The sequence below is a fragment of the Streptomyces sp. 4N509B genome, assembly GCF_052245655.1.
Lineage (GTDB): Bacteria > Actinomycetota > Actinomycetes > Streptomycetales > Streptomycetaceae > Streptomyces.
Genome location: NZ_JBQQBZ010000041.1, coordinates 1 through 52,639, shown reverse-complemented (window position 1 = coordinate 52,639; position 52,639 = coordinate 1). Strand labels below are relative to the sequence as shown.

Below are 52,639 nucleotides of genomic sequence, written 5' to 3'. Positions count from 1 at the left end.
ACGCCGAGCGGATCAAGGCCGAGCAGGAGGCCGAGCGGCAGCGACTCCTGAACGAGCAGAAGGCCATGAAGCTGGAGGAGCAGCGCGCCGCCCACGAGGCGATCCTCGCGAAGAAGGCCGCCGAGGTCGCCAAGGCCAAGGCTGAGCAGGCCGCCGCCGAGCAGGCCGCCGCCGACAAGGCCGAAGAGGAGGCCGCCCGCGCCGCCGAGCAGGAGCGCACCGAGCGGTGGTGGAAGTGGGGCGCCCGCGCCATCTACGCCGTCGGTCTGATCATCGCCGCCCCGATCCAGTTCCTCGCCTTCTGGGACCCCGAGCGGCCCTTCCTGGTCGCCGCCCCCGCGCTGCTGGAGGGACTGGCGCTCGTGCTCGCCCTCGGCGCCGCGTGGGCGGTCGCCAACCGACGGGACGTCGCCCCGTACCGGGTCGGCATCATGCTCGGCGCGGCCATCGCTGCCGGCATCAACCTGTGGCACGGCATGACCGACCCGCACATCGGGCTCAACGCCGGCATCATCGGCGCCCTCGCCTCCCTCGGCGGCCCGATCGTCCTGATGGCCTACGAGCACGGGATCGCACAGAAGGCCGACGGCATCCCGTCGTTCCGCGAGCGCCGGGCCACCCAGAAGGAGAAGGAGCGGGCCGAGGCCGAGCGGGAGAAGAACAAGGCCGACCGTGAGGCCGAGCGGCGGCGTGCTGCGGAGGAGCAGCAGCGGAAGGAGCGGGCCGTCGCCGAGGAGCAGATGAGGAAGGACGCGGACCGGCAGCAGCAGCACCCGGAGGTGTGGTCCGTCGCCGAAGCGATGCGTTCGGCGCGCGGATCCACGACGGTCACCGAGCAGATCTGGGGCGAGGCGTGGCACCGCGTCACGGGTTCCCGGACGGTCGGCATCACGGCGGAGATTGAGGAGCTGTCCCGCGTCGCGCAGGCCCGCATGAAGGTGGTCACAGATTCGCCGATACTCGGCGAACTTTCGCAGGTCACTTCCCAAAAGGCGCCCCGCCCGAAGAAGGCTCCGGGCGAGCCCGACGGGCGGCGGAACAACGGCGGCACTCCGCCCCGCCGTGTGCCCGGTGACACCCAGCCGTACAGCGCCGGAGCGAAGCGCCAGGCGTCGATCGAGCAGACCGCGAAGAGGGGAGCGGAGAAGTGAGCGCCGAGCACACCCAGCCGCTGGAGGGCCGCGTCATCCAGGCCGGCGACCGGTTCACGAAGTCCGCGCCCGCCGAGCCGCCGCAGGAGGCGATCCGCCTCGGGCGGGAGCATGGCGCCGAGGTCGAGAAGGTCGCTGAGAAGGCGCCGCGCCCGACCGTCGGAGAGCGGGCCGCCGACGCCGGCATGACGACGCTCCTCGGCGTCGCCCACTCCGTCCAGACCGTGTGGGGCTACCAGACCGCTGGCGAGATCGCGGAGCAGATCCGCGGCGTCAAGGCGGAGATGCGGGCCAGTTCGGACCGTGCGGAGCGCGCCGAACTCGCGAAGGAGCTGGAGGCCCTGCGGGATCACCGCCGGCAGGTGGTCCACGCTCGTCACCGCGAGCCGGCCACGATCGCCGGGGCGATCGGCGCGGTCGCCTACCCGGCGGGGATCGTCATCGGCACCCTCGCCGCCGGGCCCCTCGCCCTGGCCGGGGCGCTGCCCATCCCCGTCGCCCTGTACGTCGCCGGCAGGCGGGCGCGGAAGCAGCGGGAGCTCGTGCTGGAGCAGGCCGCCCCAAGCGACGCCGTGGAACTGGCACGTGCCGATGTCGTGGAGCTGGTCGAGACGGCGCCCGGCGTCTACAGCCCCGCGAACCTCCCCGAGGGCAAGCCGTTCCCGATCGCCCAGGCGCAGACAGAGACCGAGGCCGCCGAGTGCATGCTGCGGGCCCTGCTCGCGGAGACCGTGCCGGTCGGCGACGTGTCCGAGGTGCAGCGCACCCCGTGGGGCTGGCAGTGCATCGTCCGCGTCACCTCTGGTACGCCCGAGAAGATCATCAACGCTGCCGCCAACCTGGAGACCACGTTCGACCTGCCGCAGAACGGCGTCCGTGTCCAACCCCTCGTCGAGCGCCGCGCACGGGCGAAGTTCCGGCTCGTCGAGGGCGACCCGTTCGCCGCCGCGCCGCCCCCGCCGTACCGGGCGCCGAAGTCCCTGTCCATCACCGACCGGGCCCGCATCGGGTCGTCGATCGATGGTGACCCGCTGGAGATCACTCTCGCGGGCGTGATGGGCGAGTCCATCGCCGCATCGGGCGGCGGGAAAACCGGCATCCTCCAGGCCATGGCCGAGGTCACCACCGCGTGCCGGGACGTCATCACCATCGACCTCGACCCCGCAGGCGACGGCCTTGAAGACCTCGGGGGCGCCGCCCGCCTCCAGGGCCGCACCCACGAGCAGATCGAGCACGTCCTGCTGTTCCTGCTGATGCTGGCCAAGGCCCGCGCCCGGCTCCGCAAGAAGCTCGGCATGGGCCGTAAGTGGCAGGCCAGCCCGGAGCACCCGGCGATCGTCACGTTCATCGACGAGTACCCGGCACTGTCCAAGCTGGGCAAGGACCTGGCGTTCGCACTGATGAAGGTCGGCCGCAAAGAGCAGCTCGTTGTGATCCTGGCGGCGCAGGGCGGAAGCACCACCTACCTGGGCGAGAACATCGCGAGCATGCTCGCGCTGAAGATCGTCGGGCCGTGCAAGTTCGAGGACGTCAAGGCCGTGTTCGGTCCAGGTGCGGTCGCGGACGGCTACCTGCCGCACCGGTTGAAGCCGGCGACGGACACGGACCCGCGCGACGCCGGGCACGTCTTCGCCCAGGGCATCCCGGGCACGGCGGATGCCCCCGTCGAGTACAAGATCCACGAGCACCCGAAGGGGATGCTGGCCCAGCTCGCCGAGGAGCGGCGCGACGCCGGACTGCTCGACCCGGACGCCGAGTCCCTCGCCGCCATGGAGCAGGTGGATCTGCCCGACTACGTCGAGCCCGAGTACGACAACGAGGGCAACCTCAAGAAGCCCGCGCCGGTCGAGCTGCTGACGTGGGAGCAGTTGCTGCGGCTGTGCGAGGCCGACCCGCCGTCTGCCGGCGTAACGCCGGTGTCCCCGGAGCGCCGCGCCGTCCGGGCGACCCTGGACGTGATGGCTCAGCTCGGCCTCGACCGGTTCCGCGTCGAGACGATGGCCGAGCACCTTCGGACCCGCTTCCCGGACCTGTTCCCCGAGCTGGCCGCCGATGACCTCGGCCGGCTGCTGCGGGATGCCGGGTGCGGCGGCACCGTCTCCATCGGTGCCGTGGACGGCCGGCGGAACGCCTCCGGGTACCGCATCGAGGCCCTGGAGCGGGCCCTGTGACGCCGCCCGGCTCATCCCGGTATGTCACCTGCTCGCGTACCTGCTCAAGGGTGCTAAGCCGCAGGTCAGAGGGTGCTCAGGTGGGTGCTCTGGGGGTGCTCGACGAGCATGTGCAGAGCACCCGGCGAGCAGGGGGTCGAGCACCCCCTGACCTGCGGCTTAGCACCCGCGAGCACCACCCGAGCACCCGAACAAACCACCGCAAACCAGAAAGGATGATGATCATGGGCTGGACCATCCAGCACATCCCCGGACGCACCGAATGCCGCTCCTACAGCGCCGTCCACGACGCACTCCGCGCCGCCCAGGCCAAGCTGTCGCCCGTCAAGGCCGCCGCGTTCTCCCCACTCCTCGACCGCCACGGTGATGCCTGGGTAGAGCTGACACCCCAGCAGACCGAGGCGATCCGCGACGCCCTCAAGGCCGCCATCAGCCGCGTGTGGCTGCGGAACCGCGACAGCCTCTTCCTCCTCCGCGACCTCGCCGAGGCCGCCGACACCGCCGCACGCTCCGGCCAGCCGTGGAGGTGGAACTGATGGCCAAGTCCCTCAGCCCCCGCGAGGTCAAGCAGCGGAAGCGCGACGCCGAGGCGTTCGCCCGCAAGGCCAAGCCCGGCCACACCTACTACTACGTCGCCGAGTACAACCGCCGGTTCGGGGGGGACACCCTGCCGACGCGCCTGCTCAGCGAAGTCGTCTTCCAGAAGCCGGTGCGACTCTACGGCCCCTACCCCCACTGGTACGCCACCCTGACGGCCTACGAGTGCTACCTCAAGAACGGCCCCCTGTACGAGGACCGCGACCACCGAGCCATCCGGGGAATGCAGACCCTCCACGAGTACACGGAGGAAGCCGAGAAGCGGTCCGCCGCCATCTTCGCCAACCGGTACTGACCCCGCCTGGGGCGCCCCTCTGCCGCCAAGCTCCGGGGCGCCCCGACACCTCACCCACCCATCACGAGCACGAGAGGCAACCTCATCATGCCCACCCTCGTCGCCATCGGCGACATCCAGATCTCCGAACGGGACCTGGCCCAGCTCATCAACGGCGTAGAGCAGTACCTCGCCGACGCCGCGCCGACGCCGCGCGGGACCGGCGTCGCCCTTCCCCCGGTCGACGAGCTCATCCGGCAGGCCGGCATCCAGACCGGGCCAGCGCCCCGCGCCCGGCGCCGCACCAGCCGGACACCCGACGTCGACCTCCCCGGTCGGCTCCGCTCCATGCTCCCCATGCGCCGCCGCGCCGCCCGGCAGGTGTCGGTCGCCCGACACCTGGAACTCACCCTCGATGTCCTCGAACGGTACGGCTGGGCCCGCACCGGGACCGGCACCGCCACCCTCACCGGCCGCCGCTGCATCCTCGGCGCCCAGCACGTCCTCCTCGCCCTCGGAATCGGCGACGAGGACACCATCAACCGCGCCGGCGACTACCTCGACACCCGCCTCCGGAAGCGCGGCATCACCAACCCCTACCACCAATGGAACGAATCGCCCGGCCGCAGCTGGGACGACGTGAAGTACCTCCTCACCACCACAATCACCGACGCACGGAAGGCGGCGTGATGCGAGACAAGGACAAGGCCCGCGGCCTCTTCGCGATCTACATGGACGGTCGCACCGAAGAGGCAGCCCGCGGTGGCCTTCGGGTCGTGCACTGCGCGGATCCGGGCTGCCTCGCCACCACCTACTGGCTGGAAGGCGACCGCCGTGGCGAGAAGCAGGCCCGCAGGTGGATCTCCGACCACCGGGCCCACTACGGATGCCACTGCAAGAACTGCCGGGAGGACGACTGCCGCTGCGACAGGCGGAGCTGCACCCGGAGGAGGGCGAAGCGGTGATGTACGCCTACCGGCTCACCCCCACACCCGGCGATCTCAACGTCGCCGGCTGGGAACTCACGGAGAACGGCGCGCGCCTCGGTCACCACGAGGCGTTCTCCGCCGACCACAACGAGAACCTGGAGCGGGCCGCCGACTGGGCCGAGAGCGTCATCGGCAAGGGACGCCTCGACTGGCACCGCGTCGTCACCGACCGCCTCCACGGGGTTCAGCACTGGGAGGCCGCATGCTCCCGCTGACCCTCGACCGAATCGAGACCGAGGCCACGTACTTCGGCGTGCGCGTATCGGGCACCGAGGAGGGTGACCTGCGTGTCATCGGCACGCACGACCTGCGCCGCGTCATCGCCTCGTTGAACTGTTACACCCGCGTGCTCTGCCGCGAGAACCTGCGGACCTGGCTGGGGCTGTGCCCGTCGAGCGACTGCATCGACAGATGGCACCGCCAAGCCAGGTGCTGCACCACATGGGAGGAACCCCAGCTGTCGTGGGCCGTCTTCCGCACCCCCGCCCCGGAGCGGGGTGACGATCCCGATTTCGACTGGTACTACGACCTGGTCGACGCCGGTACGCCCGGCGCCATCCCCATCGTGGTGATCCCCGGATGACCGGCGCCTTCGTCGCCGCCGCGCTCGACGCGGTCGGGTGGACCCCGCAGCAAGCGCAGCCCCGGGCGGTCACGGCAGACCAGCACCACCGCATGGTCGCCATCCACGAGGCTGGCCACGCCGTCATCGGCATGCTCGCCGGAATCCACATCGAGTTCGCTGAGACCACGTGTGGCCGGCTTCGTGGCGGCCAGTACGAAGGACGCACACGCATGGGTGCCACGACCGTCGCCCCGTTCGAGTACGCGGTCGTGGCGCTCGCCGGCCGCGCGGCCGACATCAGGTGGCGCCGCGAACACGGACTGCCAGACGACGAAGGTTCCCCCGCCGACTGGAAGATCGCGATGGCTGCCGCGAAGACGGCCGGATGCCGCCTCACGCAGGTCGTCGAGGAATCCGACCGGCGCGTCGCCCGGCACTGGCGCCAGATCGCCGCCGTCGCCGACGTGCTCCACCTGCAGCAGCGCCTCACCGGCGCAGACATCGCCCGCATCGCGGGCGCAACCAACCCGAGAAGGAGAAGTAGATGATCCCGGCAGGGAAGTACAAGTACCTGGTCACCGCCACGGCGCCTGGCTGCAAGACCGCCCGATTCGCGGGGACGCTCGACCTCGACACCGACTGCACCCAGCAAGACGTCCACGACATCGTCATGGGCAACCTGTGGCACACCCGCAAGGAGCCGGTGCTCTTCGCCGACGGACTTAAGGTCGCCATCAAGCTGAGTTGACATCGCGACGTCAACGCCCAACCGCCGCCCCGGCGCTGGTCCGGGGCGGCACGACCTGTACGCCCGTACACAGCTTGACATCTGACCAGCACCGAAGCGATGATCTGATCTGATAGACCTCTTGCGCTTCAAGGGCCACCTCCACCAGGTGGCCCTTCGCCATTCCGGGGGTGACCGCGTGCCCCGACTCGTCGACCCCACAGCCGCCGCCTACTACGTCGGCCGACCCGTCGGCACCCTCTACCGGTGGGCATCCGAAGGGCGCATCGCCAGCCACGGCGGCCAGTACGACATCGACCAGCTGCGGCCCGCCACCCGCGACGAGTGGACACGCGAAGTCCTTGAGGCCGGCCCCGCGCCGCCCCTACCCCAGCGCGCACCCCGCGCCGCATGAACTGGGCCGCTCCGCCACCCCTCTCCGGCGTAGAGCGCCCACGGCTGCCGCCCGGACCCAGGGCGCACCGGGCGGCAGCCACCCAGACCCCGCCGCCCGGCGATGGGACGAAGAGTCTCCTCCACGGGCTCCACGGCACCCAGCACGACGCCAGGAAGGTCGTGGCGTGCGCAGCGACCGGGCGGCGGCCACATCACGGAACCGCCACAACGCCCACACGCAGTCGGTCAGCACGCCACTCTGACGACATGACACGAACCCGCGCCGCAGCCATCGCCCTCATCGCCACCCTCGCGCTTCCGACCGCCGCATGCAGCAGCGACGACGGAGGCGATGACGGGGCCCCTCCCGCCTACGAGGTGGTCACCGAAAACCTCCCCGATGGAGGCATCGGCGAGGTCGAGCTCCTCATGCCCGACGCCACGGCAGAGACCGCCGAGGCCGCGATCCGCGACTACGCCGACAGCATCGACGGGACCGCGGCCGTCACCGTGCAGGTCGTGCGCTCCGAGGATGCGGCCGTCATCGTCTGCCGCGCCGACTGGCCCGACATCGACGAGACCATGAACTGCCCCGACCCTGGGGCCTCATAGACCATCCGGAGGGCGGATGGGGGCAGGTAGGTGGCCAGCCGCCCAGGACAACCCCCTGGTCCTGGGCGGCGTGCCGCCACATGCGAGAGGATGCCCCCATGAACCCGACGCCCGCGGACATCCCGCGATGGCGACCCGGCGATGAGGCGTCCCCATTCCGCGTCTTCCTCGACGGAGGCCCCGCCGACCAGGTGCGCGAGTACCGACCGGACTGGGTCGTCATGCCGATCGCTGGGGGCGTCCTTCACCGGCCAGTCGACCCGCCAGACCGTCTCTGGCTGTGCCGCCTCCTGTGGCCCCTGGCCGACTGGCGCGTGCACACTGAACCCTTCCCCGGCCATCGCATCATGCACGGCCGCACCGCCGCAGCGCTGTACTGGCTGGAGCGCGAGCGCGACAACAGCCCCAAGACCACACCCGACGGGCGGTACATCTATGCGCACGTGCCCGAGGACGAGGTAGCCGAATACCTCGACGGGCCGCAGACGTCGCACTGAGAGCAACCCAGCGGGAGGTGGTCATGCCCTCCCGACCACCGCGCCTCTGCATGCGATGCCGTCAAGCAGTACCCCCCGGGGGGCCGTGCCGGAAGTGTCGGCGTGACGCCGACCAGCGGAGAGGAAGCGCACACCAGCGCGGCTACGGCAGAAGGCACCGAGGCAGGTTCAGGAGCGCCGTCCTCGCGCGGGATCAGGTGTGTACCTGCGACAGCGACTGCGAAGGGCTCCACGGGCCGAACGACTGTGACCAGCTGTCCACCGTCGCCGACCACTGGCCCCTCACCAAGCGGGAACTGCGGGCGCAAGGGCTGGACGACCACGATCCCGAGCATGGCCGCGGCCTGTGCAAGGGATGCCACGACCGGCACACAGCACGGACCTCGCCAGGAGGATGGGCCCGGGGGTAGGGGCGTCAACATTACCAAAACGGACATATGGGTGGACCGCCCGGGTGGTGGGAGAGCTAGCGGTAACGGTTTCCCCCTTTTGTGATACGCAGAGTAGCGGGGGTGAGCCATGGGCACCCGGGGGCCCCTGAAGATCCCCAAGCACCTGAAGGCCGTACCCGCCGGCGACCAAGCCGCGGGGACCATCGCGGAGCGCGTGCAGCCCTCTGCGCCACCGAAGCCGCCGGGCTTCCCCGACGACGACCCGGAGATGGTCGAGCTGTGGGACGCCTTGGTCCCCGAGCTGGACCGGGCGGGTCTTCTCACCCGAGCGGATGGGCCCACCTTGGAGCTGGCGCTGCGCCACTTCCTGGCGGCTCGGCAGGCAGGTGAAGCACTGGCTGGCGGCGACGTGGTGCTCGACGATCCGGCGCACGGCCGGACGGCGAAGAAGAACCCGGCCGGCGCCGAGATGCGAGCCCAGTCGCAGCTGTTCCTGGAGTACGCCAAGCAGCTGGGCATGTCGTTCGCCGCCAGGGCGCGGATGCCGGCGAAGGACGAGGCGACGGAGGCGAACCCCTTCGCGTAGGGGGTGGTGGCCGTGGCGGTGAAGCTGCCCGGGAAGCGTGAGCTGGACCGGCTGAAGCTGTCGCCGGAGGTGGCCTGGTACCTGCTGGATCGCGGGTACGAGCTGCCGAACTGCCCCCCGAGGTGGAAGACGCCCGAGCCGCGTGACGTGCCGGGCGCGTACTTCGACCCGGCGCGCGTCGACAAGGTGGTGGATGCCTTCCGGCGCCTGCGGCACACCAAGGGGAAGTGGGCGGGTCGCCCCATCACGCTCCGGGCGTGGCAGATCGCCTACCTGATCGGCCCGACCTACGGCTGGGTGAAGCCCACCGAGGACGGCCGCACGGTGCGGATCATCCAGACCCAGTACCTGGACATCCCGCGGAAGAACGCGAAGACCACGATCGGCGGCGGGCAGTGCATCTACCTGACGTGCGCTGACGGGGAGCAGGGCGCCGAGGTGTACGCGCTGGCGACGCGGAAGGATCAGGCCAGGCTGTGCTTCGATCCGGTGCGACTGTTGGCGACGAAGGCCCCCGATCTTCGAGGACACGTCAAGGCGTTGCGGGACCAGATCCAGCACGCGCGGTCGGGCTCGTTCTTCTCGGTGATGTCCTCGGCCGGGGACGCGATGCACGGCACGAGCCCGCACGGCGCGTTCGTGGACGAGCTGCACCTGCACAAGACGCGGGACCTGATCGAGGCCGTCGAGACCGGGACGGGCGCCCGCGAGCAGCCGCTGGTGATGTACGCGACGACGGCTGACTCGGGCGCCCCGTTCTCTCCGTATGCGGAGACGCGGGAGTACTGCGAGAAGCTCGCGCGCGGCGTGCTGGTCGACCCGACGTTCTACGGCGTGGTGTTCGCCGCAGAGAAGGGCGACGACCCGTTCTCCCCGGAGACGTGGCTGCGGGCGAACCCGGGCCTGGCTGCGGGCGACAGCCCGACGATGGAGTCGATGGAGAAGGCCGCGGCGAAGGCCCGGCAGAACCCGGTCGAGCTCGCGTCGTTCCTGCGTCTGCGGCTCGGAATCCGCACGAAGCAGGAGACGAAGTTCATCTCCCTGGAGGAGTGGGACCGGAACGCCGGCATGGTGGACCGCTCCAGTCTGCGGCGCCGGGAGTGCTACGGCGGCCTGGACCTTGCTGCGACGTCGGACCTCAGCGCTCTGTGCTGGATCTTCCCCGAGGGCCTGCCAGCATCCGGCGTCGACGGCTACCAGGCGCTGTGGAGGCTGTGGACTCCGGAGGCGAACCTGCCGAGGCTGCGGGACCGCACTGCGGGTGCGTCAGACGTGTGGGTCCGCGAGGGCTGGATCACGGTCACCGACGGCGACGTCATGGACTACGGTCACATCCGCGAGGCGATCAACGCCGACCGCGAGTTCTTCGGCGTGCAGCAGATCGCCTACGACCCGTGGAACTCGACTCAGCTCGTCACCGATCTGGTGTCGGACGGGGCGCCGATGGTGGAGATGCGGCAGGGCTACCGCAGCATGTCGCCGCCGATGAAGGAGCTCTCCCGCCTGCTTCGGCAGGGCACCCCGGAGGCGCCGCTGCTGCGGCACGGCGGCAGCCCGCCGATGCGCTGGATGATCGACAACCTGGCGGTGGCGCAGGATCCGAGTTTGAACGTGAAGCCGGACAAGCTCAACTCGGCCGACAAGATCGACGGCGTGGTGGCGCTGGTGATGGCGCTGGAGCTGGCCCGCAACCGCAAGCCGGTGCGGCGCTCCGCCTACGAGGACGACGAGGGACTGCTGATCGGCTGACGGGGGGTGTCCGCGTGGGCCTGTGGATGCGGGTCAAGCAGATGTTCGCCCGCCCCACGAGGGGGACGTGGGATCGCCCGGAGTGGACGTGGCAGCCGCTGGATCTGCCGCACGTGATGGGGATGGACCCGGCCGCGCTGTGGGAGTCGCAGCCGCATCTGCGTACCGTCGTCGACTTCGTCGCGCGGAACGTGGCGCAGCTGGGGCTGCACACCTACGACCGGGTGTCCGACACGGACCGGCAGCGGGTCACCGACGGCACGGTCGCGGATCTGCTGCGGCGTCCGAACCCGACCCAGACGACCTACGAGCTGGTCTACGCCCTGGTCGCTGACATGGCGCTGTACGACCGGGCGTTCTGGTGGGTGCGGCCGGACGCGGAGTCCGTGTCCGGGTGGCGTATACAGCCGATCCCCGCGTCGTGGGTGGTCAACGGCCAGGGCGGCACGGTGTTCGCGCCAGCCGAGTGGGTGGTGCAGCCGCCGGGTTCCGCCGCGTCGGTGGCTCCGGTGGTGATCCCGGCTGCCGAGATGCTGACGTTCCACGGCTGGAACCCAGGCGATCCGGCGACGGGCTCGTCACCGGTGCGAGCGCTGAAGCTGATCCTGTCGGAGCAGCTGCACGCGTACACCTTCCGCGAGCAGGTGTGGCGGCGCGGGGGCCGGGTGTCGTCCGTGATCGAGCGGCCGATGGACGCCCCGGCGTGGGGTGAGAAGGGCAAGGAACGCTTCCGGCGCGACTTCCAGTCCCAGTACACCGGGGACGGAGCCGGCGCGGGTGGGGTGCCGATCCTTGAGGACGGCATGACTCTCAAGCCGGTGGGGTTCTCGGCGCGTGAGGACGCGTTCGTTGAGGCCGCGACGCTCAGTCTGACGACGGTGGCGTCGGTCTTCCAGGTGAACCCGACGATGGTCGGCGTCTTGGAGGGGACGTCGTACTCGAACGTGCGGGAGTTCCGAAGGTCTCTGTATGGCGACTCCTTGGGCCCGTGGCTGTCGATGATCCAGGACCGGCTGAACAGCTTCTTGCTGCCGATGCTCGACGAGCCGCCGCAGCGGTACGTGGAGTTCAACGTGGAGACGAGGCTGCGCGGCTCGCTGGAGGAGCAGGCCGCGGTCCTGTCCACGGCGACGGGCGCCCCATACATGGTCCGCAACGAGGCCCGCGCCATCATGAACCTCCCCGCGATCGACGGCGGCGACGAGCTGGTGACGCCGCTGAACGTTCTCATCGGCGGCCAGGCCAGCCCGCAGGACTCGGTACCGCCGCCGGAGCCGGGCGCGGATTCCCCGCCGCGGGAAGCCAGCGGGGTGGTGCAGGGAAAAGCCGGGAAGGCCCGCGTGAGCGCGCGGCCGGTGAGGGCTGACACCTACGAGCGGCAGTACGAGCGGCAGCTCGGCCGCTGGTTCGACGACTTCACGGCTGCGGCTCTGACCGGGTACGGCGGCGCGAAGCGCGGCCCGACTCGCGTCAAGGGCGCCGAGGACTACGTCGACCAGGAGGAGTGGCAGGAGTCCCTCGCGCAGCTGCTGCTCCAGCTCGGGCTGGCGGCGTCGACCGCTGCGGCCCACGACCTGCTGGAGCAAGTCGGCCTGCCGCCGGAGGACTACAACGCCGAGGCCACTGTCGCCTGGCTGACGGCTATGGCCGGCGGTGTTGCGGCCGGGATCGTCGGGGCGACGCTCGCCGAGATGGACGAGGCCCTCGCCGACACGGATCGCGTGGATGACGACGGGCGGCCGGTGTCGGCGGTGCGCCGGCTGGAGCAGGCCCTCGACGTGGCGAAGGCGACCCGGGTGCCGGAGATCTCCAGCTCGCAGGTCACGAGCATGTCGGGCTTCGGGCAGACGGAGGCGGTCCGCTCGGTGGGTGGCGGCGGCGCGACGAAGACGTGGCGCACCACGAGCAGCAGCCCGCGGCCGGCGCACCGGCGGATGGACGGCGAGACCGTCGGGCTGGACGACCGCTTCAGCAACGGCGGCATGTGGCCTGGCGACTCCCGGTTGGACGACGCGCAGCGCGCCGGCTGCAGGTGCGCCGTCGAGATCGGTTTCGAAATCTGAGCCCGTGAAGGGGGCAGCATGCTGACCAAGGACGCGCCCGCTCTGCGGGTCAAGGTCGTCGAGGGCGGCGCGGACGATGGGGAGGCGGGCGAGTTCACCGCGCTCGTCTCGGTGTTCGGCAACGTCGACTCCTACGGCGACGTGGTCCAGCCCGGGGCGTTCGAGCGGACCCTCAAGGAGTGGTCCGCGAGCGGCTACCCGATCCCCGTGTACTGGGGCCACAACCTGTCCGATCCGGATTACAACATCGGCCAGGTCGTCGAGGCGGTCGAGACGGACCGCGGCCTTCAGGTGCGGGCCCGCCTCGACATGGAGTCCCCGAAGGCCGGACAGGTCTACCGGCTGTTGAAGGGCGGCCGGGTGAAGGAGTTCTCCTTCGGCTACTCCGTGCGGGACGCCGGCTGGGGCGAGAAGGACGGCCAGGACGTCTACGAGCTGCGGGACATCGACCTGTACGAGGTCAGCGTGGTGCCGGTCGGCGCCAACCCGGAGACCGAGCTCCAGACCGTCAAGACCCTCGGGGAGCGCACCGCGAAGGCGACCGCCCGCGCGGTGGCCGCGCTGGAGGAGAAAGCCGGGCGCGTGTTGTCCGCCCGCAACGAGACCTCGCTGCGCGAGGCCCGTGACCAGCTTGCCGCCGCGATCGACGGGATCGACGGCGTGCTGTCCGCGCTCGACCCGTCCGAAGAGGCCGATGGCGAGCCGGACGAGAAGAACAGCCAGGACGAGGACAACGCCACGGAGCAGGAGCCGGACCCCTTGGCAGACGACGCCAAGGGTGCGCCCATGCCTGACTTCGCCGCGGACCCCCTGGGGGCCCTGATCGAGATCAGCGAAAGGAGCACGCAGTGAGTCTGCGTGAACAGCGCGAGACGGCGCTGAAGGCCGCCCGGGACATCGCGGGCAAGGCGCAGGAAGAGGGCCGGACTCTCACCGGCGAGGAGCAGGCCGACGTCAAGAAGTACCTGCTTGAGGTGGACGGGCTGGCGGAGAAGATTCGGAAGGCCGAGGAGGCGGACGCGCTCATGAAGCGCGCCTTCGAGGTTCCCGCCGGGCAGCCGTCCCCCGCCGCCGAGCCGCAGGGCGTCCTCCCGAAGCTGGAGGCAGACCCTGGGTACAAGTCGGCGATGCTCGCCGCGCAGTCCCGCAACCGGTTCTCCCAGCGAACCACCGAGTTCGACGCCAAGGACTTCTCGACCGGCGGCCCCGCGGGTGGCCTGGTGCAGACCCAGTACGGGCAGGTCGTGCCGGAGACGCTTCGGCGCCCCACGGTCGCGTCCCTGCTGGGCTCCGGGACCCTGTCGGCGACGACCCTGACCTACTACGTGCAGGGCCCCACGACCGGGGACTTCGCGGTGGTCGACGAGCTCGGCGAGAAGCCGGCGATCGACTTCGCGTTCGAGGCCGAGGTCGAGACCCTCACGAAGATCGCCGGTATCACGAAGATCTCCGACGAGGCTTTCCAGGACGTGCCATACCTGGTGTCCGTGATCGAGGGGCAGCTGCGGCTGCGACTGGTGCTCGCCGAGGAGAACCAGCTCCTCAACGGCCCCGGCACGGGCACCACCATCACGGGCCTGCTCAACCGATCCGGTGTCCTGACCGAGACCTCGGCGAGCGCGGACGACGACCTCGACGCCATCTTCCGCGGCATGACCGCCGTCGAGATCGCCACCCAGCTCACCGTGGACGCCGTCGTCATCAACCCGCTGGACTACCAGCGGCTGCGGCTGATGCGTGACGCGAACGAGCAGTACTACGGGGGCGGCCCGTTCACCGGCGCCTACGGCAACGCCGGGTTCGCGCTCGGCCCCGGCCTGTGGGGGCAGCGCACCGTGGTGACCTCGGCGATCGCGCAGGGCACCGTGCTGGTCGGCGCGTTCGAGATCGGCGGCCAAGTGCTCCGCAAGGGCGGCGTCTCGGTGGAGATGACCAACAGCAACGAGAACGACTTCCGGTTCAACCGGGTCGCGATCCGCGCGGAGGAGCGACTCCTGCTCGCCGTGTACCAGCCGTCGGCGTTCTGCGAGGTCACCCTCGCCGGCGGCGGGTCCTGATCCATCCAACCGCGGGCGCCGGTGAACGGCCGGCGCCCGCGGCCCACCCCAAGGAGGCGCGCGATGGCGCAGCTGAGCGAGTACGAGGTCGAGATCCGCGACGGCATCTGGGTCACGATGAAGCTGTCTCGGGAGCACGCCGAGCAGGCCGACCCGAAGCGGGTGCGGCCCGTCGGCGGGAAGGCACGGCCGACGGCGAACAAGGCCCGCACCCCGGCGAACAAGGCGGGCTGAGGTGGCGAGCCTGGCCGAACTGCGGGAGCGGCTGAAGCGCCGCCCCGGCATGGGCGGGCTCACCGACCAGGAGGCTGACGATCTGCTGGCCGAGGCCGGCGAGATGGTCATGGACTACTGCGGCTGGGCCGTGTGGCCGCGTGCCGCAACGACGATGACGGTGGACTCTCGGGGTGGCGACGTGGTGCCGCTGCCGACGCTGATGCTGCACGAGGTCACCAGCGTGGAGACGCGCCCGATCCACGACCAGGACACGGACGCGTGGGAGTCGGTGACGTCCGGGTGGGACTGGTCCGAGGGCGGCTGGCTGTTGCGCTGCGGCTGCTGGCCCGACGGCCCACGATCGGTCCGCGCCACGGTGACCTCCGGATACGAGGACCCGCCGGGCGCGATCGGATCGGTGCTGCTGGCCATCGCGTCGCAGGTGCGGTCGACGCCGGTCGGGGTCAGCAGCGAGCAGGCCGGGGGCGAGTCCGTCTCCTACGCCACCGGCGGCGCGTCGACCGACTCCGGGGCGGGCGGCATGCTCACCGACGCGCAGCGCGCGGTGCTCGACCGGTACCGGCTGGACAACCGGCCGTAGAGGGGGTGGCCATCGTGGCGTTCGCGTGGCACACCGACACCCTCGTCCGGCTCCGGGCCCCGCTGGTCACCAACGCCTACGGCGACGCCGAACGGGACTGGGGCGCGGCAACGCGCACCGACCTGACCGGGTGGCGGGTGCAGCCCATGCAGGGCTCCCGCGTCAACGTCGCCGACACCCTTCCGCGCGACGGCCTGGACATGCGGCGCCGCGCGTTCGGCCCGGCCGGCGCCGACATCGAGACCACGGACCGCATCGAGTGGGACGGCGTCACGTGGGTGATCGAGGGCGACGTCGACCAGTGGCGCTCACCGACCGGAGCGCTGGCCCACACCGAGCTGGTGCTCGCCCGCATGGAGGGATGACCATGGCCAGGTCCCGCGCCTCGGTGCGCATCGAGATCGACTACGCCGGCATCGGCCGCCTCGCCAAGGGCGACGAGCTGCGGGCGGACCTTCAGCGCCGAGCGGAGCGTGTTCGGGCCGCCGCCCAGGCCGCGGCGCCGGAGATGAACGAGGGCGCCATCGAGGTCGACGCCTCCACCCGCGTCGGCCGTGACCGGGTACGCGGCATCGTCGTCGCCCGCCACCCCGGCGTGCTGTACGCCGAGGCGGAGCATCGGTTCCTCGGCCGGGCGATCGACGCCGCCGGGAACGCCTGATGGCCGCCCCCGCCGTCGTGTTCCCGGACGCGACACTGCTCGCCACGAGCTACCTCCGGCCGCTGATGGCGCCGATCCACGTCGGATCGAAGGTGCCCAGCCAGCGGCCGGTCGAGATGGTGCTGCTGCGGCGCCTCGGCGGCGGCCGGCGGAACCCGCTCGTGGACGCGCCCCGACTCGACATCCAGGTGTGGGCGCCTGACGACCCGCGGGCCGACGATCTGACTCAGACCGCGCGGTACCACCTGGCCCGGATCTGCGAGCACGTGCCCGAGGTGCGCACGTATGAGGAGGAGTCCGGGCCCACCCTCATCCCCGACGCGCCCTCGGATGTTCCGCGGGCGCTGATGACCATCGTGCTGTCGGTCCGCGGCGCGGTCCCGACACCCTGAAAGGAGATGCGCCGTGGCGAAGGACACCGACAACGCCCGCGCCTGGTACGGATTCGACTCCGGGCTGTGGGTGACGCTGCCCGGCGAGCCGGTGCCGGCGTTCCCGCTGCCCCCGATCTACGACCCGGTGACCGGGGCGTTCACGCCGCCGGGTGAGGAGTTCTACGAGCTGGGCTGGCTCTCGGAGGACGGCCCCACGCAGGGCCGCGAGCGGAATGTGGAGCGGTTCCGCGGCTGGCAGGGCAACAGCATCGTCCGCACGGCCGTGACGGAGGACGACCACACGGTCCAGATCCAGGCTCTGGAGGACAACTGGGTCGTCCAGCAGCTGCGCTACCCCGACAGCATCATCACCACCACCGGGGACACGACGCAGACCGTCGTCGTCCAGCAGTCCGGCGAGGACGTCCGCTCCGGCGTGCTCGACCTGGTCGACGGCGACGTGTGGAAGCGGATCTTCATACCGCGTCTGGTGGTCGACGAGATGGGCGACGTCCCGCACACGGCGGGCGAGCTGACGATGTACGAGATGACGCTGCTGTGCAAGGTCCACACCATGACCGTCGACGGCGTGGAGCGCGGCGTCGCCCTCATCGAGAACACCAACAACCCGGCGATGATCCAGCCCGGGTCCTGACCCCTTCGACCGGGGTGTGCCCCGCCACGCGCGGTCCGGGGCACACCCCTACGCCCATGGCCGCGCACAGACAGGAGACCGCGCATGAGCAAGACGACGTTCAGCCTCGACGAGTTGCGCGCCCGCGCCGCGGAGCGCCGCGGCGGCGACACCCTCACCATCACGGCAGATGGCAAGCCGTTCACCATCCCCGCGCCCGGCTTCTGGCCAGACGAGATCAAGGAGAAGGCTCGCCAGGCCCGCACCCGGGGCGATCTTCCGTTCGTGCGGGCGCTGATGGGCGCCAAGCGGTACGAAGAGTTCGTCGCGGCCGGCGGCCGGTCGGACGACATCGGGCTGCTGATCGACGAGTACAAGCGCGCGCAGGGCGTCGATGACCTGGGGGAATCTGGGCCCTCGTCGAGCTCCTAGCGGAGTACGGCGGGGAGATCGAGTACGACCTGCTGCGGATCGGGCTGGACCTCGACGACATCGGGTCCGAACGCCTCACATGGGGGCGGCTGTGGCGCATCGTCCAATCCCAGCCGCCCACCTCGGCAAGCGCCTTCGCGTGGGCCAAGTCCCGCGAGAAGGGCGTCTACCCGATCGACATCGAGCTCGCGGCCGGCGCGTTCGACGCGCTGGCGGTGGCGAACTGGCAGCGCAGCAAGAAGGCCGCCAAGGGCTCCGGATCGGCGCCCAAGCCTGTGCCGCGACCGAGCAAGGTGTCCGCGCTCCGTGGCGAAGCCCGAGACAAGCTCATCGAGCGAGGGCGAGCGCTCCTCCGCAGGCAGAGAGAGCGGCCCAAGCCTCGCCGCTGACCAGGCGGAAGGGGGCGAGTCGTGGCGACTTCCGGGCCCCAGGTCGGAACCGCGTGGATCGCGGTCACCCCCTCGTTTCGGGGCTTCGCCAGCGACATCACCTCCGACCTGTCCCACACCCTCGCCCGCGCCGGGTCGACCGCCGGAGACGCAGCGGGCGACGCGGCCAGCGACTCCTTCGACGACGCCATCCGAGGAGCCGGGGACGACGCCGCCGGAGACCTGACGAACACCCTGACCCGAGCCGGCTCGACGGCGGGCGACGCGGCAGGGGACGCGGCGGGAGACGCCCTCAACGCGGCTCTCCGCACCGCCGGGGACGACGCCGGTGATGACCTGACCGCCGACCTCACCGCGGCGGGAGACGCCGCAGGTGACGCGGCCGGCAACGCCGCTGGCGACGCGATGAACGCCAGCCTGTCCGAGCGCGTGTCCGGCCTCCAGGACTCCCTGGCCGGCCCCGCAGGGGTGGCCGGCGGTATCACCGCGGGCGCGTTCGCCCTCGGCCTGGCCAACGCCATGGACACCACGACGGCCGCGGCACGGGTGACCGCCGGGCTCGGCCTGACCGAGCAGGAGGCGTTGCGCGTCGGGCGCGTCGCCGGGGACGTGTTCGTCGCCGGCTGGGGTGCCTCCATGGACGAGGCTTCGCAGGCCGTCGGCACCGTCGCCACCTCCCTCGTGGACCTCGCCACGGTCGGCGACACCGAACTGGAGGCTCTGGCCAGCCAGGCCCTGGCGCTGGCGGACGTCATGCAGTGGGACCTGGCCGAGGCCACCACGGCGGCAGCCACGCTCATCACCAACGACCTCGTCACCGACGCCACCGAGGCGTTCGACGTGATGACGCGGGCCGCACAGGAACTGCCCGCGAGCATGGTCGCCGACATCCCCGCCACCATCCAGGAGTACAGCGAGCAGTTCCAGCGCCTCGGACTTGACGCGCAGACCAGCTTCGGCCTGATGAGCCAGTTCGTGCAGGCCGGCGGCCGGGACATCGACCAGGCCGCGGACATCCTGCACGAGTTCGGCCGCATCACGACCGAGGAGACCGATCGCGCCGCCGCCGGCTTCGAGGCTCTGGGCCTGGACGCAGACCGCATGCTGAGGATGCTCGCCGAGGGCGGCCCCGCCGCGCAGGACGCGCTCGCTCTCACCCTGGACGAACTGCGGCAGGTCGAAGGGCCGGCCGAGCGCGCCGCCCTGTCCGTGGAGCTGTTCGGCGACATGGCTGGCGAGACGAGCGACGCTCTGCTCGGGATGGACCCGGCGACCGCGACCCTCGACGGCGTGGCCGGGGCCGCGAACGACCTGACCGCGGCGCTCGGTCAGGACCCGGCCGCCCAGTTCACCTCCGCGTTCCGCAACCTCGCCAGCACCCTCGGCGCCGCGGTGCTGCCCGTCCTCACCGCGGTGGCAAGCTGGGCCGCCAACAACCCGACCCTGTTCCGGGTCATCGCGGTGGCGGTCATCGCCATGGCCGCCGCGTTCACGGTGCTCACGGCCGTGGTGTGGGCGCTCAACGTGGCCCTGGCAGCCAACCCCGTGGTGTGGATCATTCTCGGCGTGATCGCCGCGATGGCGCTCATCGCTGGCGCCGTCGCCGCCGTCATCATCTACTGGGACGAGATCGTCGCCGCCACCCGCGCCGCGTGGGACTGGATCTGGAACGCCGTCAAGAGCGCGGCCGACTTCATCCTCGACCTGTTCATGAACTGGACGCTGTACGGCTTGATCGTCCGCAACTGGGACAACATCACCGGCGCGATCGGGGCCGCCATGGACTGGATCGGCGACCGCGTACAGGACGGCGTCGACTTCGTCGTTGGTGCATGGGACGCCCTCCGCGCACTGCCCGGGAAGGTTCTCGACTGGTTCTCCGGCCTCGGCGGCGACCTGGGCGACGCCCTCTCGAACGGCTTCCGCAGCGGCATCAACGCCATCATCGGCGCCTGGAACAGCCTCAGCTTCACCATCCCGGGCGTGAGCCTGCCGGGCCCGCTGCCGGACTTCGGCGGCATGACGATCTCCACACCGAACGTGCCCTACCTCGCGACAGGCGGCATCGTCACCGACCCCACTCTGGCCCTCATCGGTGAGGCCGGCCCCGAGGCCGTCATCCCGCTGGACCGGCTGGAGGCCATGGTGCCCACCGTCCGCGCCACCGTCGCCAGCAGGCAGGCCGTCGCCCCCGCACCGGTGGTGGAGATCGTGGCCGGCGACCGGCACCTCATGGCGTGGCTGGAGAACGTCATCCGCACCCGCTACGGCGGCGAGATCACCCGCGTCGGCGCGCGGCGATGAGGGGGCACCTGTGCCGGTGAGCCACCACGAAGGCCGCGACTGGGTCGCCGACCGGCTCAAGGCCGCGTGCCCCACCCTGGTCATCGACGTCGGGCCTGGCGAGGGCATCTACAGCATGCTGATGCGGCCCCTCACCCCCAGTGCGCGCTGGGAGTGCGTAGAGGTCTGGGGGCCCTACGTCGCGCGCTTCAACCTGAAGGAGAAGTACGACGCCGTGCACGTCGCCGACGTGCGCGGGTTCGACTTCCCGCCGGGGGCGGTCGTGCTCCTGGGCGACGTCGTCGAACACCTCCCCGAGCCCGACGGCCGCCGGCTTCTCACCGAGCTGCGGGCCCGCGCCGACCACCTGATGGTGAGCGTGCCGATCGTGACGCTCCACCAGGGCACCGTGCACGGCAACCCACACGAGGCCCACCTGACGCACTGGACATGGGAGGCGATGGACGAGGTCATGGGCGGCTGCGACTCCTACCGCGGCGACGTGCTCGGCCGCTGGTGGTGGAGCCGGTGAGGATCGCCGCCCTCGTGCACTACTACGTGCCGCACTACATGGCCGGCTCCGAGACGATGCTCCACGCGATGCTGCGGGCCCTGGCCGCCGCCGGCCACGACGTCGACGTCGTGGTGACCGAGCACCAGCGAGGGCCTGTCGACTACGTGCACGACGGGATCCGCGTTCGGCGCGCTGCCCGAGGCCGTGGAGTCCCCGCAGCACTGGACGCCTTCGCCCCCGACGTGCTGATCTCCCACCACCAGGAGGCGCCGAACGCCTCCCACTACGCCTGGCAGCGCGCGGTGCGCCGCGAGCCGGCGCCGCAAGTGGTGCACATCGTGCACAACACGTTCCCTGGGCCCCTCGCGGTGACCAGGAGGTGGCGGCCGAGGCTGGTCGTGTTCAACGCGTGGTGGGTGCGCGAGCACCACGCCGCGCGGGGCGGCATCCCGTCAACGTGCCAGATGATCGTCATCCACCCGCCCGTGCGCGCCGAGGACCACGCTACGACGCCGGGCACAGACGCGACGCTGGTCAACCTCAACCGCGACAAGGGCGGCGAGATCCTCTACCAGCTCGCCCGTCGCCTACCGGACACGCAGTTCGCCGGGGTGGTCGGCGGTCATGGGCCGCAGATCATCCGGCGTGCCCCCAACGTGGAGATCATCCCCCACACGTCGGACATGCGGCGCGACGTGTGGGCCCGCACGCGAGTCCTGCTCATGCCGTCCATCTACGAGTCCTACGGAATGGCCGGCGTGGAGGCCATGGCCTCCGGCATTCCCGTCATCGCCCACCCCACGCCCGGCCTCCAGGAGTCCCTCGGGGACGCCGGGATCTTCGTGGACCGCGGCGACCTCGACGGCTGGGAGCGCGAGCTGCGGCGCCTCGCAGACGCCGACGAGTGGCAGGCGGCGTCGACCGCCGCAGCGAAGCGCAGCGCGGAACTGGACCCCCGAGAGGAGTTGGCGGCATGGGTGGCGGCGGTCGAGTCGCTGTCGTGATCCCGTGGCGCGGCGGCTGCCCGCAGCGGGAGGCCGCCCTCGCCTGGGCTGCCCGCCGGTGGCGATCGGTCGGCCACGAGCCCGTCATCGGCGAGGCGCCTCCAGGGCCTTGGTGCAAGGCCGCAGCGGTCGCCGCCGGGCTTCCCCGCGGCGACGCCGAGGTGCTGATCGTGACCGACGCGGACGTGTGGTGCGACGGCATCGACGCCGCCGTGGACGCGGTCCACACCGGGGCATCCTGGGCGATCCCCCACCGGGACGTCCGTCGGCTGACCGAGGATGCTACAGCGGCCGTGCTCCACGGCGGTGAGCTCGGCGGCTCGCTCGACCAGCCCGCATACCGAGGGGTCGAAGGAGGCGGCATCACCGTCCTCCGTCGAGACCTCTACGACGTCGCCCCACTCGACCCGCGATACCGCGGCTGGGGCCAGGAAGACGAGGCGTGGGCGCTCGCGCTGCGGACGCTGGCGGGGGCCCCGTGGCGCGGTGCCGCGCCGCTGTGGCACCTGTGGCACCCGCCGCAACGCCGCGACTCCCGCCGCTGGGGCTCGATCGCCTCCCGCACCCTCTACCGCCGCTACCAGCGCGCGGCCCGCAGCCCGGGGGCGATGCGGGCGCTGCTCGCCGACATCACGGAGGTGACGTGTGACGTGGCCTGACCGCCCGTGGAACCTCCCCATCCGGCTGGAGCTCGCCTTTGGCGCCGACCCCGCAGCCGAGCCCTCCACCTGGGCGTGGACAGACGTCTCGACCGACGTCGCGCCGCAGACCATCAACGTCAGCCGCGGCCGGCCGGACGAGTCCGGGCAGGTACAGCCTGCGCGCGCCACGATCGAGCTCACCAACAACGCGGGCGACTACACCCCGGGGCACCCTGCGGGCGCGCACTACCCGTATGTCCGCGAGGGCGTCCCGGCGCGCCTGTCCGTGCAGGCAGGCGGCCCATACCTGCGGGTGCCGGACCTGGCCGGCGCGCGGGCGCGGGTCGCGTCCACCACGGCCATGGACGTCTCGGGCGATCTGGACCTGCGCATTGAGGTCGCGCTCGACCGCCTCCCGGCGCAGCGCCCCGCCGGCCACGCTTCGGCGTTCCAGCCCGCCGCGCAGGAGCTGATGGCCCGCTACAACGTCAGCGGCGCGGCCCGCATGTGGCTGCTGTTCCTCGACGAGTCCGGGGCGGCGCGTCTGCGGTGGTCCCCGGACGGCGCGGCGACGCTGGAGCGCGCGGCCACCACCACGGTGCCCTACGTCAGCGGCCAGCGGTTCGCCCTACGCGCCACGCTCGACGTCGACAACGGCTCCAGCGGCCACACGGTGACGTTCTGGACCGCCGCCAGTCTCGGCGGGCCGTGGCGGCGGCTCGGCGAGCCCATCGTCACGGCAGGCACCACCAGCATCCACACCGGTGGTACCGCCGACCTGGAGGTCGGTGAGGTCTGGGGCACCACCAACGCCCTGGGCGCCGGCCGCTGGTACGGGGCGGAGGTGCGGGCCGGCATCGACGGACCGCTCGTCGCGGCCCCGGATTTCACCGTCCTCGCCCCCGGCGACACTGCGTTCGTCGACGCCGCCGGCAGGTCGTGGCTGATCGAGGGCGGCTCCGAGGTCACCGACTGGCGCGTCCGGCTCGTCGGCACGGTAGACGAGTGGGCTCCTACCTGGCCTTTCAAGGATCTGTCCAGCGGCAACTACGTCGGCGAGGCCCGCACCGGCTCCGTCATCAACGGCATCCTCCGCCGCCTCGGTCAGGGCCAGCCAGCGCTGGAGAGCACCCTGCGCCGCAGAGTTCCGAGCTTCAACCCCCTCGCCTACTGGCCCATGGAGGAAGGCCGCGACGCCACCCAGGCGTACAGCCCGGTCGAGGGCGTCGCGCCCATGGAGACCGCCGGCTTGTCGTGGGCGAGCGACGACACGCTGCCCGGCTCATCGGCGCTGCCGACGCTCGCCGAGGGAGCCAACTGGAACGGTCGGGTCCCCGCGCCCCTGACGTCACAGACCGAGTGGATGGTGGAGTTCGTCTACCGCATGGACGAGCCGCCGTCGGACTCCAACCGCTCGCTGTTCTGGATCGCCGGCAGCGGCACCATCCGCCAGTGGCGCATCCTCTACGGGCCCCCCAGCGGCGGGTTCGCCGCCACCTGCCTGGTCACCGGCGAGGACGCCGACGGCAGCACCGTCGTCTCCTCCCTGATCGGCCTCGGCAGCAACGTCCTCGGCACGTGGCTACGCCAGCAGTTCCGTGCGCGGCAGAACGGCAGCGCGGTCGACTGGACGATCCGCTGGACCAACGTCGGCGGCGACGCGGGGGTGTTCGCCGGCTCCTACACCGGCACCGTCGGCCGCGTCCGCGCCGTCTCGTCCCCGCCCGGCTACCACTCCGCGCTCGCGGGCGTCGCGCTGGGCCACGTCGCCGTGTTCAGCCCGTGGCAGGTGGCGGCGTTCGACGGCGCGGACACCGGCTGGGCTGGTGAGACCGCCGTGGAGCGCATGCGGCGTCTCGCTCAGGAAGAGCAACTTCAGCTCGCCGTCCTCGGCGTCCCGGCCGAGACGACCACGCTCGGCCCGCAACGGCCCGCCACGCTGCTGACGCTCCTCCAGGAGGCAGCGGACGCAGACGGCGGGCTGCTGTTCGAGCGAAGGGACACGCTGGGGTTGCAGTACCGCCCCCGGCACGCCCTCTACAGCCAGCAGACACGCCTCGCCCTGGCGGCGCGCAGCAACGAGATCGACGAGCCGTTCACGCCGATCCTCGACGACCAGCGGCTCCGCAACCAGATCATCGTCACCCGCACCGGCGGCTCGTCCGCTGCCGCCGTCGACGCCGAGTCTGTGGCCACCCGCGGCCGGTACGAGGACAACATCACCCTCAACGTCGCCGAGGACGGGCAGCTGGAACCGATCGCGTACTGGCTCCTGCACCGCGGCACCTGGCCCGGGATGCGCTACCCGGCCGTCACCACCTCGCTCGACCTGGCGCCACAGACCATCACGGACTGGCTGGAGGCCACCGAAGGCGACCGCGCCCAGGTGAGCGCCCTACCACCGCAGCACCCGACGGATGCCGTCGACCTGATGGTCGAGGGCCTGACGGAGACCGTCACCTCGACGCGCTGGTCCATGGAGGCCGCCACGTCACCGGCCGGCCCGTGGACGGTGGGCGAGGTCGCCGAGGACGACCCGGGCGCCGACGACGCACCGGTGCACGTCGACACCGACGGCAGCGAACTGGTTGCCGCCATCGACGCGACGACAACGGAGGTCATCGTGCTGACGACGGCGGGCCCGGAGTGGGCCACTTCTGCCGGGCCGTCGCCGACTGCGGCCGTGGATGACCTGCCGTTCGACGTCGAGGTAGGCGGCGAGATCATGACCGCGACGGACGTCCAGCCGCTGGTGTGGGACACGTTCGCCCGCAGCACGGCCGACGGGTGGGGCGCGACCCCGTCCACCATCTCCCTGTCGTGGCTGACCGCCGGGGGCACCGCGGCCGACCGGGACGTGACCGGCACAGCCGGCACCGTCGCCCTGCCGGACACCGCGATCCGGTTCCAGTTCGTGAACGCCGGGTTGACCGACGCCGAGGTCAGGACGGCCATCACGGTGCCGGCACTCGCCACGGGCGGCAGCCTGCGGGCCGGGATCGTGATGCGCATCAGCGGAGCCTCGTACTACCAGCTGCGCGTCAACTTCACCACGAGCGGCGCCGTGGGTCTCGACGTCGTCAACTCAGGCACCGTCATCGCCTCCATCTCCTCGATCGGCCGGCCGTACACCGCGGGATCGCGGTGGCGGATCCGCGCCCGGGTCGTCGGGCAGACCATCACGGGCCGGGTGTGGCTGGACGGCACGCCCGAGCCTGGCTGGCAGATCACCACGACCGTGACAACGGGCACGATCGCGTCCGGACTGCCCGGCGTCACCGCGTCTAGGGCGAGCGGCAACACCAACGTGAACCCGGTCATGGCCTTCGACGACTTCGCCGTGATCACCCCGCAGCGCTTCGGGGTCGTGCGCTCCGTCAACGGCGTGGTGAAGAGCCACGCGGCCGGCGACGACGTGCAACTCGCCAACCCGATGATCATCGCCCTGTAGGAGGCCCAGTGACCTACCCGATCGTGGTGCACCCCGGGAATCGAGTGACCGGCGACAGGCTCAACGCGGCGTTCTTGATCGGCCGGGCCGTGTTCTCGGCCTACCGGGACACGGCACAGTCGATCTCGTCTGGCGGTGTGGGCATCGCGGCCGACGCGCTCCAGTGGGACAACGTCGCGCTCGACCTCCTCGGCGGCTGGACGGCCAGCACGCCGAGCAGGTACACGGCCACGATCCCCGGCCGGTACCGGCTGGAGGGCGCCGTGTCGTTCCAAGGCTCTGCGGCCGGCGACTCGCGGGGCTGCACGTGGAGGGTGAACGGGACGGTCGCAGAAGGCGGGACGTCCGAGCCGATCGCGTCCGGCAGCATCGCCAACACGTCGCTCACCTGCGGCGCCCGAGACCTCACCGTCGTGCTGAACGGGACCTCTGACTACGTCGAGCTGTGCCCCTTCCAGGACTCGGGAGCCGCGCTCGGGACTTCCGGCGCGAGCCGGCGGCCCTTCATCTCTGTCACCTACGTCGGCCCCACCTGAGGAGGACCCGATGGCGACCCCCCTGACAGCCGACCGGCTGCTCGCCGTCCTCCGCGCGGAGGGCGTGCGGGTCGTCGAGTACCGGGCCTGGCGGACACACGAGCGTGACGACGAGACCGGCCGTACCTTCGGCCCCGTCCACGGCCTCGTCATCCACCACACCGCCGGCCGGAACTCCCTGACCCTCTGCTACGACGGCCACTCCACCCTGCCCGGCCCGCTGTGCCACACCCACCTCGCGAAGGACGGCACCACCTCGATGATCAGTGCCGGGCGGGCGAACCACTGTGGCGGCATGGCCCGGAACGCCTACGACGCGATGGTGGCAGAGTCCTCCACTCACCCGCGGCCCGACTCTGCCGAGCCGGTCGACGGCAACGACTGCACGTATGGCCTGGAGATCGAGAACCTCGGCGACGGCAGCGACCCGTACCCGGCCGTGCAGTACGACCAGGCCGTCAGGTGGGCGGCGGCGATCTGCCGCGCGCACGGATGGTCAGACCACTCGGTCATCGGCCACAAGGAAGCGACGCGCCGGAAGATCGACCCCTCGTTCTCGATGGACGCCTTCCGCGCCGCCGTCGCGGAGCGGCTAACGCATCCCGCGAGCTGGAACCCGAACGACCCGGAGGACGACATGCCCAGCGCTGAGGAGATCGCCCGCGAGGTGTGGGCCTACAGCTACGACCACGGCGGCAAGACCATCACCGCCCGGACGCGGCTCGGCCGCGCCTACGAGAACTCGCTCGGCGCCAAGCAGGCCGCCCAGCAGGCCGTCGCGCTCCTCGGAGCGCAGACCGCCGTGCTCGACGCCATCCGGCAGGCGGTCGCTGACGGCGGCGGACTCACCGCCGAGCAGGCCGAAGCCGCCGCCACCGCCGGGGCCCTCGCGGCGCTCGCCGAGCTCGCCGACGCGCTCACCGACTGATCCACTCACGAATCGAGAACCCTCATGAACAAGTCCACCACCATCCTGCGGACGGCCCGCACCTACGCCCGCGACCTCGCCGAGCGCGTCATCGCGACGTTCGTCGTCGCCCTCGGCGGCGTGTTCGTCGCGGCCGGACCCGCCGACATGTTCACCCTGTCGTTCTGGGAGGGCGCCTTCGCCGCGGCCGTCGCCGCCGCTGGCTCCCTCCTGAAGGGCATCCTCGCGAGGGCCGTCGGCGACAAGAACAGCGCGTCGGCCGCCACCGGCGTGTGAGGGGGTGACCGTTGCCCGATGAGCCGACCCTCGGCGAGGTCATGCGACGCCTGGAGGATGTACGCCAAGACCTCAAGGACGACCTCAGCCAGCTCGCCACCCGGCTCGACGGCAAGGTCTCGCTCGACATCTTCGAGCTGCGCATGAAGGCGTTCGAACGCGACATCACCGACGCAGCGGCCCGCGTCGCCGAGATCGAGGGTGCGCGGGAGAGGGAGCGGGAGCAGCAGGGCGAGCTGCGGCGGCGGGCGGAGGAGCAGCGCCGAGCCGACCGCCGTCTTGCGTTCTCCGCGCTGGTGGCTCCGGTGCTGATCCTGCTGCTCACCGTGTACATCAACGCGCAGGGGGCGGCGGCATGACGCGACTGGAGAAGCGCCGCGGCGACCTCCTCGCTGCCTTGGGCGTGCTGGCCGGCGTCGCCGTGCTGGCGTGGGTTGTCATCACCATGCAGCGGCTGTCAGACGAGTTGCGGGAGGCGAACGCCGCCCGGGACGCCCTCGCGGCGCAGGTCGAGGCGCTCGGCGGCGATCCCGTCGCCGGGCCGCCTGGGAGCCGTGGCGACGTCGGGGAGACAGGCCCACAGGGGCCGCCCGGACCCGAGGGAGATCCCGGTGTCCCCGGCGCCGACGGCAGCCCAGGGCCGCGTGGCCCCGCTGGCGCGGACGGCTCCGACGGCGAGGACGGCGAGCCTGGAGAGCCGGGCGCCGACGGCGCACCAGGCGAGGACGGGCCCGCCGGAGAACCTGGTCCAGCAGGACCACCCGGACCCCAAGGCGACCCGGGACCCGCAGGACCGCAGGGAGAGCCCGGGACCGATGGCCAGGACGGCGAGCGTGGCCCCGCCGGTCCTCCGCCGTCGGGCTGGACGTGGACTGGCCCGGACGGCACGGTGTACGAGTGCCGCCCGGACGCCGACGGCTCCACCCACTTCACGTGCACGCCTTCCGGCGGAGACGGCGGCGGCCTGCTGTCCCTCGCCGCGCTCGATCCGGCACGCCGCACGTACTGACCGCCGCTGTCAGACCGGCGTGGCACACTGGAACTAGGCTTCGTCGGTGGATCTCATCGAGGGTCGGACGAAGCGCAACGCCCCGCCTTGCGCGGGGCGTTCTGCTGTCAGAGCCGCGTGCCACACTGGCCGCGCCACCCACGCGCTCGCGCACCACGCCCCGTCTCCGCTTCGGCGGGGGCGGGGCGTTCGGCGTGTACGAGGTCAGGCGGTGGCCTGGCGGCGGCGCTCTTCGAGAGCCTCTCGGCGGGCGAGGCGACTCCTACGGGGTAGCCCCAGCTCCGCCGCCCACAGCCGCACCGACGACACACTCACGCCGAGATCGTCCGCGATCTCCTGATAGGAGAGCGTCTTGTCAGCCCACAGCTCACGCAGGCGGGCGAATCGCTCTGGCGACTTCTTCGCCGTCTTGATCGGCCAGTCCTTCCGAGGGGGCAATGCAGCCGCCAGGCGTGGGTGCCGCTTGGCGTAGACGCGCAGATTGGTCGGGTGGCCCACGCCTGCGGCCTCTGCGGCCTTCGCGATACTGGCGCCCCCTTCGAGCAACCGCGCCACCTCGTCAAGTTGCGCGTCGGTCACACGAGCCTTCGCCGGAGGGCTGGCGCCGACCATGGCCAGCACGGCGGCCTCTGCGGTGGCGAAAGTCTCCTGGTCATATCGGTACCCCTCCACCATGGCCCGTGTCATACCGCACACGGTGGCGGCCAAGTCGCGGTCGCCGCCAGTGCGGGTGAGAGCGGCGAGGTAGTCGCCCAGCCGCGCGGCTCGCTGGACCTCGACGGGGAGGCCGTCCAGAGCTGTGCGGAGTTCGCCATCGACAGTAGCCGCGGCGGCTAGAGCCCGCACCGTTGTTCCCACAGCGGCAGCGGCCTGGTCAATGGTTCGCCCGAACCGCAGTAGCGAGAGCACCTGGGCCCTCTGCTCGTTGCTGATGCCCCGGTAGCGCTTCAGCTCTGCATTGTGAGCGATGCGGCAGCGCCAGCACCGGCCACCTTGCCGCCACCCGTTGGGACTGCCGCAGGTCTTCCCAGGCGCCTCGCAGGCCTCGCTCAACGCGCCACCTCGACCGGCACGTCGGAGGCGTACACGATGGACAGTGCCGGCACCTCCTGCGCGACGCGGGCGCACACCGCGCGGTGCCAGCCAGCCGGGAAGTGCACCCCGGGCCGGGACTCCGCATCGGGCGCCCTCTCCCCGTACTCGGCATCCGTGCGGTAGGTCACCACCGTCGGCTCGGGCATGTCGAGCAGCTTCTCGACGAGCTGCCCGATCCACTCGGCGGTGCGCTGCTCCAGGTCTTCGATCTTCAGGCGCACGCCGTCGGGGATCTCGTACTTCCCGGCCTCCCAGTTCCGCACGGTCTTGCCGGTGACGCCGAGGTGAGCTGCCAGCCAGTCCCCGGACACGCCAAGGAACTCCCGCACCACCTTGAACTCGGCGGGGGTCATCCGCTCGTCCTCCGGCATGTCCGGCGGATCGGCGTAGTCGGTCATCGTGTGACTCCAAGGGGAAGGGTCGCCCGCGCCCCTGCCAGGATCTGGGGCGCTGAGCGGCCGGTTCGAAGGGTGACGGATCAGGCCCGCTCGACGGTGGCCGTGTACGCGTTGGGGGTGGCCTCCCACTTACCGACGACGCGCCATCCGGCGTCGTCGAGGAGGTCCACCGCCTCCCTGATGCCGTCCTCGGCGTCCCCGTCCCGGGCGTCGACGGTCGTCACGGCGTGGAACTGCTGGTCGCCGTGGGAGGCCCACGCGGTCTCGTCCTCGGGGTCGCCGCCGATCAGCTCGTCCTCGATGACAGTGACGTCCATGTAGTCGGTCTCCAGTGCGGACCGGTCGTTGACGAGCCAGGCGGTGAAGTGCTTCGTGGTCATGATCCGGTTCCTCCCGGTGCGGGTCTGGGGCTCGATCCCCTGACCTCGTGATGACGAGTCTACTTCCTAAGTTAGGAAGCCGTCAAGTGGTCCACCACATGCCGCGAGACGCCCGCCCGGCCGACGCTTGGCCAGCGATAACATGCCATACCGTGCGCGAGCTGGGCATGCCGTGCAACTCCTCCCATCTCGACATCTCCGAGTGCTGGTGCTACGTCAGGACGTTGGTGGATAATGACAGTTATCCACTACAGGAGGTGTCATGGCTGCGGACGCGGCGAGGCGATTCCAATGGCGGCTCTACGACGGAGATGAGTGGCGGTGGAGCCGGGAACACACCACAGAGGGCCCGTGCCCCTCCTGTTGCTGCAGCGGGCCCAGAGCATGCCCTGACTGCGGAGGCCGGTGTCACTCCGAACCCGTGGAAGGCGTGGGTCCGGAAGTCCCGCACTCGTCGCTCTGCCAACAGGAAAGCGTGGACGAGTACGGAGACGCGATGGAGACGCGAGAGGTAACGCAGTGACCGCCCTCGTCCCGCGCCAACCCGGCACCGTCTCCACCGCGCGCCACGACCCCCGCGACGACTGGCCCGACGAAGCCAAGCAACTCCGCGACCGGCTCACCGAGATCTACGGTGACCGGGACCCGCTGCCCACCCTCGCCGGAGCCTGGATCGCCCGCCAGCGCAGCGGGCACACCCGCCGCGCCTACGCCCGCAACTTCCTCCGCTGGGAGGACTACGCCCGCGCCTCCGGCATCCACCCGCTCCACGCGAAGCTGCCGCTCGCCGACGCCTACAGCAACCACCTCACCACCGCGCCCACCATGCGGCGCGTCAAGGGTGGCAAGGTCGGGGAGACCGCGCCCACCGGGCCGCCGCTCTCCGACTCCGGCCGCGCGCAGGCCCTCGCCGCCTGCGGGTCGTTCTACACCTACGCCGTCCGCGTCCAGGCCGTGGCCGCCGACCCGTTCGCCTCCGTCCTCCGGCCGCGCATCGACCCCGACCACTCGCCCACAGAGGGCCTGCTGCCTGAGGAGACCGCTGCGCTCATCGACGCCGCGCGGCAGCACGACCCACGCTCCTACGCCCTCGTCGCGCTGCTGTACCTCCTCGGCCCCCGCATCGACGAGCTACTGTCTCTCAACGCCGACCAGCTCGGGTACGACCGGGGCCACCACACACTCCCGCTCCGACTGAAGGGCGGGAAGCGGAAGGCCGCGCCGCTGCCGCCGCTCGCCTACGACGCGCTGCGCACCTACCTCGGCGACCGCGCCGACGGACCGCTGTTCGTCACCGCGTCCGGGAAGCGCTGGACGGAGCCACAGGTCCACAAGCACCTGCGGATCCTCGCGCGGAAGGCGGGCATCCCACAGGCCGACACCATCAAGCCCCACGTCCTGCGGCACGCGTTCATCACCGACAACCTCGCCGACGAGGTACCGCTGGAGCGCGTCCAAGACGCCGTCGGTCACTCCGACCCCCGCACCACACAGCGGTACAACCGGCGCCGACGACAGCTCGACGACCACCCCGCCTACGGACTCGCCGCGAAGCTGAGCGCGAGGCTGACGATGGAGCCTGAAGGGAGCGAGCGTTGACGGCAGACCCTGTGTGCTGGTCGTGGCCCGCCGAGCGTCCGACGGAGGAGGCCGCCCGACAGAAGCTCTTCGCCTACGCCGAGCGGACCGGCTGCACCCCAGGACAAGCGCAAGTCCTGTGGGATCTCGAACGCGCCGCAGGAGCGCTCGACGGGGAGAGCATCCTGGCCGACTGGCAGGCGGGGAGGTGCGCTGTGTGTGGCCGCGTCCGCGATCTTGTCTGCGACCACGACCACGCGACGGGCCTTGTTCGTGGCTGGCTCTGCCGCTCCTGCAACACGATGGAGGGCACCAATCGGGACCCGGACACGATCTTCGCGCGATACCGCGAGCGCTCCCCAGCTGTGATCCTCGGCATCACCGCCCGCTACCTCAATCCCGTCACGGGCGAGTACGCCAAGCCGCAGTTGACTCGCGAAGCGGACTGGGAAGACCGCTGGACCGACGCCGCGAGCGAGGACATCGGGCTGTGAGGGGCAACCGCACGCAGTTCGGTTGGTCCAACTCGATGACCACGAGACTCGCGTCGGGAGAAGACCGTGCCCAGACCTCGATACCAGGCCCGGCTGACTGGCGGTGGCCCGACGTGGGACAAGCGGCCACCGCGTCAACGGAACGCCCCTGCCGCAGGCCCCGTGCCGGAGGCAGACGCCCTGATGGCCCTCGATGAGGCGCTGGTCAGTCTTCAGGTGGCCCTCCAGACGGGAGACCTCGCTCGTGCTCGCGCTGCTCGCCGTGAGGCGTGAGGCTATGTCGAGTTGCTGCCGCTGGGGACGACGTGGAGGCAGCGCCGCGCACTGGGTCGTTACAAGGTCCGGCTGAGGGAAGCGGAGAGGGTGCGACGGCGAGGCGGGCCAACCGCCTAAGGGAACGTTATGCGCTCCTCGGGGCGCCGAGAGGCCGCCGGGCGCCCTGCCTGCCGCTCCAGGCAATCGACTCAACTGACTTCTCTTGGGAGGCATCCCCGCCTCCCTGTGAGCGAGGAGTCGCGATGACCATGTCCTTCCACATGACTGACGATCCGGAGCGCTTTGAGGTGCGCGACGAGACGGGGCGCATCGGCGCCCTGTACTACGCGCGACCCGATGAGGAGGACCCGGCCGAGGGCTGGGTGGTCGAACTGGGTGGTTTCGAGCTCGGCGGCTCGAAGCAGACCGACTACCACCCAAGCGTCGCCGAGGCCGTGGACGCGGCGAGGCTGCTGTACGACGAACTGCTGGACTACCGCCGGCGCATGGCACGGGTACAGGGCTGGGTCCGCGTCGTCTCGATACCGATGGGCGGCCAGCCGAGGTAGCCGCTGGGGGGCGCTGAGGGCCCGGGCCGACTGGTCCGGGCCTTCCGTCGTTGCTACGGAACCGCGCCCTCTCCCCACCCGCTCCCGCCTTGTGCCATCCTGCGGCCATGCCCACCACCGCCTCCGCGCCCGCGCCCCCGCTGGATGACGTCGTGGCCGCCGTGGCGGTGCTGCGGGACCCGGGCCTGCCCGGGGAGCCGTGGACCGTGGCGGAGATCGCGGCCGTCCTGCCGCTGCTCGCGGAGGGCCCCTCGCCGCTACCGGTGGAGGCGACGGGCGCGCGGTGGCTCAACGCCGCAGCGCGCGGGATGCTGCCCGAAGACGACTGAGCCCTCGTCCATTCCGGGCGGGGGCTCAGCCTGCGGGGCGCGGCTCCGCGTCAGTTCCCCTCCATCACGGCGATGTAGCAGTCCGGCTGCGAGCCTGGCCCCGGGATGTGGGGGGTCCAGCCGGTCACCGGCTGGAACTGGCGGAGGTAGTCCGTCGCCCATGCCTGCGCCTGGTCGTCGGCGTCTGGATCAAGGTCCGTGTTGACCTCGATGATTGTGCCGGGCTCGCCGTCGGTGGCTGGGTCGCGGATCACCCACGCTGCGTCCGTACTGCCGGCCATCTCGTAGGCGAGTGTCCACTCGTCGATCATGATGTTCCTCCTGGTGTATGCGTGTCTCGGCTTCGTTCGGGCTGGTCGTCAGGGTGTCTTCGTCCTCAGCCCGCTCGCATCATGCGCAGTGCGATCGGCCGGGAGACGGCCGGGTAGACGAGTTCGGCAAGGCGATTCGCTCCGTGGCCAGCGCCCCGCGCCGCCGACAGCGCGCCCTCCAGGGCGTCGTCCGCGAGCCGGTCGAGCAGGCTCGCGCGCAGCTTGTCATCCCGGGCGGCCTCCACGGCGACGATCTCGGGGCTGGGAACCTTCAGGTCGTCCGCCTCGATGACGGCGGCGCGGTTGTCCGCACTGGCGAACGGGGCGTCGTCGTCGGCGAACGCGACGAGGACGCGGAGGAGGGGGTTGCCGTCGTCGTCGGTGGCGGCGATCTCGTTGTCGTCGATGTAGTTGGCGAGCACCTCGCGCCCGTAGTCGGCGGCGGTGCCGTCGTACTCCTCGACCTGGTCACCGGTGCAGATGGTCTGCCAGGCCGGTTGAGCGGCGGCGTTGGTGGCCTGGATGGCGTGCAGGTACTGCATGGGGTTCCCTCCCGCGCTGTGGTCAACGTCTTGACCAAACTCTATCGGTCAATGCATTGACTAGTCAAGTCATTGACCAAAGCCTCACGCCGCGACGGTCCGCCGGGCCTGCGGCAGCGCGGCGGCCTCCTCCCGCCCGTACCGCGCGCCGCAGCCGGGGCACCGGTACGCCGGGCCGCTGAGCCGCCACAGGATGACCCCGCCGCAGGGGCACGCCAGCCGCACCGGGCGCTCCCCGCGCTCGCCAGTTGCTCGGCCGCGAACGTGCCGGTGGACGTCCGCGATGTCGCGCAGCGAGTCCCCTACGCCAGGGTGCTCGCCGCATGCCCAGTCGAGGCGGAACCTCAGCCAGTCGCACAGCACCCGCACGCGGGCCTGCTCACCGGGTGGCCAGTCCGGCACCTGGTGGTCGCCGGTCTCCGCCCAGTCCCGCACGCAGGAGACGAGCACGGCGATGACGCCGCCGCGGGTGCCGTCCGTCAGGTCCATCACGTCGAGGTCGGCCGGCGGCCTGCTGCCGAACGCCCCGCGGCTGCCCACGGTCGGGATCCCGCGGCCGGGGATCAGCACCTCGCCGAGTGCTGCGTACAGCCCCGGCAAGGCGGCGAGTTGCGTGGCGGCCTGCTGCTGGCAGCCGGTGCACGCCCAGCGGGTGGCCTCGGTGGCGTGCAGGGCGCGGGTGCAGACGACGCAGCAGGGCTCTGCGGTGGTGTCCATGTCGTGCTCCTGGTGCTGGTGCGGGTGGCGTCCGGCCGGCTGGTGCCGGGCGCCGGTGTCAGGCGCGGGGGTGCGTGTCGCTCATTTGGCCCTTCTAAGGGCGATAGAACGACTTCTGGCGGCTTTTCAGGTCAGGGTTAGAGTCATTGCCTTGGGTGGGGGGTCGAGTCGCTTAGAGGGCCACTGAGGGCTTTCGGCTCTCGCGGGCGCCCGATGGGTGGCCCGGCGGCTGGTCCGGGCCACGGTCACGGCGTGGGGGTGGTGGGGCCGTCGTCGAACGCTCCTGGCTGGGTGAGGTAGGTGCGTTGGAGGACCCAGCGGGCGCCGTGGACCCATTCGGGGTGCGCGCCATCGGCGGCGAGCTGGTCGACGAGCTGCGTGAGCTCGGTGTGGTCGGGCGGCCGTAGGCCCGTGTGTGGCTCGGGTTCGCTGTTCGGGGCTGTGGGAGGTGTGGGGGCCGCGTCCGTGGCGGGCGCGGGGTCCGGCAGGTCGACCACGCGCCCGTGTTCCTCGGACAGGTGCCGGGCGAGGGCGGCCTGTGCCCAGCGCTCGGTCTCGTGGTCGAGGCTGAGCACGCCGTCGCACCGGCCGTCGCCGTCACAGCGGGCGGCCCAGACCTGGGTGCCCTTGTGGGGGTGGCGGTATGGCCCGATCTCCGTGTAGTCGGGCCAGACGGGCTCGGCGCCTGCCTGAGTGCCGATCTCCGGCCCCGGGGCTGCGGGAGACGCCGGGGTGGTGTCCGTGGCGGGGCCGTGCGGCTCGGTGCCGAGGAGCGCGCGGGCGGCGCGGAGCGCGTGAGGGTCGGGGTCGCGCTCGTCGGCGACGGCGTCTTGTGCCTCGCACAGCAGCCATCCGCAGATGGCGATGGCCACCCTCGGGCCGAGAGTGGCGGCGAGTTCGCCAGGCGCACCTCCGAGGCCGTTGCGGATGCCGTGGGCGTACAGGTCCGGCGGGGCGAGGGCGGACTGCCAGTAGGGGTTGGTCTGCATGTCCGCCTCGACGGCGGTCGCGAGCTGCTCCAGTCGGTGGGCGGCGGCGCGCAGGGTGTCGGCGGGTCGGGGCGTGGACTCGGTCATCGGGTCGTCTCCTGGGAGGTTGGGGTGGTGCAGTCCGGGCACCAGGGGCGGCCGGATCCGTTGCTGGTCGGTTCGCCGCGCTGGACACACGCGGTCTCCACGGTGTTGCCGTCCGGCGCCCAGCGGGCGTTGTGCCGGTATGGGCCGCCCAGGAAGGCCACGGTCAGCGGGTAGTCGTCAGGCACGGTCGGTCTCCATGTCCGCTTGAGGGGTGGGCGGCTCGATGAGGCCGGCGGCGAGCGCCAGGGCGACGGCGTTCGCCGCGTTGCGGGCACCGAGACGGTGGTAGGCGGTCTGGAGGTGACCGTGAACGGTGGCGGTGGCGCGGTGCGTGCGGCGGCCGATCTCCTCGGCTGTGAGCCCGGCGGCGACGTGCCGCAGGATCTCGACCTGGGTGTCGGTGAGCAGGCTCGGTGGGGCGGTCATCGGTTGGGGTCCTTCCTGCGGAGGGTGCGGACGGGCACGACGTCGGTCGAGCCGTCCGTCCGGCGGATGGCGACGTTGCGGGGGCTGGTGCGGCCGGTGTGGACGTGCGGCAGCGCGGGGTGTTGCTCGCCGGCGCCGGGGCCGTACCGGACGGTCACGGTGACGGGCCGCCACTCGCGCGCCCGGCCGGTGTGCTCCCAGTAGGTGGGCGGCGGCGGGGGCGGTGGCGCCGGCCGCTCGGGCTCGGGGAACAGGTCGAGCTGCACCGCGGCCATCAGGCGTCGCCTCCCCCGGTGCGGGTCAGACACAGCGCCGCGGGTGGTCACGGTGTTCTCCTCCGGGTCGGTGTGATGTGCTGGGTGGGCGCCCGCCCCTGGGTCGAACAGGGGCGGGCGTGCTCGTGGGTGGTCACGGAGTCGGGCGTCGGACGCCGAGGGCGGCGGCCAGCTCGTCTCGGGCGGCAACGACGTCGCGGGGTGCGCCGCCGAGGCGGACAAGCTGGTCGAGCGCGGCGTGAGCGCGGTACGCCGCCTCACGCAGCCGGTCGGGGCCGGTGGTCGGGGTGTTCATGGTGTCCTCCGGGTCGGTGTGGTGGGGTGGTGGGGTGGTGGGGCGCCCGCGCTGCCACGAACAGCGCGGGCGTCCTGCGGGGTGGTCATCGGTGACCTGCCTCCCAGCAACTGGGGCAGATATGCCGGCCACCAGGACGGCGATGCCAGCCCTTGGCGAGGGGTGCCTGCTCGGCTTCGCGCACAGTGCTCGGGGAGGCCCCCGCCACGTAGAGGTCGGACATCGTGTTGTCGCAGCAGTCGTCGTAGCCCTCGGGCTGCGCGTCGCAGGAGAGCCACACAGACCGGTGAGCAGTCATCAGGTGAGTCCTCTCGTGTCGGTAGTAGTGCGTGCCCGAGGCGGGATTCGAACCCGCAGGTCAGCCGCCAGGGGGCAGGTGCAGGCGAGATCCTTGCCGCGCAGCAGGTGGAGGTCGGCGAGGCGTCACCCGGCGGTGCGGCGCCGCGGGTGCGGCACGCGATCGGCCGTATGCCGCGGCGCAGGCACGAGGGGCAGGAGTCGGTCACGGCGCCACCTCGGAGGGCTCGGTCTCCCACGTGCCGGCCATGTCGACGACGCGGGCGTAGTGCATCTGCGCGGCGCACGTGATCGTGGCCCGATGCCCGGCCCGGTGCTTGTCGACGATCACGTCCAGTTCGCCCGCCCGCGGGCTGTCCGGCTCACGCATGTCCTCGCGGTGCAGCAGGATCACGATGTCCGCGTCCTGCTCCAGCGAGCCCGACTCGCGCAGGTCACTGGACATCGGGCGCTTGTCGACGCGCATCTCGCTGCCCCGGTTGAGCTGGGACAGCACGATCACCGGGATGTTGAACTCCTTCGCGAGGAGCTTCAGCCCGCGAGACAGGTTCGAGACGGCGACCTGCCGGTTCTCGGCCTTCGGCGCCTGCATCAGCTGGAGGTAGTCCACGATCAGCAGCCGCAGACCCTCAGCGCGTTGCAGGGTCCGTACCTGGTGCCGCAGGTGGGCGAGCGTGACGTGCGGGGTGTCGTCGACCCGCAGCGGTGCCGTGGCGATCCGCTCCTGTGCCAGCGCGAGGCGGCGGACGTCGGCGGCAGTGCACAGGCCGTCCCGGATCAGGTGGGCGCCGACGCCGGCCTCGGCGGCGAGGATGTTGTGCCCGATCTCCTCCTGGCTCATCTCCAGCGACACCAGCAGCGTGGGCAGTCCGGCGGCGATCGCGGCGGCGCGGGCGTGGACCAGGCCCATCGTCGTCTTCCCGACGGATGGTCGGGCTCCGATGACGACCATGCGGCCGGGGGCCCAGCCGCCGGTGAGCGAGTCGAGGTCAGCCAGCCCGGTTGGCACGCGGCCCTCGCGGGTGCGGGGGGTGACGGCCTGCTCCAGCACGCCGGGGAGGATCTCGGCGAGCGCGGGCGGCTTGCCGCGGGCCTCCTCCCGCACCACGCCGTCCAGTTCGGACTGGACGGCTGCGAGGGTCACGGACGGGTCGAAGTCCGCGGCTCGGCCGGCCATCTGGGCTCGGATTCCGAGGTCGACGAGCCGCCGGGCGGCGGCCTTCTCGGCGACGATCTTCGCGTAGTAGTCGGCGGAGGCGGCCATCGCCGAGCCCTCATAGATCTGGCTGAGGGCGTCGATGCGGAGCGGCAGAACCGGCAGCCGGCCGGCGGCGCGCCACGCCTGGAGGCGCTGGTCGACCGCGAGCGGGCCGATCGGCCCGTCCGTGATCTCCTCGCGCAGCGCGGCGACGGCGTGCCACACCCAAGCCATCCGCTCGTCGTGAAAGTCACCCGGGTCGATGACTGCGGTCAGCGCGTCGATCAGCGTGGGGCGCTCCATGACCGAGCCGAGCACGATCCGCTCGGCCTCCGGGTCGCACGGGCGCTGAAGGAGGGCGTCGGCCTCGTCGAAGGGCCCGTCCCAGAGGTCTGCGGCAACCATGTCGGTCATCGGTCGCCGCCCTTCCGGCGGTCGCCGCCCTGCATCAGGTGCACGCCACCGCGGCACATCTCGGCGAGCCGGGACGCGACCCGCGGACCGACGACGGGCGAGAGGTCTTTCGGCAGCACGTCGCAGGTGATGAGCACCGGGCGGTGCTGCACGTACCGCTCGTCGAACAGCTCGTAGAGCTGCTCCTGTGTCCAGCCGGTCGGGGAGACCCGGGCGGCGGCGAGGTCGTCGATGACGAGCAGCGCGGCGTCCTGGCAGGCCGCGGCCACGCTGCGGGGGTCGTCGCCCTCGGGCCGCAGGGCGTCGAACAGGGCCGTGGAGCGCCAGGTCCGAATCACGGGCGTGCCGCGGAGGGGGCGGTCGTAGCAGGCGGCGAGCCAGGCGCGGGCGGCCCACCAAGCGGTGTGGGTCTTGCCGACGCCGATGGGTCCGGTGAGGAACAGGCTGCCGCGCTGACCGAGGCCGGCAGCCGCCCACTGGGCGACGGGCTCGGGCAGGGCGACGGGGTCGGCGTACAGCGGCGGGATGCGGGCGTCGAAGCGCGCCAGGGCTTGGTCGCGGCGGTCGGTGAGCCATTCCTGCTGGGGAGTGGGATCAGCCGAACTGGAGGGCATCGGGGATCTCCTCGGGGTCGAGTTCTCGGGGGGCGGTCTGCGGGCCGGGGGGTGGCGATACGCGGCGGCGCTGCGCGGTGGTGGCTTGGCGGCGCAAGGTGTCGTACTTCTCGCGGAGCTTCATCGGCGTGAGGATGTGCGCCTGCCAGAAGTCGTCGGCGTGGGCCCAGTCGATGGCGGCGACGGCCTGCTGGGGTGTGATGCCGTCGCGGTCGATGAGGAGCCGGGTGGTGGTGCGCCACGCCTTGGTGATGCGGGGGCGCTTGGAGCCGGTCTTCTCCAGGACGTCGGCGAGGTGCTCGCAGACCTGCTCGACGTCGTCGCGTGGGGGGTTGTCGGGGGGCTGCGAAGCAGTCCCTATATCTCTTTCTTTTACTTCTGTCTCTGTCTCTGTCTCTGGTTCGGTTTTGCTTCCGTTTTGCTTCACCAAATCCGAAGCAAGTGCTTCGCGGTTTGCTTCGGCTGCGGAGGCTGCTCGGCGCGACTCTCCGGAGCGCCTTCCACCCTTCTGACCTGCGGCTCTGCGCTTCTCGGTGATGTCTCGGACCTCGGAAGCGGAACGCTGATGGGTCAGGTAGTCGTGGATGACGTACTCGTCGGGGCCCGCTTGGGGGCATCGCGGGCAGTCGTGGACGCCCTCGTGCCACAAGCCAACGCGAAGCAGTGCCGAAGCACTTGCTTCGGGTTTGCTTTGGTCCGTCAGGCGAGGGACGAGGCGCTTCGGGATCACGCCGTCGGTGAGCTGACGGGAGGCATAGGCCAGGCCGCAGATGTACATCCAGCCGGCCTCGCCGCCCGCTTCGATGATCTTCGGGTGGTCGGGCAGCCCGTCGTGCACCTTGACGTAGGTCCGCTTGTCCTTCTCGCCCATGACGGTCTTCTCTCGGTCGGGGTGGTCGGGGGGTCAGCCGGTGGGCTGCGGCTGCGCGGCTGACTGCCGCTTGGCGAGGCGGGCGCGCTGACGGGGTCCGAGGCCGCCGCGGATGCCGTGCCGGTCCTTGGCGCCGCGTCCGTCCTCGTCGGCCAGGGCGGCGTCGAGGCACTGGCGGCGGACGGGACAGCGCTCGTTGCAGATGCGCTTCGCCCCTGCGCCGCCGTCGCCACCGCGGCGCGGGAACCAGGCGTCGGGGTCGGCGGTTGCGCAGGCGGCGGCTGTCTCCCAGCCGTGGGCGGGCATCACAGCACCGCCTCAACGCGCCGGCCGACCCATTGGGCGACGTTGACCGGGACGGCGTTGCCGGCCTGCATGGTCTGCTCGCCCTTGGATCCGTGGACGACGTAGTCAGCGGGGAAGCGCTGCGCGAGGAGCTGCTCGCGGGGCTGGACCATGCGGTAGCGGCAGTCCTCGACGGCCGGCACCGGGTGCGGCACCAGGCCGGCGGAGTCCACGGTGCTGAGCGTGTGCAGCGGCTCGGCCGTGGTGCGGGTCGACGCGTTGCGGTAGGGGATCACCAGACCGGGCGGCGTGCACAGCGCCTCGTAGCCCTTCGGGTTCGCCATGCGGGTCCGCATCGGCTCGGCCGTGCTGGTCGGCGAGTTGTTCCACTGGCCGCCGGCCGGGACGAGTACGCCCGCGCGGCGCTCGCCGAGCATCGCCAGACCGGCCCGGATCCGCTTGATGGTGTTCGCTGCGAGGGGGCGCAGGCCGTGCGCGGCCCGGTCGCCGATCCTGACGCCGAGGTTCGACCAGTCGATGACGCTTGCGGCCGGGCGGACGTAGGGCTCGACGATGGCGTGACGACACCGGGCGTTGGGGCAGCGGTAGTCGTACTGCTGTCGGTACTTCCCGACGCGGCGGCCGTTGCGCCACGACTGGACCGCCCGCACGTCCTCGCCGCACGGCTCGCAGTGGGCCAGCGGCCGGGGCTTCATGTCCGGCACCGGGATGCCCTCGCGGGTGAACACGACGTAGATCCGGTCCCGCCACTGCGGGGCGGCGTCGTCGTCCGAGCCACCGACGTGTGCAGCGGAGACGGACACGATCTGTGATCGGTAGCCGAGGAGCTCCATGCCCTGCCGCCACCAGCCGAACAGCTCCCAGTCGGTGACGAACTCCAGCACGTTTTCGACGAGGACGGCTTTGTAGCGGTGGACCTCGGTGGCCCGGATGACGTCGTAGGCGGTCGCCCTGGTGCGTTCCCACGCGGCGTCGGGGACGTGGCCGTCCTCTTCGAGGTCGAGAGCGAGTTGGCCCCGTGTACGGCGCCGGCCGCCGGCGGGGCTGATCTCGGTGCAGATCGGGGAGGCCCACAGGACGTCCGTCTTGGGCAGGCGCCGCATGTCGTAGTTGTTGATGTCGGCGCACAGGTGGTCGGCGTCGCGGTGGTTCGCGGCGTGGGTCTCGATGGCCGTCTTCCAGTGGTTCGCGGCGAGCTTCAGCTCGTACCCGGCGGCCACGAGGCCGGTGGAGGAGCCGCCCGCGCCGCAGAAGATGTCGGTGAAGGTGAGGCTCACGCCGCCCTCCGCATGTCTCGGATGAGGTCGTGGACGTAGCCGGGGGCCATGCCGAGCCGGCCGGCGATCTCGTGCTCGGCGGTACCGAAGGACGCGAGGTGTCGGATCTCGGCGCGGCGCACGGCGGCGATCTCGTCGCGGCTGAGCTCCGTGTCGCCGCTGTCGGCCTCGGGTTGCGCGTCGGGGTTGTCGATGTCGTCGTCCCAGGCGAGCGGACCGTGCCAGCCCTCGGCGGCGGCGCGTGTCCGGGCCCTGGTGCAGGTTCCGGGGTGGCGGACGAGGCGCCGGTAGGCGTCGGTGATGCTGTCGGCTACGCCCTTGGTGACGGTGTCGAGGCGCCCGTTGAGGAGGTCGCGCACGACGGTCACTCCGACTCCGGAGCGTGCGGCGATGGATTTGGCGGAGTACCCGATGGCTGTCAGGGCGCGGATGCGGCGGATGCTGCCGGTCGCGTCCACCGGGTTGCGGGTTGCTGGTGGCTTGGCGTCGCCGGGCTTGAGCGCGAGGAGACGTTCGGCGGTGGCGCGGCGCACGGTGCGAACGTTGCCGTTCAGGATGTTGTGGAGGGTGCTGAACGAGCAGCCGGTGGCCGCCTGGAGCTGGATCCATCCGGCGCCGGCTGCTTTCACGGCGCGTAGGTGTTGGGTGATGGGTTCGGCGGGCAGGGTGAGGGGCTGGCCGTGGAGGATGCCCAGGGTGCGCTGGTTGGCGTAGCGGCGTTCCGCTCGACGGCATCGGGGGCAGGGGCAGCCGGGTACTCCCTGTGCTGGGCGCCCCTTTGCGCGGGCGGTGGTGCCGTGTGGGGGCAGAGGGCTGCTGGTGCCTCGGGTAGGGCGCCGTGGCCTCGTTGCGGTGGTCACGCGGCCACCTCCTCGGCGCCCGCTCCGATCCACTGGCGGCAGAGGGAGCGGTGGACGGTGGCGCGCTTGCTCGGGACGGCCCCGGCGTCGCGGATGATCCCGTCGCGGGCCGCCTTGCCGAAGCGGGGCCCCCACTGGTGGTGGTCCGGTGGCTCGTCGACGAGGCCCTCGCGGACGAGGTCGGCGGCCTGGAACGGCTGGCCACGGCGCGCCATGAGCTGTATCGCGGCGTCGCAGGCGGCGGCCCACGAGACGTCCGTCGCGGCCTCGGCGCGGGCCATGCCGGCCTCCTTCGCACGCTCCCCGGCGGCCGGCTCGACCGCGCCGTGGACGGGCTCGGGGAACTGGAGCTGGACGGCGGTCACCGGACCGTCACCGCCCCGGGGAACTCGCGAACCCGCAGGGCCTCGGGGAAGGAGTCGATGTCGTGGTGCTGCTTGCCGCCGGCGCGGATGCCGAGCTGCTTCACGAACACCGGCACGTCGGCGACCTGGCACTGGTGGACGAGGGACTCGGCCCACTTGATGTCCATCGGCCTCGCGCCGTGGCCGGACTCGCCGCCGACGATGACCCAGTCGATGCCGTGGAACTTCCGGCAGCAGTCGCCTGTGTGCACGAACGACGCCGTCAGCCCATGGCCACGCTCGCTCCCCCGCGTCGACACGGCGCGCTTCAGGTCCACGGGCCCCAGCAGCGGCTCACAGCTGAGGAACCGCACCGCCGCCGGGGTGTCGAGCAGTGCGGGGACGCGGAGGTCGGCGCGCTTCTGGTCCTCCACGCTCGTCCCGATCCACACGTTCGGAAGGGGCCAGCCGGAGCGGTGGTAGATGCCGTGCTCCAGGCCGGGCACGTAGGTGGGGCTGTGCGACGTGGCGGCCCACTCCATTTCGGAGCGGAAGTGCTCACCGTTCGGGTGCCCGGTTCCGCAGGTGCACCGGTCGGTGAGGATGCGGGCCGCGCGCTCGGGGCGCTTGGTGAGGATCTGGTAGGTGTGCTGCGGGGTGGCGGCCATGACGGCGAACACCTGCGCCAGGAAGGCCCGGGGGACGCGGGCGTGGAACAGGTCCGACATGGAGTTCACGAAGACCTTGCGGGGCTTCTTCCAGCGGAGAGGTTCGGTGAGGGCGTCGCGGTGGGTGGCCAGCCCGAAGCCGGGCCCGGACGTGACGGGGTTGCCGTCGGTCTGGTACTTGGTCTGGCCCATGGCCTTGAGGCGGCGGGCCATGGTGAGGGCGTAGCAGTTGTCGCAGCCGGGGCTGATGCGGTCGCAGCCCGTGGTTGGGTTCCAGGTCTCGTTGGTCCACTCGATGGTGGTGCTCATGGGTGTGGTCTCCTTGGGGTGTGGGCCGCCCCCGGTTCGAGCGGGGGCGGCCGTTCAGCGGTCGGTCGGTGGCTGGTTGCGGCGGAGGCGGGCGCCGACGGCCACGGCGATGGCGAGGTAGGCGACGGTCCCAACGGCGGCCCACGCGGCGGGCAGCAGCACGTCAGCCGGCATCGGAGGCGCCCTCCTCGGCGGTGGCGCGGGCGGCCTTCCGGGCGGCGGCAACCTCCGGGAAGTCGCGGTCGAAGGAGCAGGGCCCGCACCGCTGGACGCCGCAGTCGACGCCGTGGGCGTGCTCCGACTTCTGGGACCAGGCGTAGCCCCAGTGCAGGACCACGGCGTGGATCACGGGCGTGTAGGGGTGGCCGTCGTAGTCGGCGGCGGCCCCCGCGTTGTACTCGGCGGCGAACTGGAGCGCGGCGAGCAGGTCGAACGGCTGGCCGTCCTCGTCCAGCTCGTGGATGTCGTCCATGCCGGTGATCCACACGGACCACTCGATGTCGGGGTAGCCGGGGCGCGTCCGCTCGTCGGCGGGGCCGAAGAGGCGGGGGCGCAGCCGGGTCGTGGTCTGGTCGGTCATGTCAGGTCTCCTGTGGGTGTGTGCGGTGTGGTGGGTGGTGGCCCCGCCGGGCCGGGGGTGGTCACCGGCCTCGGCGGGGCAGTGCGGGTGTGGGGGTCAGGGGGCAGGCCGCTCGCCGCGCCGCACGTCCTGCGGGATGTGGCCGAAGTGCCAGTACTCGCCGCAGCGGTAGGCGCGCAGCACGTGCCCGGGGTAGAGGGAGCGGCCGACGCGCCGCGCGTCCTGACGGGTCCTGTACTGGTGCTTGTGACAGATGGGGCAGGTCCCGACGTACAAGCCCTTCGGCGCTCTGCTGGTGGCCACGATCAGACCTCCGCCAGCCCGCGGCGCCTGGCCGTGCCGTCGAGCTCGGGCAGCCGCCGCCGGCCGCGAAGGCGGACACGTGGCGCCCTCACTGGCTGGAAGCACGGGGCGGGGCAGCGGGCGCACAGCGCGGCGGCCTCCCAGCACGCCGCCTCCCGCACGTCGGACGGCGTGCTGCTGTCGGGGTGCAGCACCACGTCGTAGAGGGCGCCACGGCCCCGGCACGGCGTCAGGGGCGTGATCGTGCTCACCGCTGACCACCCGCCTTCAGCGCGGTGCCGCGGGCCCGGATGTAGTCGCCGAGGCTGGTGGGCCGCTCGCCGTCGAGATGCGGCATGTCGAGCAAGCCGCGCTGCTCGACCTCCCGGTGCAGGGCGACCGCGTCCTCGTAGCTGTCGAGCCGCTCGGCACGGTCGACGTACTCGGCCGGGTCGACCGCCGGCTCGTCGCCGCTCGGGCTGCCGTCGTTCAGCCACTGCAGCAGCGGCTTGGCGATGTCGGCGCCACCGTTCGGCTCCTTGATGACAGCGCGGTGGAGCGCCGGACAGCGCGACTTGATCACCGTCAGGGTGTTGTCGATGTCCATGGAGCAGACGAGGCCGAACTCGTACTCGACGCCGCGCCGCTGCTCGGCGCGCATGCCCATCTGCTTGGGCTCCTTCTTGCCCTTCTCGTTCTCCTGCAGCACCCACTCGGTGTGGGAGCGCATGGTGACGACGATGTGCCCGGGGTAGGCGAGGAGGGCGTCGATCATGTCGTTCTGCATGGGGGTGACGTCCTTCCACCCCGCGAACGTGTTGCCGCCGTACCGGCCCTTGTGCTTGTCGACCTGTTCGAGAGCGCCGTCGGTGCCCTTCCAGAAGTGGGACAGGGAGTCGACGAACACGACGCCGTACCCGGCGCGCTCGGCGGCGGCGAGCGCCTTCGGAAGGTCCCGCGGGTCGTACCGATGCATCTGCAGCACGTCGAACGCGATGCCGTTGATGCCGACGTACAGGGAGGCGGCGCCGCGCTCGGTGTCGATGACGGCGAACCGCCGCCCTTCGGCGAGACCGTTGGCGATGGACAGGCCAGTCCACGTCTTGCCGGACCCGGACACGCCCTGGACGGCGACGCGGGCCTTGGAGCCCTCCTTGGTCGCCGGACGGAACACGAACTCACCGTCGTCGGCAGTGTTCGCCGGCCTGGCGGCGCGCTTGGGGGATGGCAGGGTCACAGGTACTCCTTGGCGTCACGGTCCGCCGCCCACGGCGGCAGGGAGATGAAGTGGGTGTCGTGGCCGTAGTCCGGCCAGATGCCGGTGCTCTGGCACTCGGCGAAGATCAGGCGCGCACGGGCGTTGCGGGCCTCGCCCAGCTCGACGGCGTCCATCGGGAGCTGCACGACCGTGACCAGGTACGGCGGCTCCTTCTCCTGGAACACGAAGGTGAACTCCGCCTCGCGGCCGAGCACGGCGCGGACGCCATCCCGGTAGAACGGGTCCTGCTGGTGGTAGGCGTAGCGCCAGATCGCCGCTTCGAGGTCGGCCGGGTTGGCGCTGGCCGTGGTCTTGTAGTCCACGATCCGCAGCCGGTCGGCGTCCGGGTCGGAGAGCCAGTCGACGCGGCAGCGGCACCAGATCCCGGTGTCGGGGTCCTGCCAGATGAACGTCTGCTCGGCCTCGCCGCCCGGGGCGAACAGCTCGCTCGCGCGGGGGTGCCGTCGGAGGACGTCGGCCATGGCCAGCGCGCGGTCGTACTCGTCGGCCAGGAGCGGCACGGCACCGTCCGCGCGGGCGTCGTCCCGCTTCTTCCGCGCCGTCTTGGTGCGGTAGTTCTCGGCGTCGATCCGGACCAGGTCGGGACCGACGCCGAGAACCGCGAGGTGCGCGGCGGTGCCCATCTCCATCGCCCGCGTCGCGGCGCGGCCGTGGTCTTGCTCCCACCGGTACTTCGCCGGGCACGTGGCCAGCAGGAGCCGGGCGCCGGTGGAGGACAGGGAGCCGCCCGGCACGGGGTCGGCGTGGTACTCCTCGGCAGTGATGTCGTACTGGCCGGGCTCGATGACGGCGTCGTCGAGGGTCGCGTCAGGCATCGCGACCGCCCCCGCCCGCCGGCCGGATGGCCCAGCCGCTCTCGGTCGTCTCGCCAGCAACGCGCAGCCACAGCTCCTCGCCGTTGGCGACCGGCCACCAAGCGAGGGCGTCGATCAGCTCTCCGTCACGCTGCTCGACCTCGTCTCGGACGAAGGCACGGATCGCCTCCCGCGACGGCCGCGATGCCACGACGCTGCCGTCTCGCACGGCCTCCCAGGCGGGGTCACGCATCGCCGTCACCGCCGTTGGGGTGCCAGCCGCAGACGGGGCAGGGCAGGAGGTCGAGGTCGAGGCAGACCACGCAGTCGGCGCCGTCGGTCTCGGGCTCATCGGCGATGTCCGTGCCGCACAGTGCGCGGCCCCGGTCGCAGCAGTACAGGTGATCGATGCTGTCGCCCCCTGCGCTGGGGGTCGTGGCCTTGGCGGGAACCACCACCAGCGCCCTCACGCCGCCACCCCCATCCCGCACCACTCGGGGTGCGCGGCGGCGTAGGTCGAGAAGTACGCCTCCATGCCGTCGGCGTCGATCGCGTGCCGCTGGACCGCGAGGCGCCGGATGTCCTCAGCGCGGCGCACCGAGTAGGTGCGATCCACGTTCCGGACGACGGTGTCGCCGAAGTAGGCGACGACGTGGTTCGGCTTCGCACCGATGCGCAGCCCGACCGTGGTGAGTACGCCGTCCACGTAGCGCGTGTACGCCTTCGCGTAGACGCTGTCGCGGTCGATCGCCCCGTCGATCCCGGCGTAGCTTCGCGTGGTCAGCTCCCAGCCGTCGGGCGTCGCGTCGATGTGCGTGAGGTAGACGCCGCCGGTGTAGCCCTCGACGAGCACCACGGGCCGACCGTGGCCGAGGGACCACGCCGCGCTGCGGGTGAACGTGTACAGCGGCTCGGCGGCCCGGGTCAGCGGGTAGGCGAGAACCGGCACGCCGATCGGGTATGCGGCGTTCCACTCGTCGGCTGCGGCGGAGATGTACGGGTCGGTCACGGGACGGCTCATCGCGCACCGCCGTCCTGGCACGGCTTCCTGCCGCCCCGGCACCGGCACAGACCCTCGCGGGCGATGACCACGGCCTCGCCCCACGAGAGGGTGTCCTGCCGCTCGCCGAACTTGGTGAAGTCGTCGGCGATCTGGTTGCGGATGGACTGCTCGGAGACCGGCTCTGGCAGGTCGGCCGCACCGGGCTTGCCCAGCAGCGCGGGCGCGATGTCCTCGACGAACACGAACTTCTTGCCGTCCTCGTTCGTCCACGTGCGGGTCATGCAGGCGGCGTGGAGCCGCTGCTCCAGTTCGCCGACGCGGGACCGGGTCTCAGCCAACTCGGCCGTCAGGTGCCGGACGACAGCCCGGGGGCTGTGCGTGGGGCACGAGGTCAGCGTGGTGCCGCAGTCGATGCACGCCTCGCTGACGTGGTCGCGGTTCTCCGCGTCCAGCGCGCGGCCCCGCCACGCGTCCCGCTCGGCCCGCAGCTGATCGACTGCGGCGAGCGCGTCGGCGAGGTGCTGCGGCGCGTCCCGCAGCCAGCGAGCGACCGGATTGTCGACGTCGACGATGCTGTCCGGGTCGTAGGACGTGCGGCCGACGGCCATCTCGGCGCCGGGCCGCATCACGGCGTACTTCGCGCCGTCGCGCTGGTCCCGGAACATCAGGTCGCCGTAGACCGGGCTGTCGTCCGTCGGGTCGAGCAACTCCTCGCCGGTGGCGTCGGTGGGCTTCGCGGCGCCGAGGAGGTACTGCTGGCCGGAGTGGTCGGTGACGAGCGCCGGGCCGCCGTAGTTGCGGGTGCCGGTCCAGCGCCACGGCGGCGGGGGGATGGAGGCGAGAGCCGCGCGGGCCGCTCCGATCGGCCCGGTCTCGCCCTGCTGCTCCGGGCCGGTGGTTTGGGATGATGGGGACACGTGGCCCCTCCTCTTCGATCGTGGTGGTGGGTGCTGCGGAGGCCCTGCGCCGGTGTGTCAGAGCCCGGTGCGGGGCCGCATGCCGCTCAGGCGGCGGAGGGGGTGCAGGGCTTCACGGTCGAGCCGGCGAAGCCGTTGGCCTCGGCTTCGAGCCAGGCGCGGACCTTCTCCAGGTCAAACCGGCGCCGGGCGAGGTGAGCGGTGCCGAACCGCTCGACGGGGAAGGGGTGAGCGCTCCCGGGCGGGTTGCGCCTGATCCGCACGTCGATGAACCACTTGCTGACCCGCAGCTCCTCCTGGAGCTCCTTCTGCGTCAGCTTCCTGACCGTCTTGGTGGCGGTGTCCGCCATCGAAAATCTCCTTCTCGTGTAGATGTAGAATCCACAAGCGCACTACTACGCTGTGTCGGTGAAGATGGGTCGTGCATCGACATCGATGCCGGCGGCCTTCAGTGCCTTGGTCATCAGGTCGGCGGCTCGCTTGCTGGTCTTCTCTCGTGCGCTCCGGCCAGTGCTGGCGTAGAACCCGATGTACGAAGCCGAGAGGCCCCGCCCATCTGGGTCTATCTCCTTGGTCAAGGCGGCGAGCTTGGGGATGGATAGGCCAGCCTTGGCTATGCCGGCCCGAAGGGGCTCCCCCCCATCCACTCTCTGCATGTGGTTCCCCTGTCGTGCTGGTGCGTGGCGTGGGGGTCCGCGCTTGCGTTGACTCTCGTTCTACACGAGAACGGGATGGCGGCGCAAGGCTGGCGCTGGATGTTTTTGGATGGTGCAGTTGTTGCGAGCCGTAGAGCGGTATGAGACAGAGAGTGCCGGTTCTCGCCACACTTCGAGACGGCGCTTGCCAAGGGGGAGCGGCTTCTACATCCTTCTACATGTGAACGAGAGCCGAGAGCGCCGCGAGGATATCGCCGCACTGCTGATGCGCGTGATGAGCGAGCATGGGCTGTCGCAGAAGGACATCGCTGACCAGTCTGGTGTCCCCTTCCAGACCATCAGCGCTTGGATCGGCCGGAAGCGCAAGCCCTCGCTCGGCGTGCGCGGCAAGGAGCAGTTGCGTGCCCTTGCTGGCGCGCTGCCTGGCGTGAGCGTCGCTGAGGCGTTCGAGGCCGCCGGCGCCACGGTGCCGGCCGAGCTCGACGCCGCCGCCGAGGAGCGCATCCTCCTCGCCTACCGGAGCCTCAGTCCGGCGCGGCGGAGGGTGGCGCACCAGGTGCTGGAGACGCTCGCAGCGGAAGAGTGACCAGGGTTTGGTAAAATCTCCCGCTCTCGTACAACCTTTCGAATGTTACGGCTCTGTAACATGCGGTCCGTGACCATGTGGTCGCGCCTGTCAGTGTCGACGGGTAGTCTCTCCACATTCCGCTGTCCTCCACCCAGCGGCCTGTAAATCGGCATATCTGGGGGCAGTTGTGTGCATACTCGTGCGACTCGCTGACGACGCCGTGACCCCCGCCTGGACTCGACGTGATGTGGCGATCGACCTCCCCACCGGCTACACCTATGGGCAGGCTGCCGTGATGGTGCGCACCGTACTCACCCTGCTCGGCACTCCTCAGCCCCCCGAGCCCTTGCGGGCCACCTGCTTCTGTGGAGACCCAGTGAAAATCCCTGGCCTCCTCCCCTCCGCCGGGGCCTGCCTCACCTCCTCTCAGGTCCGGGTAGGCGTGCTGGAGGGCAGTCGTGGCACGTAAGGCCGTCAACAACCCGCGACAGATCCGGGCGAAGTCGTGCGGCTGCAAGCTGTGCACCGAGAAGTTCCGGCCCGGCGAGAAGCCGACGCGCCGCGACTGCACCGGCCCGTGGCAGGCCCGATGGCGGGACCCCGGCGGCCGGCAGTGCTCGAAGAACTTCCCCACCAAGGGCGCCGCGGAGGGACACCTCGACGAGGTGAAGAGCGCGATGAGGCGCGGCACCTACCTGGATCCGACGCGGACACAGATCACGCTGGAACAGTGGCACGCCATGTGGTGGCCCAACCAGCGCGGCGCCCGCTCCACGCTTAACCGCGACGAGCGGATGTGGCGCCTCCACGTAAAGCCGGCGTTCGGATCCTGGCCACTGACCAACATCACCTACCTCGACGTGGACGGCTGGGTGAAGCGGCTCCTCGGTCCGCTGGGCGCCTCCTCCATCCCGGCCGCGTTCCAGATCCTCGATCGCCTGATGACCACCGCCGTCCTCGATCGCCGCGTCCTCACCAACCCGTGCGACGGGATCAAGCTGCCGAAGCGCCGCAAGAAGCACCCCGAGGACCGCCGACCACCGACCTACGCCCAGCTCGACGCCATCCGCGAGCACCTGCCGCGACACCACCACCCCATGACGATCGTCGCCCAGGAGACCGGCCTGCGCTTCGGCGAGCTGACCGGGCTACGCCGGTGCTGGGTGGACCTGAAGGGCGCCCGTGTCCACGTGCGGGAGGTCTTGGAGGACTCCAAGGGGCACCTCGCCCGGAAGGTCTACCCCAAGTCGGACGCGGGCCTGCGCACGGTGCCGCTGACGCCGCTCGCTGTCGAGACGCTGACAGTGCACCTGGGGGAGCACCCGGCCGACCCGGCTCGAAGCGCCCCGGGCGACGGGCTGCGGGAGGGCGAGCTGGTGTTTCGCGGCCAGCGGGGGCGCCCGATCCGCCAGGCGAACTTCAGGACGACGTGGGTGACGTGCTGCGAGCGGGCCGGTGTGCAGCGCAAGACGGTGAACCCGACGACGGGCCGCACAGAGTGGTGGCCGCAGTTCCACTCCATCCGACATGCCTTCGCGAGCCGGCTGCACGAGCTCGGCGTGCCGGAGGTGGTCGTGCAGGAGATCCTTGGTCACGAGCGGGGAGGTGACATCACCTGGCTGTACACCCACGCTGCGTCCGACGTCGCGGGCCAGGTACTGGCGGCCCTGACGGGCTCCCGTCCGCCGCTGAAGGTGGTGGAGTCCACAGGGAGTCCACAACCCTCCCATCCACAGCCATCCACCACCATCCTTAGCCTTCCGAGAAAGACCTGGTGAGAGCGGGTAGCGCCCCGCTCACCTGCACCGTTCTGGCGCCGGTGTTGTCGCTACGAGCGACCACTTGCCGCGAGGCGAGCTGGCGGGTCGGTGCCTCCAATCGTTTCTT

General features: G+C 71.4%; 70 protein-coding genes (1 of these 70 cut by a window edge). 40 read left to right on the top strand and 30 right to left on the bottom strand.

Translation table 11 applies throughout. The features are described 5' to 3' along the window. The 34 genes from ACTWP5_RS27685 to ACTWP5_RS27520 form a co-directional block, all read left to right on the top strand. Positions 1-1,151 carry the 3' portion of a hypothetical protein gene (locus ACTWP5_RS27685; RefSeq protein WP_443223881.1) on the top strand. It extends 139 nt beyond the left edge of the window, so 1,151 of the gene's 1,290 nt are visible here — the last part of the coding sequence; the start codon falls outside the window, past its left edge; its stop codon occupies positions 1,149-1,151. Continuing rightward, on the top strand, positions 1,148-3,322 hold the full coding sequence (locus ACTWP5_RS27680) for a hypothetical protein (RefSeq protein WP_443223880.1): 2,175 nt from the start codon (positions 1,148-1,150) through the stop codon (positions 3,320-3,322). Before ACTWP5_RS27685 ends, ACTWP5_RS27680 begins: the two co-directional genes overlap by 4 nt. A 224-nt stretch (positions 3,323-3,546) precedes the next feature. Continuing rightward, positions 3,547-3,858 carry a DUF7739 domain-containing protein gene (locus ACTWP5_RS27675; protein WP_443223879.1) on the top strand — a complete coding sequence of 104 codons (312 nt, stop codon included), beginning with the start codon at positions 3,547-3,549 and terminating at the stop codon, positions 3,856-3,858. Further along, positions 3,858-4,214 carry a hypothetical protein gene (locus ACTWP5_RS27670; protein WP_443223878.1) on the top strand — a complete coding sequence of 119 codons (357 nt, stop codon included), beginning with the start codon at positions 3,858-3,860 and terminating at the stop codon, positions 4,212-4,214. Before ACTWP5_RS27675 ends, ACTWP5_RS27670 begins: the two co-directional genes overlap by 1 nt. 87 nt (positions 4,215-4,301) lie before the next feature. Continuing rightward, entirely contained in the window at positions 4,302-4,883 is a 582-nt protein-coding gene (locus ACTWP5_RS27665) for a DUF6197 family protein (protein ID WP_443223877.1), read from the top strand. A 196-nt stretch (positions 4,884-5,079) separates the two neighbouring features. Further along, a complete protein-coding gene (locus tag ACTWP5_RS27660; protein ID WP_443223876.1) occupies positions 5,080-5,397 on the top strand; it encodes a hypothetical protein in 318 nt (105 codons plus the stop codon). Beyond that, the gene (locus ACTWP5_RS27655; protein ID WP_443223875.1) at positions 5,385-5,765 is read left to right on the top strand and encodes a hypothetical protein; all 381 of its coding nucleotides are present in this window, start codon (positions 5,385-5,387) and stop codon (positions 5,763-5,765) included. Before ACTWP5_RS27660 ends, ACTWP5_RS27655 begins: the two co-directional genes overlap by 13 nt. Then, a complete protein-coding gene (locus ACTWP5_RS27650) occupies positions 5,762-6,295 on the top strand; it encodes a hypothetical protein (RefSeq protein WP_443223874.1) in 534 nt (177 codons plus the stop codon). Before ACTWP5_RS27655 ends, ACTWP5_RS27650 begins: the two co-directional genes overlap by 4 nt. Beyond that, complete coding sequence (locus tag ACTWP5_RS27645; protein ID WP_443223873.1) at positions 6,292-6,495, top strand: hypothetical protein; 204 nt, start codon at positions 6,292-6,294, stop codon at positions 6,493-6,495. The genes ACTWP5_RS27650 and ACTWP5_RS27645 overlap by 4 nt, the downstream gene beginning before the upstream one ends. A 178-nt stretch (positions 6,496-6,673) precedes the next feature. Further along, positions 6,674-6,889 (top strand): helix-turn-helix domain-containing protein, encoded by a 216-nt coding sequence (locus ACTWP5_RS27640; RefSeq protein WP_443223872.1) that lies wholly within the window; start codon positions 6,674-6,676, stop codon positions 6,887-6,889. A gap of 248 nt (positions 6,890-7,137) precedes the next feature. Further along, positions 7,138-7,482, top strand: a complete 345-nt coding sequence (locus ACTWP5_RS27635; protein WP_443223871.1) for a hypothetical protein — start codon at positions 7,138-7,140, stop codon at positions 7,480-7,482. Between the two features lie 98 nt (positions 7,483-7,580). After that, positions 7,581-7,979 (top strand): hypothetical protein, encoded by a 399-nt coding sequence (locus ACTWP5_RS27630; protein WP_443223870.1) that lies wholly within the window; start codon positions 7,581-7,583, stop codon positions 7,977-7,979. A gap of 519 nt (positions 7,980-8,498) precedes the next feature. Further along, positions 8,499-8,957: a P27 family phage terminase small subunit gene (locus ACTWP5_RS27625; RefSeq protein WP_443223869.1), complete on the top strand. Its 459-nt coding sequence runs from the start codon at positions 8,499-8,501 to the stop codon at positions 8,955-8,957. A 12-nt stretch (positions 8,958-8,969) separates the two neighbouring features. Continuing rightward, complete coding sequence (locus ACTWP5_RS27620) at positions 8,970-10,706, top strand: terminase large subunit (protein WP_443223868.1); 1,737 nt, start codon at positions 8,970-8,972, stop codon at positions 10,704-10,706. Positions 10,707-10,720: 14 nt separating this feature from the next. Next, the gene (locus tag ACTWP5_RS27615) at positions 10,721-12,769 is read left to right on the top strand and encodes a phage portal protein (RefSeq protein ID WP_443223867.1); all 2,049 of its coding nucleotides are present in this window, start codon (positions 10,721-10,723) and stop codon (positions 12,767-12,769) included. Between the two features lie 18 nt (positions 12,770-12,787). Then, on the top strand, positions 12,788-13,621 hold the full coding sequence (locus ACTWP5_RS27610) for an HK97 family phage prohead protease (protein ID WP_443223866.1): 834 nt from the start codon (positions 12,788-12,790) through the stop codon (positions 13,619-13,621). Then, positions 13,618-14,826: a phage major capsid protein gene (locus tag ACTWP5_RS27605; RefSeq protein ID WP_443223865.1), complete on the top strand. Its 1,209-nt coding sequence runs from the start codon at positions 13,618-13,620 to the stop codon at positions 14,824-14,826. Before ACTWP5_RS27610 ends, ACTWP5_RS27605 begins: the two co-directional genes overlap by 4 nt. A 63-nt stretch (positions 14,827-14,889) precedes the next feature. Further along, positions 14,890-15,060 carry a hypothetical protein gene (locus ACTWP5_RS27600; protein WP_443223864.1) on the top strand — a complete coding sequence of 57 codons (171 nt, stop codon included), beginning with the start codon at positions 14,890-14,892 and terminating at the stop codon, positions 15,058-15,060. 1 nt (position 15,061) lies between these two features. Continuing rightward, a complete protein-coding gene (locus ACTWP5_RS27595; RefSeq protein WP_443223863.1) occupies positions 15,062-15,643 on the top strand; it encodes a hypothetical protein in 582 nt (193 codons plus the stop codon). Between the two features lie 14 nt (positions 15,644-15,657). After that, positions 15,658-16,008 (top strand): hypothetical protein, encoded by a 351-nt coding sequence (locus tag ACTWP5_RS27590; RefSeq protein ID WP_443223862.1) that lies wholly within the window; start codon positions 15,658-15,660, stop codon positions 16,006-16,008. Positions 16,009-16,010: 2 nt separating this feature from the next. Next, positions 16,011-16,304: a hypothetical protein gene (locus ACTWP5_RS27585; protein WP_443223861.1), complete on the top strand. Its 294-nt coding sequence runs from the start codon at positions 16,011-16,013 to the stop codon at positions 16,302-16,304. Beyond that, entirely contained in the window at positions 16,304-16,696 is a 393-nt protein-coding gene (locus ACTWP5_RS27580; RefSeq protein ID WP_443223860.1) for a hypothetical protein, read from the top strand. The genes ACTWP5_RS27585 and ACTWP5_RS27580 overlap by 1 nt, the downstream gene beginning before the upstream one ends. A gap of 13 nt (positions 16,697-16,709) precedes the next feature. After that, on the top strand, positions 16,710-17,333 hold the full coding sequence (locus tag ACTWP5_RS27575; RefSeq protein ID WP_443223859.1) for a phage tail tube protein: 624 nt from the start codon (positions 16,710-16,712) through the stop codon (positions 17,331-17,333). 84 nt (positions 17,334-17,417) lie between these two features. Then, complete coding sequence (locus ACTWP5_RS27570; RefSeq protein WP_443223858.1) at positions 17,418-17,744, top strand: hypothetical protein; 327 nt, start codon at positions 17,418-17,420, stop codon at positions 17,742-17,744. A gap of 410 nt (positions 17,745-18,154) precedes the next feature. Beyond that, the gene (locus tag ACTWP5_RS27565; RefSeq protein ID WP_443223857.1) at positions 18,155-20,437 is read left to right on the top strand and encodes a hypothetical protein; all 2,283 of its coding nucleotides are present in this window, start codon (positions 18,155-18,157) and stop codon (positions 20,435-20,437) included. Positions 20,438-20,453: 16 nt separating this feature from the next. Beyond that, positions 20,454-20,948 (top strand): class I SAM-dependent methyltransferase, encoded by a 495-nt coding sequence (locus ACTWP5_RS27560; protein WP_443223856.1) that lies wholly within the window; start codon positions 20,454-20,456, stop codon positions 20,946-20,948. Next, complete coding sequence (locus ACTWP5_RS27555) at positions 20,945-21,934, top strand: glycosyltransferase family 4 protein (RefSeq protein ID WP_443223855.1); 990 nt, start codon at positions 20,945-20,947, stop codon at positions 21,932-21,934. Before ACTWP5_RS27560 ends, ACTWP5_RS27555 begins: the two co-directional genes overlap by 4 nt. Beyond that, complete coding sequence (locus ACTWP5_RS27550) at positions 21,931-22,593, top strand: hypothetical protein (protein WP_443223854.1); 663 nt, start codon at positions 21,931-21,933, stop codon at positions 22,591-22,593. The genes ACTWP5_RS27555 and ACTWP5_RS27550 overlap by 4 nt, the downstream gene beginning before the upstream one ends. Then, the gene (locus ACTWP5_RS27545) at positions 22,580-26,026 is read left to right on the top strand and encodes a hypothetical protein (protein WP_443223853.1); all 3,447 of its coding nucleotides are present in this window, start codon (positions 22,580-22,582) and stop codon (positions 26,024-26,026) included. The genes ACTWP5_RS27550 and ACTWP5_RS27545 overlap by 14 nt, the downstream gene beginning before the upstream one ends. A gap of 8 nt (positions 26,027-26,034) precedes the next feature. Beyond that, entirely contained in the window at positions 26,035-26,562 is a 528-nt protein-coding gene (locus ACTWP5_RS27540; RefSeq protein WP_443223852.1) for a hypothetical protein, read from the top strand. Between the two features lie 10 nt (positions 26,563-26,572). Further along, positions 26,573-27,490, top strand: a complete 918-nt coding sequence (locus tag ACTWP5_RS27535) for an N-acetylmuramoyl-L-alanine amidase (protein ID WP_443223851.1) — start codon at positions 26,573-26,575, stop codon at positions 27,488-27,490. A gap of 24 nt (positions 27,491-27,514) precedes the next feature. Beyond that, positions 27,515-27,766: a hypothetical protein gene (locus ACTWP5_RS27530; protein WP_443223850.1), complete on the top strand. Its 252-nt coding sequence runs from the start codon at positions 27,515-27,517 to the stop codon at positions 27,764-27,766. A gap of 11 nt (positions 27,767-27,777) precedes the next feature. Continuing rightward, entirely contained in the window at positions 27,778-28,125 is a 348-nt protein-coding gene (locus ACTWP5_RS27525; protein WP_443223849.1) for a hypothetical protein, read from the top strand. After that, complete coding sequence (locus ACTWP5_RS27520) at positions 28,122-28,775, top strand: collagen-like protein (protein WP_443223848.1); 654 nt, start codon at positions 28,122-28,124, stop codon at positions 28,773-28,775. The genes ACTWP5_RS27525 and ACTWP5_RS27520 overlap by 4 nt, the downstream gene beginning before the upstream one ends. A 204-nt stretch (positions 28,776-28,979) precedes the next feature. Here ACTWP5_RS27520 and ACTWP5_RS27515 read toward each other — a convergent pair whose 3' ends face one another. From ACTWP5_RS27515 to ACTWP5_RS27505, 3 genes are all read right to left on the bottom strand, one after another. Next, the gene (locus tag ACTWP5_RS27515) at positions 28,980-29,684 is read right to left on the bottom strand and encodes a hypothetical protein (protein WP_443223847.1); all 705 of its coding nucleotides are present in this window, start codon (positions 29,682-29,684) and stop codon (positions 28,980-28,982) included. Positions 29,685-29,824: 140 nt separating this feature from the next. Then, positions 29,825-30,268, bottom strand: a complete 444-nt coding sequence (locus ACTWP5_RS27510; protein ID WP_443223846.1) for a helix-turn-helix domain-containing protein — start codon at positions 30,266-30,268, stop codon at positions 29,825-29,827. 80 nt (positions 30,269-30,348) lie between these two features. After that, the gene (locus ACTWP5_RS27505) at positions 30,349-30,648 is read right to left on the bottom strand and encodes a hypothetical protein (RefSeq protein ID WP_443223845.1); all 300 of its coding nucleotides are present in this window, start codon (positions 30,646-30,648) and stop codon (positions 30,349-30,351) included. Positions 30,649-31,167: 519 nt separating this feature from the next. Here ACTWP5_RS27505 and ACTWP5_RS27500 point away from each other — a divergent pair. From ACTWP5_RS27500 to ACTWP5_RS27485, 4 genes are all read left to right on the top strand, one after another. Then, positions 31,168-32,247, top strand: a complete 1,080-nt coding sequence (locus tag ACTWP5_RS27500) for a tyrosine-type recombinase/integrase (protein ID WP_443223844.1) — start codon at positions 31,168-31,170, stop codon at positions 32,245-32,247. Continuing rightward, the gene (locus ACTWP5_RS27495) at positions 32,244-32,720 is read left to right on the top strand and encodes an endonuclease domain-containing protein (RefSeq protein ID WP_443223843.1); all 477 of its coding nucleotides are present in this window, start codon (positions 32,244-32,246) and stop codon (positions 32,718-32,720) included. Before ACTWP5_RS27500 ends, ACTWP5_RS27495 begins: the two co-directional genes overlap by 4 nt. A gap of 536 nt (positions 32,721-33,256) precedes the next feature. Further along, positions 33,257-33,544, top strand: coding sequence for a hypothetical protein (locus ACTWP5_RS27490; protein ID WP_443223842.1), 288 nt, complete (start codon positions 33,257-33,259; stop codon positions 33,542-33,544). A gap of 107 nt (positions 33,545-33,651) precedes the next feature. Then, on the top strand, positions 33,652-33,873 hold the full coding sequence (locus ACTWP5_RS27485) for a hypothetical protein (protein WP_443223841.1): 222 nt from the start codon (positions 33,652-33,654) through the stop codon (positions 33,871-33,873). A 50-nt stretch (positions 33,874-33,923) separates the two neighbouring features. Here ACTWP5_RS27485 and ACTWP5_RS27480 read toward each other — a convergent pair whose 3' ends face one another. The 27 genes from ACTWP5_RS27480 to ACTWP5_RS27350 form a co-directional block, all read right to left on the bottom strand. Continuing rightward, on the bottom strand, positions 33,924-34,184 hold the full coding sequence (locus ACTWP5_RS27480) for a hypothetical protein (protein WP_443223840.1): 261 nt from the start codon (positions 34,182-34,184) through the stop codon (positions 33,924-33,926). A 65-nt stretch (positions 34,185-34,249) separates the two neighbouring features. Beyond that, positions 34,250-34,726 carry a hypothetical protein gene (locus tag ACTWP5_RS27475; RefSeq protein ID WP_443223839.1) on the bottom strand — a complete coding sequence of 159 codons (477 nt, stop codon included), beginning with the start codon at positions 34,724-34,726 and terminating at the stop codon, positions 34,250-34,252. 84 nt (positions 34,727-34,810) lie between these two features. Continuing rightward, positions 34,811-35,443 carry a hypothetical protein gene (locus tag ACTWP5_RS27470; RefSeq protein WP_443223838.1) on the bottom strand — a complete coding sequence of 211 codons (633 nt, stop codon included), beginning with the start codon at positions 35,441-35,443 and terminating at the stop codon, positions 34,811-34,813. Positions 35,444-35,688: 245 nt separating this feature from the next. Further along, a complete protein-coding gene (locus ACTWP5_RS27465) occupies positions 35,689-36,519 on the bottom strand; it encodes a hypothetical protein (RefSeq protein ID WP_443223837.1) in 831 nt (276 codons plus the stop codon). Next, positions 36,516-36,704, bottom strand: a complete 189-nt coding sequence (locus tag ACTWP5_RS27460) for a hypothetical protein (RefSeq protein ID WP_443223836.1) — start codon at positions 36,702-36,704, stop codon at positions 36,516-36,518. Before ACTWP5_RS27460 ends, ACTWP5_RS27465 begins: the two co-directional genes overlap by 4 nt. Further along, the gene (locus ACTWP5_RS27455) at positions 36,697-36,945 is read right to left on the bottom strand and encodes a LuxR C-terminal-related transcriptional regulator (RefSeq protein WP_443223835.1); all 249 of its coding nucleotides are present in this window, start codon (positions 36,943-36,945) and stop codon (positions 36,697-36,699) included. Before ACTWP5_RS27455 ends, ACTWP5_RS27460 begins: the two co-directional genes overlap by 8 nt. Continuing rightward, positions 36,942-37,220, bottom strand: a complete 279-nt coding sequence (locus tag ACTWP5_RS27450; protein WP_443223834.1) for a hypothetical protein — start codon at positions 37,218-37,220, stop codon at positions 36,942-36,944. Before ACTWP5_RS27450 ends, ACTWP5_RS27455 begins: the two co-directional genes overlap by 4 nt. A gap of 133 nt (positions 37,221-37,353) precedes the next feature. Further along, complete coding sequence (locus tag ACTWP5_RS27445) at positions 37,354-37,515, bottom strand: hypothetical protein (protein ID WP_443223833.1); 162 nt, start codon at positions 37,513-37,515, stop codon at positions 37,354-37,356. A 502-nt stretch (positions 37,516-38,017) separates the two neighbouring features. Continuing rightward, positions 38,018-39,424 (bottom strand): replicative DNA helicase, encoded by a 1,407-nt coding sequence (locus ACTWP5_RS27440; RefSeq protein WP_443223832.1) that lies wholly within the window; start codon positions 39,422-39,424, stop codon positions 38,018-38,020. After that, a complete protein-coding gene (locus ACTWP5_RS27435; protein ID WP_443223831.1) occupies positions 39,421-40,038 on the bottom strand; it encodes a hypothetical protein in 618 nt (205 codons plus the stop codon). Before ACTWP5_RS27435 ends, ACTWP5_RS27440 begins: the two co-directional genes overlap by 4 nt. Next, the gene (locus ACTWP5_RS27430; protein WP_443223830.1) at positions 40,019-40,909 is read right to left on the bottom strand and encodes a hypothetical protein; all 891 of its coding nucleotides are present in this window, start codon (positions 40,907-40,909) and stop codon (positions 40,019-40,021) included. The genes ACTWP5_RS27435 and ACTWP5_RS27430 overlap by 20 nt, the downstream gene beginning before the upstream one ends. A 33-nt stretch (positions 40,910-40,942) precedes the next feature. Beyond that, the gene (locus tag ACTWP5_RS27425; protein ID WP_443223829.1) at positions 40,943-41,215 is read right to left on the bottom strand and encodes a WhiB family transcriptional regulator; all 273 of its coding nucleotides are present in this window, start codon (positions 41,213-41,215) and stop codon (positions 40,943-40,945) included. After that, positions 41,215-42,492: a DNA cytosine methyltransferase gene (locus ACTWP5_RS27420; RefSeq protein ID WP_443223828.1), complete on the bottom strand. Its 1,278-nt coding sequence runs from the start codon at positions 42,490-42,492 to the stop codon at positions 41,215-41,217. Before ACTWP5_RS27420 ends, ACTWP5_RS27425 begins: the two co-directional genes overlap by 1 nt. After that, complete coding sequence (locus tag ACTWP5_RS27415; RefSeq protein WP_443223827.1) at positions 42,489-43,121, bottom strand: helix-turn-helix domain-containing protein; 633 nt, start codon at positions 43,119-43,121, stop codon at positions 42,489-42,491. Before ACTWP5_RS27415 ends, ACTWP5_RS27420 begins: the two co-directional genes overlap by 4 nt. Before the next feature lie 227 nt (positions 43,122-43,348). Next, positions 43,349-43,717, bottom strand: a complete 369-nt coding sequence (locus tag ACTWP5_RS27410; RefSeq protein ID WP_443223826.1) for a hypothetical protein — start codon at positions 43,715-43,717, stop codon at positions 43,349-43,351. Further along, a complete protein-coding gene (locus tag ACTWP5_RS27405) occupies positions 43,714-44,673 on the bottom strand; it encodes a phage Gp37/Gp68 family protein (protein ID WP_443223825.1) in 960 nt (319 codons plus the stop codon). The genes ACTWP5_RS27410 and ACTWP5_RS27405 overlap by 4 nt, the downstream gene beginning before the upstream one ends. Positions 44,674-44,836: 163 nt before the next feature. Continuing rightward, positions 44,837-45,253, bottom strand: coding sequence for a hypothetical protein (locus ACTWP5_RS27400; RefSeq protein ID WP_443223824.1), 417 nt, complete (start codon positions 45,251-45,253; stop codon positions 44,837-44,839). A gap of 96 nt (positions 45,254-45,349) precedes the next feature. After that, positions 45,350-45,556 carry a hypothetical protein gene (locus ACTWP5_RS27395; RefSeq protein WP_443223823.1) on the bottom strand — a complete coding sequence of 69 codons (207 nt, stop codon included), beginning with the start codon at positions 45,554-45,556 and terminating at the stop codon, positions 45,350-45,352. A 2-nt stretch (positions 45,557-45,558) separates the two neighbouring features. Then, entirely contained in the window at positions 45,559-45,807 is a 249-nt protein-coding gene (locus tag ACTWP5_RS27390) for a hypothetical protein (RefSeq protein ID WP_443223822.1), read from the bottom strand. Further along, positions 45,804-46,772: an ATP-binding protein gene (locus ACTWP5_RS27385; RefSeq protein ID WP_443223821.1), complete on the bottom strand. Its 969-nt coding sequence runs from the start codon at positions 46,770-46,772 to the stop codon at positions 45,804-45,806. Before ACTWP5_RS27385 ends, ACTWP5_RS27390 begins: the two co-directional genes overlap by 4 nt. Continuing rightward, positions 46,769-47,629 carry a PD-(D/E)XK nuclease-like domain-containing protein gene (locus ACTWP5_RS27380; RefSeq protein ID WP_443223820.1) on the bottom strand — a complete coding sequence of 287 codons (861 nt, stop codon included), beginning with the start codon at positions 47,627-47,629 and terminating at the stop codon, positions 46,769-46,771. The genes ACTWP5_RS27385 and ACTWP5_RS27380 overlap by 4 nt, the downstream gene beginning before the upstream one ends. Beyond that, the gene (locus tag ACTWP5_RS27375; protein ID WP_443223819.1) at positions 47,622-47,861 is read right to left on the bottom strand and encodes a hypothetical protein; all 240 of its coding nucleotides are present in this window, start codon (positions 47,859-47,861) and stop codon (positions 47,622-47,624) included. Before ACTWP5_RS27375 ends, ACTWP5_RS27380 begins: the two co-directional genes overlap by 8 nt. Then, positions 47,854-48,078 carry a hypothetical protein gene (locus ACTWP5_RS27370; RefSeq protein ID WP_443223818.1) on the bottom strand — a complete coding sequence of 75 codons (225 nt, stop codon included), beginning with the start codon at positions 48,076-48,078 and terminating at the stop codon, positions 47,854-47,856. The genes ACTWP5_RS27375 and ACTWP5_RS27370 overlap by 8 nt, the downstream gene beginning before the upstream one ends. After that, on the bottom strand, positions 48,075-48,629 hold the full coding sequence (locus ACTWP5_RS27365; RefSeq protein ID WP_443223817.1) for a hypothetical protein: 555 nt from the start codon (positions 48,627-48,629) through the stop codon (positions 48,075-48,077). The genes ACTWP5_RS27370 and ACTWP5_RS27365 overlap by 4 nt, the downstream gene beginning before the upstream one ends. Continuing rightward, positions 48,626-49,528: a hypothetical protein gene (locus ACTWP5_RS27360; RefSeq protein ID WP_443223816.1), complete on the bottom strand. Its 903-nt coding sequence runs from the start codon at positions 49,526-49,528 to the stop codon at positions 48,626-48,628. The genes ACTWP5_RS27365 and ACTWP5_RS27360 overlap by 4 nt, the downstream gene beginning before the upstream one ends. 86 nt (positions 49,529-49,614) lie before the next feature. Further along, entirely contained in the window at positions 49,615-49,878 is a 264-nt protein-coding gene (locus ACTWP5_RS27355; protein WP_443223815.1) for a hypothetical protein, read from the bottom strand. A 45-nt stretch (positions 49,879-49,923) separates the two neighbouring features. Then, on the bottom strand, positions 49,924-50,184 hold the full coding sequence (locus tag ACTWP5_RS27350; protein WP_443223814.1) for an XRE family transcriptional regulator: 261 nt from the start codon (positions 50,182-50,184) through the stop codon (positions 49,924-49,926). Between the two features lie 220 nt (positions 50,185-50,404). Here ACTWP5_RS27350 and ACTWP5_RS27345 point away from each other — a divergent pair, with 220 nt between their 5' ends. Together ACTWP5_RS27345 and ACTWP5_RS27340 are read left to right on the top strand one after the other, a co-directional pair. Next, the gene (locus ACTWP5_RS27345; protein WP_443223813.1) at positions 50,405-50,770 is read left to right on the top strand and encodes a helix-turn-helix domain-containing protein; all 366 of its coding nucleotides are present in this window, start codon (positions 50,405-50,407) and stop codon (positions 50,768-50,770) included. A gap of 440 nt (positions 50,771-51,210) precedes the next feature. Beyond that, entirely contained in the window at positions 51,211-52,530 is a 1,320-nt protein-coding gene (locus tag ACTWP5_RS27340) for a tyrosine-type recombinase/integrase (RefSeq protein WP_443223812.1), read from the top strand. Positions 52,531-52,639: the final 109 nt, after the last annotated feature.

Excerpts from the sequence above, each read along its gene's own strand:
- ACTWP5_RS27675 (WP_443223879.1), top strand. The coding sequence starts at position 3,547 with ATGGGCTGGACCATCCAGCACATCCCCGGACGCACCGAATGCCGCTCC.
- ACTWP5_RS27670 (WP_443223878.1), top strand. The coding sequence starts at position 3,858 with ATGGCCAAGTCCCTCAGCCCCCGCGAGGTCAAGCAGCGGAAGCGCGAC.
- ACTWP5_RS27665 (WP_443223877.1), top strand. The coding sequence starts at position 4,302 with ATGCCCACCCTCGTCGCCATCGGCGACATCCAGATCTCCGAACGGGAC.
- ACTWP5_RS27660 (WP_443223876.1), top strand. The coding sequence starts at position 5,080 with ATGCCACTGCAAGAACTGCCGGGAGGACGACTGCCGCTGCGACAGGCG.
- ACTWP5_RS27655 (WP_443223875.1), top strand. The coding sequence starts at position 5,385 with ATGCTCCCGCTGACCCTCGACCGAATCGAGACCGAGGCCACGTACTTC.
- ACTWP5_RS27650 (WP_443223874.1), top strand. The coding sequence starts at position 5,762 with ATGACCGGCGCCTTCGTCGCCGCCGCGCTCGACGCGGTCGGGTGGACC.
- ACTWP5_RS27645 (WP_443223873.1), top strand. The coding sequence starts at position 6,292 with ATGATCCCGGCAGGGAAGTACAAGTACCTGGTCACCGCCACGGCGCCT.
- ACTWP5_RS27635 (WP_443223871.1), top strand. The coding sequence starts at position 7,138 with ATGACACGAACCCGCGCCGCAGCCATCGCCCTCATCGCCACCCTCGCG.
- ACTWP5_RS27630 (WP_443223870.1), top strand. The coding sequence starts at position 7,581 with ATGAACCCGACGCCCGCGGACATCCCGCGATGGCGACCCGGCGATGAG.
- ACTWP5_RS27625 (WP_443223869.1), top strand. The coding sequence starts at position 8,499 with ATGGGCACCCGGGGGCCCCTGAAGATCCCCAAGCACCTGAAGGCCGTA.
- ACTWP5_RS27610 (WP_443223866.1), top strand. The coding sequence starts at position 12,788 with ATGCTGACCAAGGACGCGCCCGCTCTGCGGGTCAAGGTCGTCGAGGGC.
- ACTWP5_RS27600 (WP_443223864.1), top strand. The coding sequence starts at position 14,890 with ATGGCGCAGCTGAGCGAGTACGAGGTCGAGATCCGCGACGGCATCTGG.
- ACTWP5_RS27585 (WP_443223861.1), top strand. The coding sequence starts at position 16,011 with ATGGCCAGGTCCCGCGCCTCGGTGCGCATCGAGATCGACTACGCCGGC.
- ACTWP5_RS27580 (WP_443223860.1), top strand. The coding sequence starts at position 16,304 with ATGGCCGCCCCCGCCGTCGTGTTCCCGGACGCGACACTGCTCGCCACG.
- ACTWP5_RS27570 (WP_443223858.1), top strand. The coding sequence starts at position 17,418 with ATGAGCAAGACGACGTTCAGCCTCGACGAGTTGCGCGCCCGCGCCGCG.
- ACTWP5_RS27535 (WP_443223851.1), top strand. The coding sequence starts at position 26,573 with ATGGCGACCCCCCTGACAGCCGACCGGCTGCTCGCCGTCCTCCGCGCG.
- ACTWP5_RS27530 (WP_443223850.1), top strand. The coding sequence starts at position 27,515 with ATGAACAAGTCCACCACCATCCTGCGGACGGCCCGCACCTACGCCCGC.
- ACTWP5_RS27520 (WP_443223848.1), top strand. The coding sequence starts at position 28,122 with ATGACGCGACTGGAGAAGCGCCGCGGCGACCTCCTCGCTGCCTTGGGC.
- ACTWP5_RS27510 (WP_443223846.1), bottom strand. The coding sequence starts at position 30,268 with ATGACCGACTACGCCGATCCGCCGGACATGCCGGAGGACGAGCGGATG.
- ACTWP5_RS27505 (WP_443223845.1), bottom strand. The coding sequence starts at position 30,648 with ATGACCACGAAGCACTTCACCGCCTGGCTCGTCAACGACCGGTCCGCA.
- ACTWP5_RS27490 (WP_443223842.1), top strand. The coding sequence starts at position 33,257 with ATGACTGACGATCCGGAGCGCTTTGAGGTGCGCGACGAGACGGGGCGC.
- ACTWP5_RS27485 (WP_443223841.1), top strand. The coding sequence starts at position 33,652 with ATGCCCACCACCGCCTCCGCGCCCGCGCCCCCGCTGGATGACGTCGTG.
- ACTWP5_RS27480 (WP_443223840.1), bottom strand. The coding sequence starts at position 34,184 with ATGATCGACGAGTGGACACTCGCCTACGAGATGGCCGGCAGTACGGAC.
- ACTWP5_RS27475 (WP_443223839.1), bottom strand. The coding sequence starts at position 34,726 with ATGCAGTACCTGCACGCCATCCAGGCCACCAACGCCGCCGCTCAACCG.
- ACTWP5_RS27470 (WP_443223838.1), bottom strand. The coding sequence starts at position 35,443 with ATGGACACCACCGCAGAGCCCTGCTGCGTCGTCTGCACCCGCGCCCTG.
- ACTWP5_RS27465 (WP_443223837.1), bottom strand. The coding sequence starts at position 36,519 with ATGACCGAGTCCACGCCCCGACCCGCCGACACCCTGCGCGCCGCCGCC.
- ACTWP5_RS27455 (WP_443223835.1), bottom strand. The coding sequence starts at position 36,945 with ATGACCGCCCCACCGAGCCTGCTCACCGACACCCAGGTCGAGATCCTG.
- ACTWP5_RS27450 (WP_443223834.1), bottom strand. The coding sequence starts at position 37,220 with ATGGCCGCGGTGCAGCTCGACCTGTTCCCCGAGCCCGAGCGGCCGGCG.
- ACTWP5_RS27445 (WP_443223833.1), bottom strand. The coding sequence starts at position 37,515 with ATGAACACCCCGACCACCGGCCCCGACCGGCTGCGTGAGGCGGCGTAC.
- ACTWP5_RS27440 (WP_443223832.1), bottom strand. The coding sequence starts at position 39,424 with ATGACCGACATGGTTGCCGCAGACCTCTGGGACGGGCCCTTCGACGAG.
- ACTWP5_RS27435 (WP_443223831.1), bottom strand. The coding sequence starts at position 40,038 with ATGCCCTCCAGTTCGGCTGATCCCACTCCCCAGCAGGAATGGCTCACC.
- ACTWP5_RS27430 (WP_443223830.1), bottom strand. The coding sequence starts at position 40,909 with ATGGGCGAGAAGGACAAGCGGACCTACGTCAAGGTGCACGACGGGCTG.
- ACTWP5_RS27425 (WP_443223829.1), bottom strand. The coding sequence starts at position 41,215 with ATGCCCGCCCACGGCTGGGAGACAGCCGCCGCCTGCGCAACCGCCGAC.
- ACTWP5_RS27405 (WP_443223825.1), bottom strand. The coding sequence starts at position 44,673 with ATGAGCACCACCATCGAGTGGACCAACGAGACCTGGAACCCAACCACG.
- ACTWP5_RS27400 (WP_443223824.1), bottom strand. The coding sequence starts at position 45,253 with ATGACCGACCAGACCACGACCCGGCTGCGCCCCCGCCTCTTCGGCCCC.
- ACTWP5_RS27380 (WP_443223820.1), bottom strand. The coding sequence starts at position 47,629 with ATGCCTGACGCGACCCTCGACGACGCCGTCATCGAGCCCGGCCAGTAC.
- ACTWP5_RS27375 (WP_443223819.1), bottom strand. The coding sequence starts at position 47,861 with ATGCGTGACCCCGCCTGGGAGGCCGTGCGAGACGGCAGCGTCGTGGCA.
- ACTWP5_RS27365 (WP_443223817.1), bottom strand. The coding sequence starts at position 48,629 with ATGAGCCGTCCCGTGACCGACCCGTACATCTCCGCCGCAGCCGACGAG.
- ACTWP5_RS27355 (WP_443223815.1), bottom strand. The coding sequence starts at position 49,878 with ATGGCGGACACCGCCACCAAGACGGTCAGGAAGCTGACGCAGAAGGAG.
- ACTWP5_RS27350 (WP_443223814.1), bottom strand. The coding sequence starts at position 50,184 with ATGCAGAGAGTGGATGGGGGGGAGCCCCTTCGGGCCGGCATAGCCAAG.